This window comes from Kiloniellales bacterium (assembly GCA_030066685.1).
GTDB lineage: Bacteria > Pseudomonadota > Alphaproteobacteria > Kiloniellales > JAKSBE01 > JAKSBE01.
Map to the genome: position 1 here is coordinate 56,625 of JASJBF010000026.1, position 54,291 is coordinate 110,915.

The window sequence follows — 54,291 nt, forward strand, 5'->3', positions numbered from 1 at the left end:
GATTAGACAGGATCGGCCCCGAGCCGGCAATTCCCTTGCCGCGTCGAAGGGCGGGGCAAGGCTGTGCCTTTCCTGGGGCAGGGTGCCGACGCAGCGGGCGGATTTCGCGCCTCGATCCCGATCTAGGGGATGCCGGACGCGGCAACCGGGAGTATAGAGTCCGCCTCGACGCCTTTCTCACGCCACGGGGAGACCCCATGCGCAGAATCCTGGTGACCGGCGCCCTGGGCCAGATCGGCTCCGAACTGGTTCCGGCGCTCCGCGCGCGCTACGGCCGCGACCGGGTCATCGCCTCCGACATCCGCATGATGCCGGCCGGGGAGCAGGCCGAGGAGGGACCCTACGAGCACGCCGACTGCACCCAGGCCCACCAGGTCCTCGAAGTGGTCCGGCGCTATGACATCGGACGGATCTACCACATGGCGGCGCTGCTCTCCGCCGTGGCCGAGGACAAGCCGCAGGTTGCCTGGACGGTCAACATGAGCGGGCTCTACAACACGCTCGAGGTCGCCCGGCAGTACGACTGCGCGGTCTTCTTCCCCAGCTCGATCGGCGCCTTCGGGCCGACCACCCCGCGCGACCAGACGCCGCAGGACACGATCCAGCGCCCGACCACCATGTACGGGGTCAGCAAGGTCGCGGGCGAGATGCTTTGCGACTACTACGCCCTGCGCTTCGGGATCGACACCCGCGGGGTCCGGCTACCGGGGCTGATCTCCTACGTCGCGCCGCCGGGCGGCGGCACCACCGACTATGCCGTGGACATCTTTTATCACGCCCTGCGCTACGGCCGGTACACCTGCTTCCTCAAGCCCGACACCTGCCTCGACATGATGTACATGCCCGACGCGATCCGGGCCATGATCGAAGTGATGGAGGCCGATCCGGCGCGCCTGGTCCACCGCAACGCCTTCAACATCACCGCCATGAGCTTCACCCCGCAGGTCCTGGCCGAGGCGATCCGCAAGCACCTGCCCGGCTTCACGATCGACTACGAGGTCGATCCGGTGCGCCAGGCCATCGCCGATTCCTGGCCGCGCTCCCTGGACGACTCCGCGGCGCGCGAGGAATGGGACTGGGCGCCGGCCTACGACCTGCCGGCCATGACCGGGGACATGCTGAGCAAGCTGGACGCCAAGCTCAAGGCCGCCAGATAGGCCAAACGAGAGGAGACGGACCGCCATGCCCCACGATCGACTGGAGAAGCTGCTGGCCGCGCAGGTCGCGGACCTCGACCGGTCCGGGCCCCTCAAGGGACGGGAGGCCGTGATCCTCGGCGTGGTCCCGCCGCGGGACGGCAAGGGCCCGCGCTACCTGCTGCAGGGCCAGGGCGATCGGCCCTTCCTGCGCATGAACGCCAACAGCTATCTTGGCCTGACCTTCCACGAAGAGGTCATGGCCGCCGAGGAGGCCGCGGTCCGGCGCTACGGCACCGGGCCCGGGGCGGTGCGCTTCATCAGCGGCACCTGGGAGCCCCACGTCGCGCTCGAGGCTCGCCTCGCCGCCTTCCACGGCCGCGAGGCGGCGATGATCTTCAGCTCCGCCTACGCCACCATCCTGGGCGTGCTGACGCCCCTGATCACCAAGGAGACCGCGGTGATCAGCGACGAGCTCAACCACAACTGCATCATCAACGCGATCCGCATGTCGCAGCCGGCGGAAAAGCACATCTACCGCCACCTCGACATGGCGGAGCTGGACCTGAGCCTCAAGGCGGCGAGCCGGGCCTGCCGCCGCGCCATCGTCGTGACCGACGGCATCTTCTCCATGCGCGGCGATCACGCCCCGCTGGAGCGGATCATGGAGCTGGCCCGGGCGCACGACGCCGACTTCGCGGAGAACGTCCTGGTCGTGGTCGACGACTCCCACGGCGTCGGCGCCTTCGGCGAGACCGGCCGCGGCACCGAGGAGCACACCGCCTGCCGGCCCGCCGACCTGCTGGTCGCGACCCTGGGCAAGGCCTTCGGGGTCAACGGCGGCTACGTCGCTGCCGGCCGGGCGGTGATCGACTACCTGCGCGAGACCTCGCCCTGCTACATCTATTCCAACCCGATCACACCGGGCGAGGCGGCCGCCGCCAAGGTCGCGGTCGACATCGTCGACAGCCCGGCCGGCCGCGCGCTGCTCGACCGATTGCGGGCCATGACCCGACGCTTCGATGCCGGCCTCAACGCGCTCGGCTTCGAGACCATCCCCGGCGAGCATCCCGTGGTGCCGCTGATGGTGCGCGACACCGCGCGCACCTCGGCCCTGGTCACCCACCTGCGGAACCACGGGGTCCTGGCGACCGGCCTCAACTATCCCGTCGTGCCCCGCGGCGACGAGGAGATCCGCTTCCAGATCTCCGCCGACCACACCGAGGCCGACATCGACGAGGCCCTGGAGGTACTGCGGCAATTCCCCGGCTGAGCGGCCGGAACCGGCTTCAAGCAGATCGAACAAGGCCTTCGTGGCGGAAGAGAAGGGGCGGCAACAAGCCGCGCCGTGGCGCGTCTGGGTGGTCTTTTATTTCTCCGACTTCTACATTTTTGGCTCGACGGTGATTTATTATTTACAATATCAAAATGTATATAACTTCTTTGTGAATTGGTCTCTTTGTTAATCAGTATATCTTCAAAGTTTATTTGGGCGCGAGCGGTGCGATCTTGCCGCCCGGCGTTCACGCGACCGAATCGGGTGGCGGATAAGTCGAGCTGATTGGAGGACGATCATGGCCAGGGCAGCGGGGGCCCCAAAGTTGATCAGCCTAGCGCTTGCGGGGATTGTCTCAGCGAACCTTGCCTGCAGCACCCCAGGCCTCGGCCACGCCGGGCAAGTGGTCCCCTTGGCACCGGCGGACATCGAGGGCCAGGCCCGGGACGGCCTGAAGGTCGCCAGCGAACTGAACATCGCGCGGAACCTGCGGGCGCTCGAAATGGCGAGCGCGCTGCAAGCGCTGTCTCAGACCATGACCATCCGTTCGCTCCTCGCGGCTCTGTCGATCGACAAGGAGCCCAACATCTCGGCCTTGGCGGCGGAGCACGACCGTTTCGACCGGATCATCAAAGGCATGCGCCACGGCGATTTGGAGCTGGGGCTCGGAAGGGCCGTAAACCCGGAGATCCTCAAGAAACTCGCGCGGCTGGAGAAGGAGTGGTCGATCTTCGGCCCCGTGGCGCGCAAGATCGTCAAGAACGGCAAGGTCTCGAAGCGAAATGTCGCGATCGTGGCCGAATGCATCAAACCCCTGGCGGAGGGGACGCGGGAATTGATCGAGGTCGTCCAGTACTACGTCACCGGCGGCCGAACCTTCTCGCTCCTGACTTCGATGATCAGCGCGACCGAAGCGCAGCACGCGCTGGTCAGCGAGATGGCCGCCGGCTATCTGCTGATCGCCTACGGCCACAAGCCCGCGTACTACCGGGGCCTGCTTCGGGATCAGATGGCGCATTTCGACCAAACCCTGAACGGACTGCTGGTCGGCGACAGCGGCCTCCAGCTTCTGCCCGCGCCGACCTCGACTCTCGCGCGGCGATTCCGCGGCGCCATCAGGCTCTGGAGAGCGCATCGCCCTGTGCTGCGCGCGGTGGCCGAAGGCGGCGAGGTCGATCGCGAGACCATCCCCGATTTCATGCGGTTGAACGACGCTCTGGCCGCCGAGATCGACAAGGCCAGCGAACTCTACAAGAGCATCTGACCGCGCCCGGATCTCCGCCGACCACAGGGACGCCGACATCGACGAGGCCCTGGAGGCGCTGCGGCATCCCTTGGAAAAAGTCCGGTGCGCGTTCTCTTCGACGTCAGTCGTCGAAATCGTCCCGATCGTCATCGGACGCGCCGAGGGCAAAGACCTGGCCGCGGACTTCGCCGGCCGGATTCGCCTCGGCGTGGACGTTCAGATAGATGAGCCCGTCCAGAACGGCGGCGAACAGGGACGCGATGTTGTTGATCGCCACGCCGCAGTTTGGATTTGCCGCGAAGTCAACGGGTTCGATGTCGAGGTTGCCGAGCCGACCGCGGGCCAGAAGGCCGTCCACGTCGATGCCACCCGGACCGCCGACGGGCGCGACGTTGAACAGGAAAGCGACGACCGGGCCGTTGACGCCGGCCCGCGCGCAGTGCAGATGCGCCTGCGTGATCTTTTCACCGTCGAAAACCCGCAGCTTGAAGCGCAGCGACGAGAGGTCTTCGGCGAAGTCGAGCTTCAAGGTGGCGCTCGTGTCGGTCAAGACGCCGCCGGGCGGCTGGATTTCCTGAGCGCCGCTAGCGACGGTCTTGAATCTGAACGCGCTGCGGTCGTCACGATCTGCAACTGCGGCCGTCGAGAAGGCGACGGCGGCGGCGAGGACGACCAGGCTTGCTCGGAGTCCCATCGGTGTTCCTCCCTCGTGTCGGAACAGGTTTCTTGCGCGCGCCGAGAAGGGCTTCCACTTCAGATCCGAAAATCATGTCCGAAGCATGCTCGGCACACGATACACGGGATGGTTGTCGCCTCGGCCTCGCTGCGCAAGTCACTTTTCCGTGTCCATCGCCACGGTCCGATCGAGCATCCCGCGGCCCAGCGCGACGGGCCCGCGCTTCGGTCCCGGTCACCCGCCTCCGGACCGACGGCGTCCCGGCGGCCGGCCCCTGTCGATTGTCGCACAGACCCGATCCCTGCGCGGTGCTAGGCTCTCGATCCCGGTCGTCGATGATCGCGGGACAAGAGGAGGGGAACGCCATGCTGTCGCGCTTGGCGCTGATTGCAGCGCTTTGTGTCTGCTTGGTCGCATCCCATGATCGGGCCAAGGCCGCCGAGGAAGACGGCGCCGTCCTGGTCACGGTGACGGGAAAGCTGGGCAAGACCAACAGGGGTGCCGCGGATCCCTTCCTCGATGCCTTCTTCGCCTACCACGAGGTCTCCTTCGAGGCGGCCTATGCCTTCGACCGCAGCGAGCTGGCCGCCCTTGGCATGGAGGAGCTGACCCTGAGCTACCCGAGCTGGCCGAAGGCTCCGGTCACGCTGCGCGGGCCGTCTCTCGCTGCGGTCCTGGACCGGGTGCAGGCGCAGGGCAAGTCGGTGAAGATCCAGGCCCTGGATGGCTACGCCGTCCAGTTCGAGATCGAGACCCTGCGCAAGGGGCGCTTCATCCTCGCCATCGAAGGCGACGGCCGGCCCCTGGCCATCGGCGGGCGCGGCCCGGCCTGGCTCGCCTTTCCCCCGGGCAGCTATCCGGACCAGCCAAAGGACAGCGACAAGAAACTCGTCTGGTCGGTCTTCCACATCGCCGTCGAATAGGCGCGAGCCGTGTTCGGCTGGCAGGACTGCCGGCTCAGCCGGCGGTCACCGCCGTCAGGTTCATGAGCACCAAGAACCCCGGCTTCGGGAGTTCGCGCGCGCCGATGACGGTCCGGGCCGGGCGATGCTCGCCCATGACCGAGACATAGGCCTCGTTCATCCTCTCGAAGTCGCGCATCTCCTTCAGGAACACCTGGATATGGACGACGTGAGCCAAATCGGAGCCGACCGATTTCAACATCGAATCGAAGGAGTTCAGGATCCTGACGGTCTGGGAGAACACGTCGTCTCCCGCCAGCCGGCCCGTGTCCGGCTCGACGCCGCCGACGCCTCCGATCGTGATGAAATCGCCGACCTTCGCAACATGGCTATAGGGCCCGATCAGCGGGGGGCTATCGGGCGGCGTCAGCGTCTCGACCTTCGGCGCCATCTCCAACCTCGCAAAAGAGTCCGCAGATTGCTATCCCGAACAAGACGGATGTGACAGAAGGCCGGGAATTGCCGAGGGTTCCTGCCTCTATGGGAAGGTTCGCTTCGGATGCGATGGGCCGACTCCTAGCCCACCGGCTCGCCTTCGCCCTTCGCCAGGGCGGTCAGTCTGGCCGGGTCGGACAGCAGGATGTGACGGGGGTCGGCCATCTCGATCAGGCCGCGGTCCTTCAGGGCCGTGAAGGCGCGGCTCACCGATTCCACCGTAAGGCCGAGGTACTGGGCGATCACCTCGCGGTCCATGGCGAGGTCGACGCGCGCGGCCTTCTCCCCGGCCGCGCCCTGATGGTCTCGGATCTCCAGAAGGAAGGCGGCCAAGCGCTCCAGCTTTGACTTGGCCAGGATCACCAACAGGTGCGCCCGCATCCGCGCCATGCTCCGCTCGGCCAGGTCGAGCAGGCAGCGGTGAACCTCGGGCTGGGCCTGCGCGAAGCGGTCCAGCGATTCCCACGGCAGGGTCCAGAGCGTCGAGGGCACCAGGGTCCGCGCGGTCACCGGCGAGCGCCCCTCCTCGGTCGATGCGGCCAGCAGGTCGCCGGGAAAGCACCAGCCAACCATCTGCTCGCCCTGGCCCGGCTTGGATTGGTAGAGCGCGACCAGCCCGCGCTCGAGGATCATCAACTCAGGCAGGACGTCGCCTTCCCGGGCGAGGGCGCAGCCGACGGGTGCCTGCTTCCCCTGCAACAACGCGCCCAAGCGCGCCGCCGCGGGCTCGCCGAGGTGCGTGCCGAAGAGCCGCAGGCCGGACTCGCAGGCGCCGGGCCCGCTAACGGCCCCGACCTTCGCGGCCCCTTTCGTTCGGTCCTCCAATGACTCCGGTCCCACAGCGGCAGCCCCCATGACAGGGAGCCTAGACCCTAATGCCTTCCGGGGCGCGGCGACTTGATTTGCGTCAAGTATGGGCCCTTCCTGGCGGGCCCCCGGCGCTACAACCTAAGGCGCATGCGACTCGGCTTGACCCCGAAAACCGGCGCTCTAACATGACTTGGCGCCGCGGAATCCCGACCGGACGGTCGCTCGAAACAACGCCGGGTTGCGGTGCCGCGCCGGCCCCGGGAGAGGGCCGAAGCCGGATCGCGCCGTCGCGGCCAGGACAAGAACCGGACCAAGCAAGAACCAGAACAAGATCGAGAGGGAGGCAAGACAGATGATTCGCAAGGCTTTGCTGGCCGGGGGCTTGGCCCTCGGCACGATCTCGCTCGGCGCCGTGGGCGCGGCGGGCGCCGGCGACTACGACGGCGTGACGGTTAACGTCATGACCTTCACCGGCCCGCAGATCGCCGAGCCCCTGCAGCGCCGCGCGCCCGACTTCGAGAAGCTGACCGGCGCCAAGATCAACGTCATCACGGTGCCCTTCTCGGACCTCTACACCAAGCTGCTGACCGACTGGGCGACCGGCACCAACTCCGTCGACGCCGCGGTCTTCGCCCCGCAGTGGATGGTCGACTACGTGGGCCCCGGCTACCTGGAGGACCTCACCGACAAGGTCGCGGCCGACTCCGCGCTGGCGGTCGACGACATCGCGCCCTTCTTCCGCGAGTTCTCGCAGCAGTTCAACGGCCGGACCTACCTGATCACCCTGGATGGCGATTTCCAGATGGTCTACTACCGCAGCGACCTCTTCCAGGAGGCCGGCCTCTCGGCGCCCGCGACCTGGGACGACTACGTCGCGGCGGCCAAGGCCCTGCACGGCAAGGACATGAACGGCGACGGCCAAGCCGACTTCGGCTCCTGCATCGCCAAGAAGCGCAACGCCCAGTCTTACTGGATGATCACCTCCATCGCGGCCGGCTTCCTGCAGTCCCAGGGCACCAGCCAGGGCGCCTTCTTCGATACCCGCGACATGAAGCCCCTGGTCAACAACGACGGCTTCTCGGCCGCCCTCGACGTCTACCTGGAGACCACCAAGTACGCCCCGCCGGACGAGATCAACCTCGACGTCGGCGACACCCGCAGCCTCTTCACCACCGGCCGCTGCGCCCTGACCCTGGACTGGGGCGACATCGGCACCCTGGCGATCGATCCGGACAACTCCAAGGTCATCGACAAGGTCGGCGCGGTCATGCTGCCCGGCTCCAAGCAGGTCCTGGACCGCGAGTCCGGCAAGCTGGTGGCCTGCGACGGCAGCTCCTGCCCGCACGCCATCGACGGCGTCAACCGGGCGCCCTTCGCGGCCTTCGGCGGCTGGTCCGGCGGGATCAACAAATCGGCCGACGCCAAGGTCAAGGCCGCGGCCTACGACTTCTTCTCCTTCATGAGCCAGCCGGCCCAGTCCAACGTCGACGTGACCATCGGCATCACCGGCTTCAACCCCTACCGGCTGTCCCAGTTCGAGCAGACCGAGAACTGGGTCAAGGCCGGGATGAGCAAGGCCGCAGCCGCCGACTACCTCGGCGCGATCCAGGCCAGCCTGAACAGCCCCAACATGGTGCTCGACCTGCGGATCCCCAAGAACCAGGCCTATCAGCAGGTGGTCCTCGACACCGCCCTGGCGCGGCTGCTGGCCGGCGAGATCGACAAGCAGCAGGCCATGGCCGCGATCGAGGAAGGCTGGAACGAGCTCAACGAGGACAACGGCGTCGAAGACCAGCTGAAGTTCTACAAGGCGACGCTCGGACAATAGGCGCATGACCGCAACGGCAGGCGGGCCCCGACTCGGCGACGGGGCCCGCCGCAAGGTTCCGTGTTTCGGAGGCCCGCTGTGACCGCCCCGGGCATCACCCTGGCGGCGGACGAGGCGCCGGCCTCGCGGCTGTCGGAATGGATCGACCGGCAGGTCGCCCAGCTCCTGATTCTGCCGACGGTCCTGATCCTGCTCGGCCTCTCGATCTTCCCAATGCTGATCTCGGCCTACCTGGCGCTTTCCAAGTTCAGCCTGGCGCCCGGCGGCTACCAGCTGCGCTTCGTCGGCTTCCGGAACTTCAAGAAGCTGCTCTTCGGCTCCCAGCAGTTCCATTTCCTGGGCACCTTCGGCAGCCTCGCGTGGTTCGAGTGGCTGCTGCTGCTGGCCGCGGCCGCCGGGGTCGTCTTCGGCTTCCTCCGCTACCTCCGCCGCGGCCGGGTGAGCCCGGTCGGGATTCTCGGGCGGCTGATCGCGGGCAGTCTGGCACTCGCCCTGCTGCTGCTCCTGCTGATCACCCTCAACGCGCCGGGCTTTCCGGGCTCGCTGGTGGTCACCCTGTTCTACGTCCTGGCCGGGGTCGCCCTGCAGTTCGGGCTCGGCCTCGGCCTGGCCCTGCTCTGTGCCCAGCAGATCCGCGGCCGCAACTTCTTCCGGGTCGTCTTCTTCGTGCCCCTGATGGTGACCCCGGTCGGTATCGCCTACGCCTTCCGCATGCTCGCCGACATGGGCAAGGGGCCCTTCGCGCCGGTCTGGCAGCTCTTCGGCCTGGCCGAGTTCGCCTGGTCGGCGGATCCCTGGTCGGCGCGCCTGGTGGTCCTGATCGGCGACACCTGGCAGTGGACGCCCTTCCTCTTTCTGATCCTGCTGGCCGCGATCGAGAACCAGCCGCGCGACCAGATCGAGGCGGCGCGGATCGACGGCGCCAGTTCCTGGCAGGTCTTCCGCGACATCACCTGGCCGGCCATCGCGCCGGTCGCGGCGACGGTGGTCCTAATCCGCCTGATCGAGGCCTTCAAGATCATCGACCTGCCCAACGTGCTGACCAACGGCGGGCCGGGCATCGCCACCGAATCCATGACCCTGCACGCCTTCATCGCCTGGCGCACCCAGGATCTCGGCGGCTCGGCGGCGGTCGGCTACATGCTGCTCTTCGTCGCCGTGGTCTCCTGCGTCTCCTTCTTCAACTTCGTGGTCCGCCCGGCGCGGAGGCACGAGGCATGAGCACCCCGGTGCAAAACTCGCTCTGGCGCCGGCTCTTCGAGCCCAAGGACCTGCAGTCCCTGGCGCCGGGCACCAAGCTCCTGACCTACGCGGTCCTGCTCGGCTGGACCTTCGTCGTGCTCTTCCCGCTCTACTGGCTGCTGATCACGTCGTTCAAGCTGCCGGTCCAGGTCAACGATGGGCCGGACTACCTGCCCTTCGTCGACTTCGCGCCCTCGGGCCACGCTTGGCACTACGTCTTCGTCGAGCTCGGCAACGACACCCTGCGGCCTTATCTGAACTCGGTGGTGATCGCCTTTGTCAGCACCCTGCTGGCCGTGCTCTTCGGCGCCTTCGCCGCCTACGCCCTGGTGCGCATCCAGTACCGGGTGAAGCTCGGCCTGATCCTCGGTTTCCTCCTGATCCTGGCCGCCGTGGTCGTCGCCACCGCCGCCTACGGAGTCGCCTGGCAGATCAGCCTCGCGGTCGGCGCTGCACTCTTCCTGATCCTTGTCGCGACCCTCGGCCGCCACTTCCGGCGCGCCCTGGGCAACGAGGACATCCAGTTCTGGATCATCTCCAACCGCATCCTGCCGCCGGTGGTCGCGGTGCTGCCGATCTACATCATGTTCCAGCAGCTGCGCCTGCTCGACACCCACCTCGCGCTGATCCTGACCTACATGGCGGTCAACCTGCCGATCGCGGTCTGGATCCTGCGCGACTTCTTCGCCGGCATCCCCATCGACCTGGAGGAGAGCGCCCAGATCGACGGCGCCTCCAAGCTGCGCATCCTCTTCACCATCGTCCTGCCGCTGGCCAAGCCGGGCCTGGCGGCGACCTTCCTGCTGGTGCTGATCCTGGCCTGGAACGAGTACCTGCTGGCGCTCTTCCTCTCGACCGCCGACGCCCAGACCATGCCGCTGCTGGTCGCCGCCCAGAACGCCACGCGCGGGCCGCAGTGGTGGTACATGTCTGTGCTGATCATCATCATGATCGCCCCGGTGGTCGCCATGACCGTCCTGCTGCAGCGCTACATCGCGCGCGGCCTGCTGATCGGCGCGGTGAAGGGCTGATGCGCGTCGCCCTCCAGAACCTGCGCAAGTCCTTCGGCGTCGTCGAGGTCGTGAAGGGCCTGGACCTGGAGATCGCCGAGGGCGAGTTCCTGGTCCTGCTCGGCCCTTCGGGCTGCGGCAAGACCACGGCCCTGCGCATGGTCGCCGGCCTGGAGCCGGTGACCGAGGGCCGGATCCTGATCGGCGAACGCGACGTCACCGAGGTCCTGCCCAAGTACCGCGACATCGCCATGGTCTTCCAGTCCTATGCGCTCTACCCGCACATGACCGTGGCCGAGAACATCGGCTATCCGCTCAAGCTGCGCCGCCTGCCCCAGGACCAGCGCGCCGCGGCGGTGCGCGAGGCCGCCGGCAAGGTGCACCTGGAGGACTACCTGCAGCGCTATCCGCGCCAGCTCTCCGGCGGCCAGCGCCAGCGGGTCGCCCTGGCCCGGGCCATGGTCCGCCGGCCGAGCCTCTTCCTGATGGACGAGCCGCTGTCCAACCTCGACGCCAAGCTGCGCGGCCACATGCGCGCCGAGCTCAAGCACCTGCAGCAGGAGCTGGGCGTGACCACCATCTACGTCACCCACGACCAGATCGAGGCCATGACCCTGGCCCACCGGGTGGCGGTGATGAACCAGGGCGTGGTCCAGCAGATCGGCCGGCCGCGGGAGATCTACCGCAACCCGGCGAACCTCTTCGTCGCCGGCTTCATCGGCGCGCCGCCCATGAACCTGGTCTCCGGCCGCCTGGAGGCCGGCGCCTTCGTCAACGGCGCCGGGCAGGTCGCCTGCCCGGGCCTGGCAGCGCCGGGCAAGGTGGTGCTCGGCTTCCGGCCGGAGGACTGCCGCGTCGTCGCGCCCGAAAAAGGCGCGCTGCGCGGCCGGCTCTACTCGGTCGAGATGACCGGCAGCGAGAGCATCGTCACCTGCCGGCTGGACAAGACCCAGATCGTCGCCCGAATGCCGGACGACTTCGACCTGCCCGTCGACACCCCGGTCGGGATCGAGCTGGACCCCGCCCGGCTCTGCATCTTCGACGGCAAGAGCGGCGAGCGCCTGCGCGCCGCGACAGAGGAGACCGCGAGACCATGAAGACACGCACCCTGCAGACCCGGCAGCACGGGCCTCTGGAGCTCACCACTCTGGGCTTCGGCTGCGCGCCGCTCGGCAACCTCTACCGGCCGATCCCGGAGCCGGTCGCCCAGGCGACCCTGGACGCCGCCTTTGACGCCGGCATCCGTTACCTCGACACGGCGCCGCTCTATGGCCTCGGCCTCTCGGAGGAGCGTCTCGGCCGGGCCATCGCCCGCTGGCCGCGCGACGAGCTGCAACTCTCGACCAAGATCGGCCGGATCCTGATCGACTGCCCGCCGGAGGAGGTGCCCGAAACCATCTTCCACGACATCCCCGCGCGCCGCTTCGACTACGATTACACCTACGACGGCGTGCTGCGCTCCTACCAGGACAGCCTCAAGCGCATGGGCACCGACCGGGTCGACATCCTCTTCGTCCACGACGTCGACATCTGGACCCACGGCAGCCGCGAGGCCTCCGACGCCAAGATCCGCGAGCTCATGGAGGGCGGCTATAAGGCGCTGGAGGAGCTGCGCGCCGCCGGCGACGTCAAGGCCATCGGCGTCGGCATCAACGAGTGGGACATCTGCGAGCGCCTGGCCAAGAGCGCCGACTTCGACTGCTTCCTGCTGGCCGGCCGCTACACCCTGCTGGAGCAGGAGGCCCAGGAGTCCTTCCTGCCGCTCTGCGTCGAGCGCGGCATCGGCATCATCCTCGGCGGGCCCTACAACAGCGGCATTCTCGCCACCGGGCCGGTCGAAGGCGCGAAGTACAACTACCACTCCGCGCCGCCCGAGATCCTGGAGCGCGCCGGGCGCCTTCTGGCGGTCTGCGAGGCCCACGGCGTGCGCCTGGTCGAGGCGGCCCTGCACTTCCTGCTGAACCACCCGGCGATCGTCTCGGTGATCCCCGGCGCTGCGGCGCCGGAGGAGGTGACCCGCAACCTCGAGGTCCTCTCCGCGCAGGTGCCGGCGGCCCTGTGGCGCGACCTCAAGGCCGAGGGCCTGATCCGCGCTGACTCGCCGCTGCCAGAGACCGATTAGGCCTGAGGATGACACCATGGCCCCCGGCATCGATGCGCACGTCCACTTCTGGCAGCTGGCCCGCGGCGACTATGACTGGCTGACCCCTGATCTCGCGGCGATATACCGCGATTTCGCCCCCGGCGACCTGGATCCGTTGCGCCAGCTTTACGGAATCGACGGCGTGGTCCTGGTCCAGGCCGCCGCGACCGTGGCCGAGACCGAGTACCTGCTGGGCCTCGCCACCGAGACGCCCTGGATCCGTGGCGTGGTCGGCTGGGTCGAGTTCGCCGATCCCACCGCACCGTCCGAGATGGTGCGCCTGGCCGCCAATCAGACCCTGAAGGGCTTCCGCCCGATGATCCAGGACATCCCGGATGACGATTGGATGCTGCGCCCCGACCTCGACCCGGCCTTCCGGGCGCTGATCGACCTCGACCTTTGCTTCGACGCCCTGACCTTTCCGCGCCACCTGAAGAACCTGCTGGTCTTGCTCGGCCGCTATCCCGAGCTGCGCACGGTGATCTGCCACGGCTCGAAGCCCCAGATCCGCGACCGCGCCTTCGCGCCCTGGGCCGCCGACATGAAGACCCTGGCGCAGGAGACCCGGGCGCTCTGCAAGCTCTCCGGCCTGGTCACCGAAGCTTCGGCCGACTGGAGCGAGGCCGACCTCCGCCCCTACGTCGACCACCTGCTCGAAACCTTCGGCCCGGAGCGCCTGATCTGGGGCTCCGACTGGCCGGTCTGCACCCTGGCCGCCCCCTACGACGCTTGGCGCGCCGCCGCGGAAGCGCTCACCGAAGGGCTGTCGAAAACGGAGAAAGCCGCCGTCTTCGGCGGCAACGCGGAGCGCTTCTACCGGCTGTAGGGGGTTGGCTCCAACGCCGCTCTCCACACCTCTGTCATTGCCGGACTTGATCCGGCAATCCATTGAGTCAAGCCAAGATGGATGCCCGGATCAAGTCCGGGCATGACAGTCGTGAGGTTGTCTGGTGATCGCGCTTACCAGTCGTCGCCCCGACCTCAGGGCGAGAAGTCCTTGCTGAGGATGTAGGCGACGATGGTCATCCGCTCCTGCTGATTGTAGACCTCTTTCCAGGCCGGCATCTTGCGGAAGCCGTTGGTCACCCGGTCGTAGACGAAGTCCGGCTTGTAGCGCCGCGGCTTCAGCTTGGGCGCCTTGCCGGGATAGGCGGAGCGGCCGTGGCAGTGGCGGCACTGCTCCTTCCAGATTTCCTTGCCGGCCTCGATGTTGGACTGGGTCTTGAGGAAATCCTCGCTGAAGGGCGGCGACGGCTCCTTGCCGCCCTCAGCAACAACTGCCGTGCCGCAAAGGGCCAGCATCGACGTGATGGCCAGCGAAGCGCTCAAAGCACGCAGCGTCATGTCTCGGCCGACGTTCCTCGTCTCTCGGGCGGTGCCGGACTCAGTCTTCGCCGTCACCGCGGTTTGCAGTGTGGATGAGGCGACCCCGGCAGCGCACCGGGATCGCCTCGACCCGTTCATTCCATCCGCTGCCGCGGATCAGTTCGCCGGGACGATCTTGTAGATCGTGTCCAGGCCGCCCACCGGGCCGGTGGTGATCGAGGTCAACGCGTAGACCTCGCCGTCCCGGTCCTGCCCGAAGGCCAGGATGTAGGGCGTGTTGCCCTCCATGTTGGTCACCTCGGCGGTGTCCATGCTCCAGCTGCCGTCGTCGGCCCGGGAGCCGACGAAGATCTGGCCGTCCATCTCGGCGAAGGATTTGCTCCAGTCGCCGAAGATGTACTTGCCCTTCCAGGCGTCCTGGGCGCCCTGGTAGACGTAGCCGCCGGTCACCGAGATGCCCTTGCAGCCGTCCGGCTTGGCGGTGCAGTTCTGGTACTCCAGGATCGGCAGGACCAGGCCGCTGGTGTCGCAGGTCTTCGGATGGTCGTCCGGGTTCTGGTAGTCGAAGCAGTGGGTGGCCTCCATCTTGCGCCAACCCATGTTGCCGCCCTTCTCGATCACGTTGACCTCTTCATAGCTGTTCTGCTGCACGTCGGCGCAGATCAGCCGGTCGCTGCCGGTGTCGAAGGAGCAGCGCCAGGGGTTGCGCAGGCCGTAGGCCCAGATCTCCGGCAGGGCGTCGTTGTTGCCGACGAAGGGATTGTCGTCGGGGATGCCGTAGGGCTCACCGCCGTCGACGTCGATCCTCAGGATCTTGCCCATCATGGTGGTCAGGTCCTGGCCGTTGCCCTCGGTCACGTTGTGGCCGATGCCCCAGTCGTTGGCATAGCCGCCGTCGCCGGTCGAGATGTAGAGCATCCCGTCCTTGCCGAAGCCGATCCAGTGGCCGTTGTGGTTGAACTGCGGCCAGTCGATCGAGGTCAGGATCTTGCCGGAGCGGGGATCCGCGGCGTCGGGATCCTCGGCCGAGACCTTGTACTCGGCGACCACGTTGGTGTGGTCCCACCAGAACTGCTTGCCCAGGTCGCCCTGGAAGTCGAGATGCGCGGTGTAGGCGACGTAGAAGCGGCCGTTGTCCTGGAAGTCGGGGTGGAAGGCCAGGCCCAGCAGGCCGCGCTCGTCGAAATCCTTCCACAGCTGCGGGATCAGGTTGCGGATGTCGAGGAAGGGCTCGGGCTCGAGCTGGCCGTCCCGGACGATCCGCACGCGGCCGAACTGCTCGACGACGAAGGTCCGGTCGTCGCCTTCCGGCTGGACCATCGCCAGCGGCGCGTTCAGGCCGGTGACGAAGGGTTCGAGCTTGACCGGCACCTCGGCCTGTGCGGTCACGCCCGCTGTGAGCAGCGCGGCGAAGGCAGACGCCGCGGTGAGAGTCCTTACAAGGCTCATACTTATGATCCTCCCCTTGAGTAAGCCTAGGTTCCGCTTCCCAAGCCAGCGTTCTTCTGTTTTTTTGTTGCCCCAAAGCTTACCGACGATCCACGGCCGCGTCCATCGGCCTTCTCGCCGCCCCGGACTGCGTTTTGCCGGCTGGCCGAAGAGGGGCTCGGGGAGGTGGCCGCTATCCAGCTTCCGGGCGCCATCCCGTGGCCGAGGCCTCGGCGGCGGAGTAGGCGGCCGCCGTGAAGGCAGGCAGCGCTTCGCAACTCCGCCGATGCGCGTCCAGGCCGGGCAGGCGCGCCGGGTCGAAAAGCTGCGGCAGCTTCTCCACGGCATGGGTCACGGCGACGGCAACCGCCAGGTCGGCGCGCGTCATCGCGTCGCCGACCAGCCAGGGCTTGGTGGCCTTCGCTTCCAGCCAGAGAAGCGCGCGCTCGATTTGACGCTCCAGCCGCTCCACCCACGCCGGGTCATGGGTGCCCGGGCTTCGGCGGGCGAACTCGATGCCGCGCTCGTAGAGCTTCTCTGCCAGGCCTATGCCGACGGCCTCGACGCGGAACATCTCCCTCCGCTCGCTATCTCCGGCCGGCGACAGGCGGCGGTCGGGCGGCGCGACGTCCTCCAGGTATTCAAGGATCGCTCTGCTGTCGTAGAGATGGTCGCCTTCGGCAAGGATCAGGACCGGGACCTTTCCGAGAGGATTGATAGCGAGCACGTCATCGAAGTCCGCAAACACGGAAAGGACCCGACGCTCGAAGGGCAGGGCGTAGTGGTTGAGCGCGACGGCGACGCGACGAACGAAAGGCGAATCGTACTGACCGACAAGGATCATGGCTGTGGCGCTTCGTTGGGCTGAAGGCGTCCCGACAATGGAGCATGGTGAGGGCAAGTCCCGCAACTGGGTGAACAGAAGCCATTCGAAGATCTTGAAGAGCGGCCCCTTTTTCAGGACCGCAAGGGGTCCCTTCAAGTCGGTCGCTGGGAATCGCCGTTTAGAGACGCAAACGAAATGGCCGCCTCGGACCCGAAGCGACCGATCACGAATTGCGGCGCGAATGTCGGCTATTGGATCGTAAAACGGTCACTTCGCCTGGGCGACCGGCTGTGTTGCCAAGGCCGAATCGTACATACTGCGTGCCTCTCGCCTCTGGCTTCAAAACCGGCTCTCTGGGCCCCCACAATGTCCATGCAATTTGAACCGTTGGAAAGGAAGCTGTTCTGCGAACTGGTCGTCCAGACGGTCCTCAGCCTGCTTGAGGCCGATTACCGCGAAGTAACCCTTTCAGAAACGAAAGGTTCCTACGCTGGAGGACACGCGGACCACAGCGACATTCAGAAGGTCGGCGCGATACTTGAACATTGCCAGGTGATCGACGCCAATCTGCGACTGCGGATCACTGTTCCAGCGATCTATGACCACTTGGCCGAAGAACCCGAGCGCTTCGGGATCGACCTGCCTTGGATGATCGAGGCCTTGCTTCGTCCAACATGGGACTACCAGCCGAACGACAGTCCATGGCGGGGCGGTGGATTTTCAAGTGCCGGCAAAGGCTTCCCGATACAAGAGCGCTTGAGAGAGCTATTCCTGTTCTTTGAAAAGCTTGGCTACGCGGAAGTCGCAGGTGGCCGCGCCGCTTGGACACGGAAAATGGGCCCGCCGATGTGTGGTGCAGGTGGATGGGGGATCTTCACGCCGGACGGTATCGCCGCTTATGATGAAGTGGTGCGTATGGCGCAGACCCTCCCGAGCGAGTTTCACGCGGATTTTCTGTCCAAGCCCACCATTTACGAAACCAATGCCTGTTGGGTTGTTGCAAATCACTGGTATCGAAATGAGTGGCACGCGGCAGGGGCGCTTGGTGATAGAGACAAAATTCCCTTTGTGGATGGCGACCTTTTTCTGGGGTCGCATGAAAGGGCTCACCGGATGAAGCAATTTCTTCGGGGCGAGTTCCCTTCTAGGCAAGACGTTCTGACGGGCGCATACATGGCGGCAAATCGAAAGTGACAAATGGCGGCTTATGGGTTGGCGACCAACCTTAGGCGGAACACCTAATCAGCGGCTCTCATTGGCCGATCCCGGCCATTCCGGCTCAAAGCCGACGCTCTACTCGTGCCGTTCCGGCCCGCGTTTGGCCGGCCGGTTCGACGACCCTCTTCACTCGATGATCAGCTCGTCCATTGAGCGCTTGATCTTGGCCTCCTCGATCTTGGGCTCGCGGCCGCCGCGCAGTATCGAGTTGCCCTCGTAGAGGGTGCGCTGGTCGATCGCCGGCGGGTTCAGCCAGTCGTCCTCCTTGATCTGGCCGCTCTGGCCGTAGGCGTCGAGCGCGTTCTGGTAGCAGGCCAGGCGCACCTGCTCCTCGGGGATACCGCGCTCCAGGGCCAGCTTGGCGGTCTTGGCCACGCCCAGAGGCTCGGAGATGCCCCAGTCGCAGGCCGAGTCGACGATGATCCGCTCGGCGCCGTACTGGCGCAGGATCTCGACCATGCGGGCGTTGCCCATCTTGGTGCTGGGATAGATCGAGAAGGCTGCCCAGAAGCCCCGTTCCAGGGTCTCCTGCACGGTCTCCTCGTTGTTGTGGTCGATGACCACCTTGGAGGGCGGCAGGCCGTGCTCCTCGCAGACGTCCATGGAGCGCGAGGTGCCGCGCTTCTTGTCCCGGTGCGGGGTGTGGATCATGACCGGCAGGTCGAGCTCCTTGGCCAGCTCGAGCTGCAGGCGAAAGTACTTGTCCTCCAGGTCGCTCTGCTCGTCGTAGCCGATCTCGCCGATGGCGACGACGCCCTCCTTCAGAGCGAAGCGCGGCAGGATCTCCATGACCTCCTCGGCCAGGGCCTCGTTGTTGGCCTCCTTGGAGTTCAGGCCGATGGTGCAGTAGTGGCGGATGCCGAACTGCCCGGCGCGAAAGCGCTCGAAGCCGACGATGTGGGAGAGGTAGTCGATGTAGCTGCCGACGTTGGTCCGCGGCTGGCCGATCCAGAAGGCCGGCTCGATCACGGCGACGACGCCGGCCGCGGCCATGGCCTCGTAGTCGTCCGTGGTCCGCGAGATCATGTGGGTGTGCGGGTCGATGAACATCATGGTCCCACGTCCTCCAGCTTTGTCCGTCATGCCTGCGCTACCGGATCGTGCTCTAGGCGCTCCCAGGTCAGCGCGCCGCTTTCGATCTCCGCCGCGAGCGCGCCGGCGCCGGCCAGCAGCACCCGGGCCTCTGCCGCCGGGCTCGCGGCCAGCGCCAGGGCGGCAGCCCGGCGTTCGGTCTCATCCTCGCCGCGCAGCGCCCGCTCCAGGTCCGGCAGCAGCGAGGCCACGGCAAAGGGCCCGACGCAGCGCCAGAGCTCCGGCGAGACCGGCCGGCCGGCCGCCCAGCGCTCGTGGGCGTAGTCGATCAGGATCGCCGCCAGGGCCGGGTTGGCGCGCGCGTCCAGGCCCTGGATCGGGTGCAGGCTGCTGCCGATGAACAGGGCCTTGAGCACCATCTGGTTCCAGCGGTTCTCGTCAAAGCGCTCGCGCGGGAAGGGGTTGCGGTGGGCCACCGCCTCGAAGACCGCGCGCATGTTGGTCCTGAGCCCCTCGGCCGCCTGGTCCTCCAGCGCGGCGGGGTCGGGGTAGAGCGGCAGGCCGCGGTAGAGCGCGATGGCCTCGCCGACCTCGGCGCTGCCGCAGAGCGCGGTGAAGCGTTCGGCGAAGCCGGTGTTGGCGCCGGCAGCCGCTAGCAGAGCCAGGATCCGGGCCGCCTCGTCGACGCTCCAGCCCCGCGGGTCCCAGCCCGGCCGCGCCGCCTCGGCGGCTTCCAGGTCGGCCTCGGACAATGCCAGGTCATCCTTGCCCAGGCGCCGCGGGATCATGCCCAGGGCGATGTGCAGCTTGCGGTCGCTGGGGTCCTGCTGAAGGGCCTCGAGCTGCCCGGCGAGCCAGTCGAAGGCAGTCTCGGGCAGTTGTCGCTGCAGCCAGGTGCGCAGCAGCCTGCTCGGCTGTTCCGCCATGTCCTCCCCTTGCAGTCTCTTGGCCGCCGGGGTGCTGCGTCCCCTCACCCAGCTCCGGCTAGGGCTCGGCCTCCGGCCTCGCCAAGCCTCCACATCCCTCTCCCCGCGGGAGAGGGAGGGGCCCGCCGCGAAGCGGTGGGAGGGTGAGGGGCCGCTCGGGCAATCGATCGATCCTCGGCGGCGGTTTTCCCCAGTCTATAAGCCCCGGTTTCGATAGGAAAGCGCTTCGCCAGCCTTGCCTCCTGGCCCGGCCAGCCTCTAACGTCGCTGCCATGCGGGACACCCTGGTCATCCTGGTCGTCGGGCTTTCGCCCTCCCTGATCGGCGAGCACACGCCCCACCTGAAGCGCCTGGCGGACGAGGGCGGGCTGCGGCCGCTCACCACGGTGCTGCCGGCGGTGACCTGCACGGCCCAATCCAGCCTGGTCACCGGCCTGCCGCCCTCGGGCCACGGCGCCGTCGCCAACGGCTGGTACTTCCGCGACCTCTCCGAGGTCTGGCTCTGGCGCCAGTCCAACCGCCTGGTCGGCGGCGAGAAGATCTGGGAAGCCGGCAAGGCCCGCGACCCGGACTTCACCTGCGCCAAGATGTTCTGGTGGTACAACATGTATTCGACGGCGGACTGGAGCGCGACGCCGCGCCCGATGTATCCCGCCGACGGCCGCAAGATCCCCGACCACTACGCCCACCCTTCCGAGCTGCGCGACGAGCTCAACGCCAAGCTCGGCATGTTCCCGCTGTTCAAGTTCTGGGGGCCGATGGCCGACATCGCCTCCAGCCAGTGGATCGCCGACGCCACCCGTCACGTGATGGAGACCCGCAAGCCGACCCTGACGCTCTGCTACCTGCCGCACCTCGACTACAACCTGCAGCGCCTGGGCCCGGACCTTTCCCAGCCGCGCCTGGTCAAGGATCTGCAGGAGATCGACGCGGTCTGCGGCGAGCTGATCGAGCCGGCCCGGCGCGACGGCAAGCGGATCGTCGTGGTCTCCGAGTACGGCATCACGCCGGTGACCGACGCCGTGCACATCAACCGCGCCCTGCGCGAGGCCGGCCTGATCCAGGTCCGGGTCGAGATGGGCCGCGAGCTGCTCGACCCCGGCGCCTCGACCGCCTTCGCCCTGGCCGACCACCAGCTCGCCCACGTCTACGTCCAGGCTTCGGAGCGCGTCGCCGAGGTCAAGACCCTGATCGAGGCCCTGGACGGGGTCGAGGTCGTGCTCGACGAGGAGGAGAAGCGCGCCCACGGCCTCGATCATCCCCGCGCGGGCGAGCTGGTTGCGGTCTCCCGCGCCGACCGCTGGTTCAGCTACTACTACTGGCTCGACGACGAGCGCGCGCCGGACTTCGCGCGCACCGTCGACATCCACCGCAAGCCCGGCTACGACCCGGTCGAGCTCTTCCTCGACCCGGCGCTCTCGGTCCCTATGCTCTCGGTCGCCTGGCGCCTGGCCAAGCGCAAGCTCGGCTTCCGCAGCCTGCTCGACGTGATCTCCCTGAAGGACACCCGGCTGGTCAAGGGCTCCCACGGCCGCCTCACCGACGATCCCGCCGACGGCCCCCTGGTCATCTCCTCCCAGCCCGACCTCCTGCCCGAGGGCCCGGTCGCCGCGACCGCCTTCAAGCAGCTCGTTCTGGACCACGTCTTCGCCTAGCGCCAGATCGCGTCGGCCCGGACTTAAAAATGCGCAACATCACTGAAACAAGCCATCTCTAAGCTAGCAGTTTTGACATTGGATGCTTTGGGCCATGAGAGGCCTGCGACCAGGGCTCGCCTTGGGTCGCGGACGTAATTTGGGTCATGGCACGCGCAGGCAGGATCGTAGAGACGATCGGATATTAGTCTGCAGCGCAGAAGACCACGCCGGTAAGGTGCGCTTTCGAGGCCGGATGGTCCGGAACAGGAAGCGACTCCCGCCGCGCAAGGGAGGAAGAGGATGAAGACAGCGATCAAGGTGGAGGAGGCCGCCGGGATGATCCCCGACGGCGCGGTTCTGCTCATCGGCGGCTTCATGGCGGTGGGCTCGCCCCTCCGCCTGATCGACGCCATCGTGGCGCGCGGTGCCAAAGACCTGACCGTCGTGGCCAACGACACCGCCATGCCAGGCAAGGGAATCGGCAAGCTGATCAGCTGCGGCGCGGTCTCGCGCGCCATCGTGTCCCACATCGGGCTCAACCCGGAGACCCAGGCCAAGATGATGGCCGGCGAGATCGAGGTCGAGCTGGTGCCCCAGGGCACCCTGGTCGAGCGGATCCGCGCCGGCGGCGTCGGCCTCGGCGGCGTGCTGACCGCGACCGGCCTGGGCACGACCGTGGAGGAGGGCAAGCAGATCGTCGAGACCGGCGGCCAGCGCTACCTGCTCGAGACGCCGATCCGCGGCGATTTCGCCCTGGTCTCGGCGCGCCAGGCCGACTACGCGGGAAACCTGGAGTACTCGCTGACCGCCCAGAACTTCAATCCGGTCATGGCGCTCGCCGCCGACACCGTGATCGCGGAGCCGCAGACCATCGTCCCGGTCGGCGTGATCCCGCCCGACGCGGTCAAGACGCCGGGCGTGCTGGTCGACCACCTGCTCGAGAGGGCCGCCTGATGGACGCCAAGGAAATCATCGCCCGCCGCGTCGCGCGGGAAATCCGGCCGAACACCCTGGTCAACCTCGGCATCGGCCTGCCCAGCCTGGTCGCCAACCACCTGCCCGACGAGGTGCAGGTCTTCTTCCAGGCCGAGAACGGGGTCATCGGGCTCGGCGCCCGCCCGCCCGAGGGCATGGAGGACCCCAACCTCACCGACGCCGGCGGCGGCTTCGTGACCGCGGTGCCGGGCGCGGCCGCGATCGACAGCGCCATGAGCTTCGGCCTGATCCGCGGCGGCCACCTCGACATGACCGTGCTCGGCGGCCTTCAGGTCGACGAGCGCGGCTACCTCGCCAACTGGATGGTTCCGGGCAAGATGGTGCCCGGCATGGGCGGCGCCATGGACCTGGTGGCCGGCGCGAAGCGCGTCGTGGTGGCGATGGTCCACACTGCGAAGGGCAATCCCAAGATCGTGCCGGAGTGCAGCCTGCCGCTGACCGCGGTGCGCCGGGTCAGCCTGATCGTCACCGAGATGGCGGTGATCGAGCCGACCGCCGACGGACTGGTCCTGCGCGAGCGCGGCCCGGGCGTCTCGGTAGAGGAGATCGAGGCCGCGACCGCCGCCTCGCTCATCCAGCTGGGCGAGGTCCCGGAGATGACCCTGGCCTGAGCGCCGGCGGTCAAGGGTCAGGATGGCAAGTCGCGGCTGGACAGATGGCGGGAACCCGGTGTTTGCTGCGTGGGGACTGAGCTGGGGAGTCGCCGCATGTCCATCGAGTTTCTGATCACGTCCTTCATCGTCGTCGTCGCGCCGGGGACCGGCGTGATCTACACCTTGTCCTGCGGCCTGGCGCGCGGCGCCCGGGCCAGCGTCGCCGCGGCGCTGGGCTGCACGGTGGGGATCCTCCCCCACGTGACGGCGGCGATCCTCGGGCTGGCGGCCCTGCTCCACACCAGCGCCCTCGCCTTCCAGGTCTTCAAGTATCTGGGGCTGGCCTATCTGCTCTACCTGGCCTGGACCACGCTCAAGGACAAGGAGTCGCTCTCGGTCGAGCCGGCGGAGGCGCGGCGCAGCGCGGTCAAGATCGCGGTTCGGGGCTTCCTGATCAACATCCTCAACCCCAAGCTCTCGATCTTCTTCCTGGCCTTCCTGCCCCAGTTCGTGCCCGCCGACGCCGCCCTGCCGCTGCTCCGCATGACCGGCCTTAGCGCCGTTTTCATGCTGATGACCTTCGTGGTCTTCGTCGGCTACGGCGTCTTCGCCGCGGCGGTCCGGCAGCACGTCATCACCCGCCCCGCGGTCATGACCTGGCTGCGCCGCGCCTTCGCCGGTGCCTTCGCCGGCCTGGGCGTGAAGCTGGCGTTCTCGGAGCGGTGAGGCGGCCGACGTCTTGTGGCAGCTTGAATGAGGTGACCGAGCTCGCCCGGAGAAGTTTCCCGCCATCCTACGGGTCGCAGATCGGCAGTCCGCCGATCCGATCGAAGCTGCCAAACGTGACGGCATTCGATCGTTGTCTCGATCGGACTGCGGAACAAAAAGGGCAGCGAGCGTCTTGGGAGGATCTCGTCATCGACCCTGTTCCGGCTCGAAACGCCCGAGCACTTCGAAGTCGTGAGCGGTCGCAAGGACCGGGATTGGCTTGACCAGGTCTTGCGAGCGCAGCGTCTCCTCGATCAGAAGGACAAACTTGCTCATCACCAAGTTCTGCGCCGTGTCGTAAAGGGCCTTGTAACTCTTGTCCTTCCAGATTTGCTCTTGGTGATACCAATCGAAGTCCTTCTGGACGCTCTCCAGGCCCGTCAAGGTCATGTCTGGGACGTCCGGCGATTGCCAATCGGAGAGCCAGTCCAGGTCGTTCTCGTCCCTCCTGTAGCGGTCGTAGCCAAAGAAGTCGACGTACCACCGATCGGGGTTGATGTCGAAGCCGTTCATCTCGAGGTAGACGGCCTCAATGCGGAGTTTGGTCTCACATAAAGATATGAATTCGTTGAGTCTTGCAGCCATCGAGGCCGTTGAATTCGAGAAGCTGTGCCCGACCAAGCTCGCAAAGGGGCCGCGTTTGTCGGTCGTAATGTAGTCTTCGAGTTGCCTGACAGCCCCTAGGTGGTCTTTGGCCTGGAAGCGGTCGAAAGTCAGAACCCACGGATTCCATTCGTTTTCGCTCACGGAACGGACTCCCTTGTCAGCAGCAGGTCATCGAAGGTCGGGCAATAGGCTCGCTCATGGACCCTATTGGGTCCTCACGACGGCCACGAGCTTATACGCATTTCGCGGTCGATCAGATAGCTGCCCGTGATCGGAAGTCTTCGCGCCTTGGAAATTCGCCTTTAAGTCCCCGCCACGTAGCGCTGCAAACCCAGCGTGACGAAGAACCCGAGCAGGGCCAGGCCGGCCAGGCCGAGGTTGCCGGTGCCGGCGATCAGCATGGCGTCGTAGAGCGAGATCCCGGCGATCAGGCTGATCACGGCGCGCGGGATGTCGCCGGGGCCGCGGCGGCGGATCAGCCAGAGCGCCAGCGCCATCCAGGCGGCCAGGGGCAGCAGGTAGGCTATCACCAAGGGATAGGCGCCGGCCAGGAACAGGCCGTAGGCGAGCGGCGCGGCCAGGAAGAGCAGCGGCCAGAGGTTCTTGACTTCGCCCAGGTTCTCCTGCTTGGCGACATAGGTCAGGCCGATCACGTAGCAGAGCAGCAGGGCGCCGCCGAGGATCACCGCCGGCGGCAGGGGCAGGGCGATGGCCAGGCCGGTGGCGACGTAGACGAGGAAGCGGCAGGCGCCCATGACCACCGGGCTCAAGGGGTTGGCCTTGTGGTACCAGTCGTAGAACACGATGGCCGCGGCCAGCGCCAGGCCGCCGAGCAGCGGCCAGACCCCGGTGCCGCCTTCGACCCCGAAGCCGGTCCAGGCCAGGCAGGCGACGCCCAGGCCCAGCATGCCGAAGCCCAGGGCGTAGACCGTGGCGCGGGAGACCCGGCCGGCCGGGATCGGCCGCTCCGGGCGCTCGCGGGCGTCGATCTCGGCGTCGAAGGCGTCGTTGAGATACATGCCGCCGACGTAGAAAAGGGTCAGCCCGGCCAGCAGCGCCGGGACCCGATCGTCGCTCAGCGCTCCGCCGGCCAGCACCAGCGCCGCCAGCATGTTGGTCCAGACCGTCGGCAGGTTCGACACCCGCCCCAAGCTCAAGGCATCGCGCAAGGTCATGGGGCGGTGGCCAGGGAAACGTCGACGTGAGGGACGGACTCAACTAGCCCTCCCCCCTTGAGGGGGAGGGTGCGGGTGGGGGGTATCGCGAAGCGACCAGGCGATATCGAGATGTTCTGTGCGGCCTTACGGCCGCCACCCCCACCTCTGTCCTCCCCCCTCAAGGGGGAGGAAGGACGCCGTTGTCGCCTCGGGAGTCCAAGAGGCCGATCCGCGCGGACACGCAGACTCATCACGCCAGCTGCTCCCGCACCCAGTTGAGCTCGCGGGCGATGGCGGTGCCGACCTCGGCCTGGCGGTAGCGCTCGGGCAGGACGTCCCAGGTGTAGGTCTCGACCTCCAGCTGGTCGGTCACCGGCTCGGCCCGATGGAGCGCGAGGATCTCGCGCAGGAAGGCCTGCGTGGTGCCGAAGTCCTGCATCGCCTCCAGGAAGATCGGCACGTGGAAGTGGATCCGCCACTCCCGCCCCCCTGCCCCTTCGGCCTGCGCCAGGGCCTCGGGCAGGTCGAGGTAGCGGGTCAGGCCCTCGGGCCCGCGCTCGACCGTCTGGTGCAGGTAGACCGGCTCGGCGAAGGGCGCCAGCTGGTCGCGGGTCTCGGCGCCGACCGATGGAATGCGCAGGGCGGCGCTGAGCTGCAGCTTGGCGATGCGGATCCCGGCGGCGCGCAGCCGGGCCAGGCTGTCGCGCGGGTCCTCGAACTCCACCGCGGCATGGCAGACGTCGTAGCAGACCCCCAGGTGGCGGCGCAGCGCGGCCTCGGCCTGGGGCTCGGACAGGCCGCTCAGGGCGGCGAGCCGGGCGGCGGCCGCGGCGGAGAAGAGCCGGCCCTCGAAGTAGTCGACCGTCTCGGCGATCGTTTCTAGAAAGCAGCAGGGCTCCGGCTCCAGGGCCAGGACGATGTGCCGGCCGCGCCGGTCTTCGATGGCGACCAGCTCGGCGACGTGGCGGATCAGGTTCTCGGTGATCGCCTCCACGCGTCCTTCCGCCCAGGGCTTGAAGGTCCCAGGCACGGTCGAGACGCTGCCCTCCAGGCCCTCCGGCAGGAAGATCGCCAGGATCTCGGCCAGGCGGTTGCTGTAGAGCAGGCGTTCCTCCTCGCTCCAGTCCGGGCGGTAGGCGCCCTCCTTGACGCTGGCGCCGTGGAAGGTGCCGTAGGGGAAGCCGTTCAGGGTGAAGACGTAGTAGGGCCCCTCGTCGAGCAGGGCCTGCAGCTCCTCGAGGGCCGCCGGCTGGATCAGCGCCTCGGCGGCGGCCGCCGAGAGCCGCAGCCCCAGGCCCAAGGGCGCCGCCGGCGCGACCGCCGCCTTGACCGTCGGCAGGTGCCGGCGCAGGCCGTCGAGGACCTCGGGCCAGGTCTCTCCGGGGTGGATGTTGCTGCAGTAGGTGAGCTGGCCCAGCCCGCCGTCCAGGCGCATCAATCGGCGGTCCGCTGCTTCAGCCAGGCGATGGCCTCGGCGACCAGGGCCTCGTCCATCTCGTGCACCTCGACGCCGGTGCCGATGCCGGCCAGCAGGGTGATGGTCAGCTCGCCGCCCAGGTGCTCCCGGAAGTCGCGCAGACCCTGCAGGACCGCGTGGCGGCCCTCGGCCTCGCGCTTGTCGAGCGCCGCGTGCCAGAGCTTGAAGCCCAGGTGCTCGAGCAGGAAGCAGATCCGCTCTTCCTCGGCCGGCTTCAAGAGGCCGCGCAGCACCGAGTAGCGGGCGTCTAGGGCCAGGCCGATGGCCACCGCCTCGCCGTGGCGCAGGTGGTGGCGAGTCATGGCCTCCAGCTTGTGCGCCGCCCAGTGGCCGTAGTCCAGGGGCCGGGCGCTGCCGGTCTCGAAGGGGTCGCCGCCCTGGGCGATCTGGTGCATGTGCAGCTCGGCGCAACGCCGGATCAGCTGGGCCATGGCCGCGCCCTCGAAGAGCGCCAAGTCGTCGGCGTTGCGCTCCAGCCAGGCGAAGAACTCGCCGTCGCGGATCAGCGCGACCTTAACCGCCTCGGCCATGCCGGCGATCTTGTCGCGGGCCGGCAGGGCGTCGATCATCTCCGCGTCGTTGAGGACCGCGAAGGGCGGCGCGAAGGTGCCGACGAAGTTCTTCTGGCCGTAGAGGTTGACCCCGTTCTTGACCCCGACGCCGGAATCGTTCTGGGCCAGCACCGTGGTCGGCACCCGGATGTGGCGCACGCCGCGGTGGGTGGTCGCCGCGACCAGGCCGACCGCGTCCAGCAGGGCGCCGCCGCCGACGCCGATGACGTAGGAATGCCGGTCGATGTGATGCTCGAACAGGGCCTGCTGCATCTGCTCGACGAAGTAGAGCTCGGACTTCAGGCGCTCGCCGCCCGGCACCACGATGGGCGCGGCGACCAGCTCCATCCGGCCGACCCAGGCCTCGGCGTAGGCGGCGATCTCCCCGGCCAGCTCCGGGCGCACCGCCAGCAGCCCGTCGTCCAGGAAGACCAGGCAGCGGTGGCGCCGCGCGGGCTCCAGGCGCGCCAGGGCTTCAGCCAGGACCGGGTTGGCCGGGTCGAAGAGCGCGCGGGTGAAATGGACCGGGTAGTCGAAGGCAACGGCGAAGCGCTGCCAGTGGACCCCGTCCTGCATCGGGTCTTGCGTCCGGGACGGCTCCGTCCCCTCGAGGGTCTTCGTCATGCGCTTCGCGCGGACCCGTCTTCGGCGGTGCCTCGGCGGGCCGCCGCCTTCGGGTCCCCTCCCACAGCTGGCCGACGGCCGGGCCTTGTTGTTTTCCTCGCCGTCGCAAGGACTCTATGCTAGGGGCGAAGAGGGAATCAACGGCCCCGTCGCAGCGCCGCTGCCTTGGGCCGCTCGTCCGGGAGGAGCGCCGATGCGCATCGTGAACGCCGTGCTCTGCCTGCTGATGCTCGCCTTCGCGGCGGTGCAGTACAACGACCCCGACGCCGGCCTCTGGATGGTGATCTACGCCCTGCCCGCCGCCTGGGCCGCCCTGGCGGCCTGGCGTCCGGCAATGCTGCAGGAGCGCCCTGCGACTTTGGGCCTCGGGTTCTGCCTGCTCGCCGCCCTCGGCGGCGTCGCCCACTGGTGGCCGAGCGACGCCGGCTGGTGGCGCCAGGAGGTCTGGTGGGAGAGCGAGACCGCCCGCGAAGGCATGGGCCTGATGGCGGTCACCCTCGTCCTGGCCGTGGTCGCCCTGACCCGCTGGCTGGGGCGCGGCAAGGCCGGGCCGCTGGAGCGGCCGGCCGGGTAGGACGCCATGCCCCGGCACATCGGCATCGTCGCCTGCTCCGCCGAGGGCGCGGCGCTCTGCTACCGCACCATCTGTATCGAGGGCGCGGCGCTGCTCGGCTCGCACGCCCATCCCGAGGTCTCGCTGCACGGCCAGTCGCTGGCCAACTACACCGCCTGCCTGGAGCGCGGCGACTGGCCGGGCGTGGCCGAGCTGATGCTGGACTCGGCGGAGAAGCTGGCCAGGACCGGCGCCGATTTCCTGATCTGCCCGGACAACACCATCCACAACGCGCTGCCCCACCTGGAGGGGCGCGCGCCGCTGCCCTGGCTGCACATCGCCGAGGTCGTCGCCGATCAGGCGGTCGCGCGCGGCTTCCGGCGCCTCGCCCTGACCGGCACCCGCTGGCTGGTCGAGAGCGAGCTCTATCCGGAGAAGTTCGCGGCGCGCGGCCTGGCGGTCCTGCGCCCCGAGCCCGACGAGCGCGCGGAGATCGACCGCATCATCATGGAGGAGCTGGTCTACGGCGTCTTCAAGCCTGAAGCCGTCACGTATTTCCAGCAGGTCATCGGGCGGCTGAAAGACGGGGGCTGCGACGCCGCGATCCTCGGCTGCACCGAGATCCCCCTGATCCTGGACGACTCGAATTCTCCGCTGCCGACCCTGGATTCCACGCGTCTGCTCGCCCGGGCGGCCCTGCATAAGGCGGTGGCGGGCGTGCCGGCCTAGGCTTCTCGGTCAGGACCGCAAAGCCGGCCCCTTGGGCTGGCCTGTGGCAATCGTCACAGCCGGGAGCGCGCGCGCGTGAGACGCTGAACGCGGTAGGGGACGAAGATCCATCATGGAGTTGGCGCCATGGCGGAGCCCCGCGAGCCGTCTCGGACGGCCTTTCCGGCAGCGACGGCCCGGGCCGGGCGGAGGATGCCCGGCGTGGCGAGCGAGCCCGGGCAGGGATCGAAATCCACTTGGTGTCTCTCGAGCACGATGAAATGTGGTCGGATCGACCTCATATCTTATTCGTGCCCTGAACGGTTGAATGAAAGCGGGACGGCGGCGTCCGGGGGGTCCTCATGGCGATGACAACGGTCTTGGTGCTGGTCGAGAGTTCCGAGCACGGGCGCCGCACGGTGCGGGCGGCCTTCCAGGCCGCGCGGCGCGACGGCGGCCATGTGGTCGGCCTCTATCCGGTGCCGCCCTCCGAGCGGCTGACCCCGCAGGCGATGTACTTCTCGCGCGCCTCGCTCGAGGTGCCGGGGCAGGACGGCCTGGCCATGCTGGACCGGGCCGAGCGCGACGGCGGCGCCGGGGTCGAGACCGCGCGCCACGCCTTCGAGGAGGTTGCCGCCGAGATGGGTGCAACGCTGCAGGAGCGGCCGCCGAACCCGGGCAGGCTGACCGCCTTCTTCCGGTCCCAGGCCGACGGCGATCCCGAGGCGGTGGCCGCGCTGGGCCGGGTCTTCGACCTGGTCGTGGTCCAGCAGCCGCGCGAGGATCCCGACCACCGGATCCGCAAGCTGCTGCGCGCGGTGCTCTTCCAGGCCGGGCGTCCGGTCCTGGTCGTGCCGCCCGATCCTTCGGCCTCCCTCGGCACGCGGCCGCTGATCGCCTGGAACGGCAGCGCCCGTTCGGCCCGGGCGGCGGCCATCGCGCGCAACTTTTTCGATGGCGCCCGGGAAATCGGGATCCTCTCGGTGCGCACCAAGAACGGCTCGGGGCCTTCGGCCCAGGACCTGGCGGACTACGTCGCCTGGCACGACATGAAGGCCAGCGTCCTCGAAGCGACGCTGGCGAACCATCGTCTGGGCGACGTCTTCCTGCGCGAGGCCGGGCGTTTCGGCGCCGACCTCCTGGTCATGGGGGCCTACGCCCAGAGCCCCTTCCGGGAATCCCTGACCGGCGGCGTCACCAACCACGTCCTCAGCCACGCCGCGCTGCCGGTCCTGATGACCCACTGAAGCGGGCGCGGGGCACGGCTCCATCTGTCTGAGATAGATCGAAATATATTGTTCAATCGACTCCAATCCGGCGCAATCTGATCTAGTCTAAGGCGCGGCAGCGGCCCGGGTTCGAGCCTTCGATCGGCCAGGTGAGGCGTGCGTGAGCTTTCTTCCCTTCCAGACCCTGTACTTCGAGGACCTGAGCCTGGGCATGACCGAGACCTATCCGAAGACGGTCAAGTCCTCGGACGTGGTCGGCTTCGCGGAGATCACGGGCGACCGCAACCCGATCCATCTCTCGGAGCACTTCGCGGCGAAGACGCCCTTCAAGGGCCGCATCGCCCACGGCCTCTACACGGCCAGCCTGATCTCGGCGGTGATCGGCACCCGGCTGCCCGGGCCGGGCGCGATCTACATCTCGCAGACGCTGCGGTTCCTCGCGCCCGTGAAGATCGGGGATACGGTCGACGCCATCGTCGAGGTCGTCGAGCTGAACGGGGAAAGGCAAAGGGCCAGGCTGAGCTGTGCCTGCAAGGTCGGAAGCGAGGTCGTCCTGGAGGGCGAAGCCGTCGTCAAGGTCCCGCGGCGCCCCCAGGACTGACGCCGGCCCGTCTCGGGCTCCCTCACGCGAAGGGCAGGCCGACGTAGTTCTCGGCCAGGGCCGTGGCCGCCGCGCGCGAGGAGGCGACGTAGTCCAGCTCGGCGAGCTGGACCCGGCCGCCGAAGCCGCTTTCCTCGGGGAAGCGGTGCAGCAGCGAGGTCATCCACCAGGAGAAACGCTGCGCCTTCCAGATCCGCCTGAGGCAGGTCGCGGAATAGGCCTCGAGGAGGTCGTTGCGGCCCTCCTCGTAGTGAGCGACCAGGGCGCGTGACAGGTAGCGCACGTCGGCGGCGGCCAGGTTCAGGCCCTTGGCTCCGGTCGGCGGGACGATGTGCGCCGCGTCGCCGGCCAGGAACAGCCGGCCGAAGCGCATCGGCTCGGCGACGAAGCTGCGCATCGGGGTGACGCTCTTCTCGATCGCGGGCCCGGTCTCAAGGCGTTCCGCCGCCTCGGCGTCGAGGCGCGCGCGCAGCTCGTCCCAGATCCGTTCGTCCGGCCAGTCGTCCAGCTGCTCGTCCGGGCTGCACTGGATGTAGAGCCGGCTGCGGCTCGGCGAGCGCATCGAGAAAAGCGCGAAGCCGCGCGCGTGGCGGGCGTAGATCAGCTCCTCGGAGACCGGCTTGGTGTCCGCCAGGATGCCCAGCCAGGCGAACGGGTAGACCCGCTCGAAGGTGCTCAGCGCCGCGGCCGGCACGCTGCGCCGGGAGACGCCGTGGAAGCCGTCGCAGCCGGCGATGAAGTCGCAGCGCAGCTCCCGTTCCGTCCCGTCCACCCGGTAGCTGAGGCGCGGGCTATCGCCGTCGAAGTCCCGCAGGGACACGTCCTCGGCCTCGAAGACGACCTGGCCGTCGGCGGCCGCGCGCGCCCGGTTCAGGTCCTTGGTGACCTCGGTCTGGCCGTAGACCGTGACCGCCTTGCCGCCGGTCAGGTCCTCGAAGTCGATGCGGTGGCGCCGGCCGCCGAAGGCGAGCTCGATGCCGCCGTGCACCAGGCCTTCGCGGTGCAGGCGCTCGCCGACCCCGGCCTCGTCGAGCAGCTCGACCGTGCCCTGCTCCAGGACGCCGGCCCGGATCCGGCCCTCGACGTAGGCCCGGCTGCGCCGCTCCAGGACCACGCTCTCGACCCCGGCCAGGTGCAGCAGCTGCGAAAGCAGCAGCCCGGCGGGCCCGGCCCCGACGATTCCGACCTGTGTGCGCATGGTGTCTCGCTCCCCTGTTAGGGTGTCTCGGTTGTTGGCGACCGCCCCCTCACCCTCCCACCGCTACGCGGCGGGCCCCTCCCTCTCCCACGGGGAGAGGGATGTGGAGGCTTGGCGCGGCGAAAGCCGCGCCCTAGCCGGAGCTGGGTGAGGGGATGGTCGCGACCTCCGTTGCATCGTCAGCGCCCCTATCCCGACAGCAGCCGCGGGACCGCCAGCGCCAGGACCGGCAGGGCGAGCAGCAGGGCGACCCGCAGGATCTCGACCGCGAAGAAGGGCATGACGCCCCGAAAGACCTGTCGCATGGTGGCGTTGTCGGCCAGGGTCGAGATGATGAAGACGTTGAGCCCGACCGGCGGCGTGATCAGCCCCAGCTCGACCACGATCAGGGCGAGGATGCCGAACCAGACCTTCAGCTCCTCGCTGCTCAGGCCGTAGGCGGCGGTTGCGGCGGTCGCGTAGTCGCCGCCGTTGAGGTCGATCAGCACCGGCCAGAAGAAGGGCACTACGACCAGGATCATCGCGAGCGACTCCATGAAGCAGCCGAGCACGATCAGCAACGCCAGCATGGCGATCAGCACCAGCCAGGGATCGAGCCCGCTGCTTGCGGCCCAGCTCGCCAGGGCACTGGGCAGGCCGGCGCGGCTGAAGAAGCCCTTCAGGACCTCGGCGCCGAAGAGGATGAAGTAGATCATCCCGGCAGTGACCGCGGTATCGAGCAGCGACTGCCTGATGCCCTGGCCGGTCAGGCCCTCGCCGCGCAGGCGAAGCAGCAGGCCGTAGGCCAGGACCGCGAAGACCCCGACCCCGGCCGCTGGCGTCGGCGTGAAGAGCCCGGCGCCGAGGCCCAGGATGATCGCGCCGAAGATCGCCACCACCGGGATCAGCCGCAGGACCGCCCGGCGCCGGTCTGCCGCCTCAAGCGGCGGGGCCGGCGGCGCGGCCTCGGGGCGCAGGCGCACCAGGACCGCGATCACCGCCATGAAGAAGCCGACCGCGATCAGGCCTGGCAGCAGGGCGGCCTGGAACATCTCGATGATCGAGGCCTCGACGATGATCGCGTAGACCACCAGCGCCACCGAGGGCGGGATCAGGATTCCCAGGGTGCCGCCGGCGGCCAGGGTCCCGGTTGCCAGCCGCGGCGCGTAGCCCATGCGCTTGAGCTCGGGCAGCGCGACCCGGCCCATGGTCGCGGCGGTCGCGAGCGAGGAGCCGCAGACCGCGCCGAAGCCGGCGCAGGCGCCGATCGCCGCCATGGCCGCGCCGCCGCGGAAGCGGCCGATCAGGGCGTTGACTCCCTGGAAGAGGTCGCGGCTGAGGTTGGCGTGGGACGCGAGAAATCCCATCAGCACGAAGAGCGGCACCACGGAAAGCTCGTAGTTGGCGACGCTATTCCAAAGCAGGGTCTTGTACTGCTTCAGGTAGGGCTCGAAGCGCAGGTAGGGCAGTGCCAGGCTGAGGGCGTAGTTGCCGGCGATGCCGACCCCGATCATCGCCAGGCCGACCGGGACCCGCAGCGCGAGCAGGCCGAACAGGAGGACCAGCCCGGCCAGGCCGATCAGCTCACGCTCGCCCAAGGTCTTCCCCTTCGAAGGCCTGGAGACCGGCGACCGCTGCCCAGAGCAGCAGCGAGGCGATGCCCGGCAGGTAGAAGGGCCACTCCGGCCAGCCGAGCACCCGCGACAGCGCGCCGTCGGCGCGGGTCTCCAGGAGGCCGAGCGTCATCCAGAAGGCGAGAAAGGCCGCCAGCGCCGCCATGGCCAGCGCGATCGCCGCATCCAGCCTGCCCCGGACCCGCGGCGGCAGCCACTTGGCGAAGAGGTCGACCGCGACGTGGCCGCGGCGCAGCTGGCAGTAGGGCAGCAGCATGAGGGCGGCCGCCGAGATCGCCAGGCGCACGAAGTCCTCGTAGCCGGGCAGGCCCGAGACCGTCCCGCCGAACGCGCGCGCCAGGCGGTCCAGCGCGAAGGCGCCGGCGTTGGCCGTGGTCACCAGGACGATGGCCAGCAGCACCACCCCGCCGGTGATGGCCCAAGCGGCCGCGAGCTTTCCGACGAGGTCGCGCGTTCGATCCGTCCGTCGTTCACCGGAGCCGTCGTTCATCGGGGCTCACCTTTCGACAGGGGGCGCAGCCCGGCGCTACGCGCGGGTGAGGCGGACACCACGCTCCTCACCCTGAGCCTGTCGAAGGGTGAGGGGGCCAGGAAGCGCGAAGGCAGCTTGCTCTCGAGGCTACTTCGCGCCGCGCTTGGCGACCGCCGCGCGGGCCGCCTCGACCAGGGCCTCGCCGTCGATGCCGTTGTCCCGGGCCTCCTTGATCCAGCGGTCGACGACCTGGGCGCCGAGCGCGTCGAAGCCGGCCTTGGCGTCGGCGTCCAGGGCGACGACCTCGCCGCCGGACTTGGCCTGGGCGGCCTTGCCGGGGGCCTCGACCCCGTCCCAGATGCCGCCGATCTCGCCGGCGATGGCGGCGCCGGAGTTGGCGTCGATCACCTTCTTCAGGTCTTCCGGCAGGGCCTCGTAGCGCTCCTTGTTCATGGCGTAGAGGAAGACCGAGGTGCCGAAGCGCGAGCCGTCGCCGCCCTCGACCGAATAGTTGGTCAGCTCCTGCAGCTTCAGCGGCAGGACGATCTCGAAGGGCACCAGGGCGCCGTCGACCGTGCCCTTGGACAGCGCCTCGGGCAGGGCGGGCACCGGCATGCCGACCGGCTCGGCGCCCCAGGCCTCGATCATCCAGGCGCCGGTCCGCGAGGGCGTGCGCAACTTCAGGCCCTTGACCTCGTCCACCGAGCGGACCGCCTTGTCGCGCAGGTGCAGCGCGTTGCCGGCGTGGACGTGGACCAGGATCGGCTTGAGGTCGGCGTAGTCGGCGGCGATCAGGGCGAAGTTGTCCTGGATCGCCAGGGTGGTGGCCCGGGCGCTGCCCTTGTGCACGGTCGGCAGCTCGAAGACCTCGGAGCGCGGGAAGACCCCGGGCGTGTAGCCGATCAGGGTCCAGACGATGTCGGCCGCGCCGTCGCGCACCTGGCGGTAGAGCTCAGGCGGCTTGCCGCCCATCGACATCGAGGGGAAGACCTCGACCTTGATCCGGCCCTTGGACTGCTCTTCGACACGCTTCGCCCAGGGGACGATGAACTTGGCGTGGGCCGGCGACTTCGGGCTCAGGAAGTGGTGCACGGTCAGCGTGATCTCGGCGGCCTGGGCCGGGACGCTGGCTGCCGCCACGGCCAGAGCGGCAGCGCAAAAACGGGTGATCGCGTTCATGGACATCCTCCCCTTCGGAACCTCGGGTCTTCTTGGTGCTCGGGTGTTCGGGACCCTTTCACCCGGAAGTATGAAAGTCGGTTTCGGTTATGAGAAATGAATTCTTCGGTGCTTTCCATGTCGCTCCGGTTATGACGCGACCGCCGCGGCGGCCCGCTCGGCGGCGACGTCCCGGACCGCCTGCATCAGCATCTGGGTCGCCAGGCCGGGCGGCACGTCGGCCCGGACCGTCAGGCCGACCGGCCCGCTGGTGGTCGGGTCGCCGGCGAAGGGCAGGGCGACCAGCAGGCCGTCCGCCAGGTCGTCGGCGACCACGCCCTGGGAGATGATCCAGACCGCGTCCGAGGTCCGGGTGTAGCTGCGCCCGAAGGCCATGGACACGGTCTCGATGCGGTCGGGCAGGGCGCCGACCCCCTGGGCGATCAGCAGGCGGTCGACATAGGGCCGGATGATCGAGCCCTCGATCGGCATCAGCACCGTGAAGTCGCGGATTCGCCCCAGCTCGAAACCGCCGCCGTCGAGCAGGGGATGGCCGGGCCGGACCACCAGGCGGACCGGCTCGGAATAGAGGGTCTCGAAGGCCAGGCCGGTCATCAGCGCCGGCTCGGCCAGGCGCCCGACCACCAGGTCCAGCTCGCCGACCCTGAGCTGCGCCAGCAGCACGCTGTTCTGGCCGGTCACGACCCGGACCGTGGTCTCGACGCCGTCGGCCTTGAAGGCCTGGATCGCCGCCGGCATGACCCGGGCGGCGACGGTCGGCAGGGCACCCACGGTGATCGCGAAGCCGCCCTTGGCCCGGGCCTGGGCGATGCTGTCGACGCCCTGGCGCAGGGCGGTGACGCTGGCCCCGGCGTAGCGCAGAAAGACCTCGCCGAAGCGGGTCAAGGTGACGCCCCGCTTGCTGCGGTCGAAGAGCCGCACGTCCAGGGTCGCCTCCAGCTCGCGCAGGGTCTTGGAGACCGCGGGCTGGGTCACCGCCAGGGCGTCGGCCGCCTTGACCACGCTCTTCTGCCGCGCGACCTCCAGGAAGCACTGCAGGTGCCGGAACTTGATCCGCTGGACCATCACCGGACCGCCGCCGGCCGGTCGCGTCTCGGGCAGCATGCATTCCCCCAGGGTTATCCGTCCCGCCTTCTTTCTCATTTTACATAACCGGAACTGCGGTCCAAGCTGATGGCCGAAGCCGGGCTCGCGGTCCCTTCCAGCTGTCATTGCCGGGCTTGACCCGGCAATCCATCGAGCCACCGGCACCATGGATGCCCGGATCAAGTCCGGGCATGACAGAGGAGTTGGCGGCTCAGGACCGAGAGGGAGGAGAAAACGCGATGCGCTTCGCCAGGGTGAACGACGTGGTGCTGCACCACGCGGTCGAGGGGCCGCCGGACGCGCCGACCGTGGTCTTCTCCAACTCCCTGGGCACCGACTTCCGGGTCTGGGACCCGCTGCTTGCCCACTTCGGCCAGGGCCTGCGCCGGGTCCGCTACGACAAGCGCGGCCACGGCCTGTCCCAGGCCCGGCCCGCGCCCTACGTGATGAGCGATCACGTCGGCGACCTGGCGGCCCTGCTCGACCACCTCGGGATCGAGTCGGCGGTGATCGTGGGGCTGTCGGTCGGCGGCATCATCGCCCAGGGCCTCTCGGCCCTGCGCCGCGAGCGGATCCGCGGCCTGGTGCTCTGCGACACCGCCCACGTGATCGGTCCGGCGGAGATGTGGGACCAGCGCATCGCGGCCATCGAGGCCGGCGGCATCGAGTCCTTGGCCGACGCGGTCATGGAACGCTGGTTCTCGGAGGCCTTCCGCCGGGACAGGCCGGAGGAGCTGGCCGGCTGGCGCAACATGCTGGTCCGCACCCCGGTCGAGGGCTACCTCGGCACCGCGGCGGCGATCCGCGATTCCGACATGACCGCGCAGGCCCAGGCGATCCGCGTGCCGACCCTCTGCGTCGGCGGCTCCGAGGACGGCGCGACCCCGCCCGAGCTGGTCGGCGCCCTGGCCGCGCTGATCCCGGGCGCGCGCTTCGAGGTCATCGAGGGCGCCGGGCACCTGCCCGGCGTCGAGGCGCCGGAGACCCTGGCCGGCCTGATGAAAGACTTTTTCGCGGAGGCCGGCCTTGCCTGAAGACCGCCACCAGACCGGGATGCTGACCCGCCGCGCGGTCCTGGGCGACGCCCATGTCGACCGGGCCGAGGCGAAGACGACCGACTTCAACGCCGACTTTCAGCAGTTCATCACGGAGGGCGCCTGGGGTTCGCTCTGGTCGCGGCCCGGCCTCACCCGGCGCGAGCGCAGCCTCTTGACTATCGCGCTGCTGGCCGCCCTGGGCCACGACGAGGAGCTGGCGCTGCACGTCCGCGCGACCCGCAACACCGGCGCCAGCCCCGAGGACATCAAGGAGGCCCTGCTGCACGTGGCGGTCTACGCCGGGGTGCCGGCGGCCAACCGTGCCTTCGCCGTCGCCGCCGAGGCGCTGGAGGAGCAGGGAGAGGTGGGATGAGCGACCGGGCTCCCTTCAAGCCGCGGGACTGGGGCAGCCACCCGCCCTACCGCTATCCCGACTACAAGTCGACCGCCCTGCGCGCGCCGACCAAGCCCTTGGTTCCCCTGGCGCAGTCGCTCTCCGAGCTGACCGGCCCGGTCTTCGGCCACGACAGCCTCGGCCCTCTGGACCACGACCTGACCCGCAACGCCGCAAAGGACGGGGAGCCCCTGGGCGAGCGGATCATCGTCACCGGCCGGATCCTGGACGAGGACGGACGGGCGGTGCCGCAAACCCTGGTCGAGGTCTGGCAGGCCAACGCGGCCGGCCGCTACATCCACACCGTCGACCAGCACCCCGCGCCGCTCGACCCGAACTTCCTCGGCGCCGGGCGCTGCCTGACCGACGACGCGGGCCGCTACCGCTTCGTGACCGTCAAGCCGGGCGCCTATCCCTGGGGCAACCATCCCAATGCCTGGCGGCCCAACCACATCCACTTCTCGCTCTTCGGACCGAGCCTGGCGACCCGCCTGGTGACCCAGATGTACTTTCCCGGCGATCCGCTGCTCGACCTCGACCCGATCTTCCAGGGCACCCCGCCCGCGGCCCGCGACCGCCTGATCGCCGCCTTCTCGCTCGAGGTCACCGAGCCCGACTGGGCGCTCGGCTACAGCTTCGACATCGTCCTGCGCGGCCGCGCCGCCACGCCGATGGAGGGTTAGGTTCAGTGCTTTTCTGTGAATCTCCGGTGATCACCCCCTCCCCAACCCTCCCCCATCAAGGGGGAGGGAGTGAGTCGATGGCTAGCACCTCAGTCTTCCCTCCCCCCTTGTGGGGGAGGGTTAGGGTGGGGGGTGAATCACCGCCGCCACGGCGTGTTTCCCCGATCACCGACGGAGGCCTCTGACTCATGCCCAAGCAGACGCCGTCGCAGACGGTCGGCCCCTACTTCGCCTACGGCCTGACGCCCGAGCAGTACGGCTACGCCTTCTCCAGCATCGCCGGCGGCGCCCTCACGGCCGAGGCGGGCGACGGCGAGCGGATCCGGATCGAAGGCCGGGTGCTCGACGGCGCCGGCGAGGCGGTGAGCGATGCCCTGGTCGAGATCTGGCAGGCCGACGGCCAGGGCCGCTACGCCCATCCGGCCGACCCGCGCAGCTCCAACGCCCGCTTCCGCGGCTTCGGCCGGGTCGGCACCGGCACCGATCCGGAGCAGCGCTTCGTCTTCGAGACCGTCAAGCCGGGCCCCCTCGGCGACGGCCAGGCGCCGCACGTCAACCTCATGCTTTTCCTGCGCGGCCTGCTGTCCCACGCCTACACCCGCATCTACTTTTCCGACGAGGCCGAGGCCAACGCGGCCGACCCGGTGCTCGCCGCGGTCTCGGCCGAGCGCCGCGCGACCCTGATCGCCGCCCGCGAGGAGACCGCGGGCACGCCGCTCTACCGCTTCGACATCCACCTTCAAGGCGACCGCGAGACGGTCTTCTTCGACGTGTGAGTAGGATAAGCTAGTGCTTATTGGTCCGGGTCCAGGAGTCACCCCCACCCAACCCGCGCTCAGCGCCGCGCGTACGCGCCCCATCGAGGGGGAGGGCTCTTGCGGGCGGCCGTCGATATCTTCCCCCTCCCCCTTGATGGGGGAGGGTGGGGTGGGGGTGAGAGCACGCCCGACGCAGTAAAGGACCGAAAACGAGACGACCATGACCGAGCCCTGCATCATCACCGTGGCGATCACCGGGTCGGTGCCGCGCAAGGAGGACAACCCGGCGGTGCCGATCTCGGTGCAGGAACAGATCGAGTCCACCCAGGAGGCCTTCGAGGCCGGCGCCAGCCTGGTCCACGTCCACGTCCGCAACGAGGACCAGACGCCCTCGTCGGACCCGGAGAAGTTCGGCGCCTTCCAGGAGGGCGTGCGCCGGCACTGCCCGGGCATGATCGTCCAGTTCTCGACCGGCGGCCGCGGCCGCGCCGCGGCGGCGCGCGGCGCCATGCTCCACCTCAAGCCCGACATGGCCTCGCTGGCGACCGGCTCGGTCAACTTCCCGAACATGATCTACGAGAACCCGCCGCAGCTGGTCGAGGATCTGGCCGCGACCATGCTGGCCGAGGGCATCAAGCCGGAGGTCGAGGTCTTCGACCTGGCCATGCTCTACACCGCCGCCGAAATGGCCGCGGCCGGACGCCTGAAGGCGCCGCTCCACGTCCAGTTCGTCTTCGGCCTCAGGAACGCCCTGCCGCCGCGCCGCGAGATTCTCGAGTTCGAGGTCGCCCAGCTCGCGGCCCTGGCGCCGGGCGCGACCTGGACCGCCGCCGCCATCGGCCGCAGCCAGCTCGAGATGAACCACTGGGCGCTGGCGCTGGGCGGCCACTGCCGCACCGGGCTGGAGGACAACATCCGCTTCGACAAGTCCCGCCTGGCGGCCAGCAACGCCGAGCTGGTCGCCCGGGTCGCCGATCTCTGCGCCGACTACGGCCGCCACCCCGCGACGCCGGCCGAGGCGCGCGGGCTGCTGTCGCTGCCGCCGGCCCCACCAGAGAGCCCATGAGCGTCACGCCCCTCGATTCCGCCCTTTACGGCGCGCTGCTCTCCGACGCGGAGGTCGCCGCCCGGCTCGACGATGCGGCCCAGCTGCGCTCGATGCTGGAATTCGAGGCGGCCCTGGCCCGGGTCCAAGGCCGGCTCGGCGTGATCCCGGCGGACGCGGCCGCGCGGATCTCCAAGGTTGCTGAGTCCTTCGCACCCCATCCCGCCGACCTCGCCGAAGCGACCGCACGGGACGGCATTCCGGTCCCGGCCCTGGTCGCCGCCCTCCGCGCGGCGGTCGGCGCCCCTGCGGCGCAGCACCTGCACTGGGGCGCGACCAGCCAGGACGTCATCGACACCGCCCTGGTTCTCCGGTTGAAGCCGGTGCTGGAGATCCTCGACCAACGCCTCGCCAACCTGACGCAGACTCTAGCCGCCCTGGCCGAGCGGCATCGCCGCACCCTGATGGTCGCTCGGACCCGCGGCCAGCAGGCGGTGCCGACGAGCTTCGGCCTCAAGGCCGCGGTCTGGCTGGCGCCCCTGCTGCGCGCCCGGCAGCGCCTGGATCAGCTCCGCCCGCGCCTGCTGCTGCTCAGCTTCGGCGGCGCGGCTGGCACCCTGGCGGCGCTGGGCGACCGCGGCCCGGCCGTCGCCGAGGCCCTGGCCCGGGAGCTCGGCCTCGGCCTGCCGCCGCTGCCCTGGCACGTCCAGCGCGACGGCCTCGCCGAGCTCGCCGGCTGGCTGTCCCTGGTCACCGGCAGCCTGGGCAAGCTCGGCCAGGACGTCCTGCTGCTGGCCCAGGGCGAGGTCAGCGAGCTCCGCGAGGGCGGTGGCCCCGGCCGCGGCGGCTCCAGCACTATGCCGAACAAGGCCAACCCGGTCGCCAGCGAGGTTCTGGTCACCGCCGCCCGCCTCAACGCGACCCTGGTCTCGGCGCTGCACCAGGCCTTGCCCCAAGAGCAGGAGCGTGGCGGCCCCGGCTGGCAGCTCGAATGGCTGACCCTGCCGCAGATGCTGGTCACGGCCGGCTGCGCCCTGCGTCACGCCGCCGACCTGATCGAAAACCTCGAGGTCGACCCCGCGCGCATGCGCCGCAACCTCGAGGCCTCCAACGGCCTGGTGCTGGCCGAGGCCGCGACCTTCGCCCTGGCCGAACACCTGCCGCGCCCGAAGGCGCAAGAGCTGGTCAAGGCCGCCTGCGCCGAAGCCAAGGCCGGCGGCCGCCACCTCGTCGACCTCCTCGCCGAGAGCAGCGATGCCCCGGTCGACTGGGCGAAGCTGCGCGACCCGGCCAACTACCTCGGTGCTGCCGAGACCTTGATTGACTGCGTGCTGGCGGAGGTCGGGAAGGATTAATACCAAGGAGCGCTGATAACGACCCATTTGATGGCGCACGGCGGCCCGCCGGGCAGGCGCGGCCCGCAGCGCGATGCCATCGCATCGGGCAAGGGCCGCAACGCACCCGGCGGGCCGCCGCGCGCCGCCGAAGGCCGGGTTTGCTTGACCGCCCGCTGCGTTGCGCTCCGCTTACGGTACCCCGCACCGCTGCGCGAAGCGCGCCTGACGGGCGATCAAGCAAACCCGGTCAAATGAGTCGTTATCAACGCTCCTTGGTATAAGGGTTGGGCATTGGGCCAAAAAGAAAGGCCGGCGCGAGGCCGGCCTTTCGTACTTGCAGTCGGTCTGGCGTTACGACTTGGGCAGCACCACCGTGTCGATGACGTGGATCACGCCGTTGGAGGTCTCGATGTCGGCGGAGATCACCTTGGCGTTGTCGACCTTCACGCCCTTGGTCGCGTCGACCGAAAGCTTGCTGCCCTCGACGGTCGCGACCTCGGCGGTCTGGCCGGCGATGTCCGAGGACATGATCTTGCCGGGGACCACGTGATAGGTCAGGACGGCGACCAGCTGATCCTTGTTCTCGGGCTTCAGAAGGTTCTCGACGGTTCCATCCGGCAGCTTGGCAAAGGCCTCGTCGGTCGGCGCAAAGACGGTGAAGGGGCCTTCGCCCTTGAGGGTATCGACCAGGCCGGCGGCCTTGACGGCGGCCACAAGAGTCTCGAACTGGCCGGCCGAGGCCGCCGTGTCGACGATGTCCGCGGCCTTGGCAGCCAGGGAGCCGAGGGCGAGCGGCAGCGCAAGGGTTGCGGCGACCGCGAAGCGAGAGAGAACCTTCATGTCATTATCACCAATGTTGTGTGGAACGGATACGCCCTTGTTCGCAGCGCCCCGCCCGACGGATCACTTCGGCTGCGACACTTGATGAACGATGGCGGCGCGTAGCCGTTGAAGAGGATCGAGGGCCGCAAATGTGGCGGCGGTCCTTCGACCTGTGATCTGTCCTCGAAGGCGCCGCGTAATGCTTGGCTGTTGATCGGGGAGATAGATCATGAAGAAGCGGAAGTCGATGTTCGGTGCTCTGATAATCTGCGCCGCGGCCGTCCAGTTCACTCCGGCCGAAGCTGGAGCGCAGCTCGACGGTCTCGGCATCAAGAACGTGCGGATCTTCGACACCGCCGTCTCGGCCGCAGGCCTTCGCCCGGTCGTGGACGCCGACCGCAGCTTCACCCTGTTCCTGCCCGCGGATGAGGCGCTCGAGGCCGAGGGCGCCGCCGTCCTGCTGAGCGGCGTCTACCTGACGCCGAGCAACCGAGAGCGGCTCTTCGACCTCGTGGCCTATCACCTCGTTCCCGGCGAGAAAATCGACCTGGCATCGGCCCCGCGCGACGTCACCACTCTGAGCGGCGAGGCCCTGTCGATTGCACGCGACGGCGGGCGAATCCTGCTCAACGGACATGTCGGCGTGACCCGCTCCATCGACTTCGGCAAAGGCGTCGTTCACATCGTCTCGGGCCTACTCTGGGCCGAGCTGAACCCGCGAGACGGGCATGGCGACGTCGCCCAGGGCGTCACCTGGTAAACCGGGCCACATCGACAGTCTTGGATTTGCGGCTGCGAGCTGGCTCAGAGGGGGCAGCTCAGCAAAACCGGCGTTCGCCCGATGTGCTCGTCGCTCTGAACCTGCTTGACCAGGAAGTCCGCGACGTTGGCCCGTGAGATCAAGCCGTAGCGCCAGCGCTTCGGATCGAGCTCCACGCGGTAGCGTCCGGTCCGCGGGCCGTCGACCAGGATGACGGGTCGGGCAATCACCCAGTCCAGGTCGCTTTCTCGAATCAGAGCCTCTTGGGCGTCCTTGTCGTCGTAGGCCCGTCCAAGGAGCAGCCGGTGGGCGGCGCCGCGCAGGCAGCCGAGGCGCCGCCGGCTGTCGCCGGCACCGAAACCGGTGACCGAGATCAGACGGCGCACTCCGGCGGCCTTCATCGCCTGGACCAGCAGCAGCGTCGATTCGGAGAACAAGCTGACCGGTTTTAGCAGCCGCTCGGCGCTGGCGGCCACGCCGATCGCCTGGATCACCGCGTCGACCCCATCGACTGCGAGCGACAGGCGCTCCGGGTCGAGCACGTCGCCGGGCAGCTTCTCGAGCCGCTCGTGGGTGATGGGGATGCGGTCGGCGCTGCGTGCCAGGGCGCGCACGTGATGGCCCTCGGCCAGCCCGCAGCGGACGGCTTCGAGCCCGATGCCCCGCGACGCACCGATGACGAGGATCTTGGCCAAGGCTAGGGCGCGCCCCAGATGTCGTCATAGAGCACGGTGGCGTCCCGCGGGTCGCGCATCGCGTCGCGGTGGCTGGCGGCGTAGTCCGGCGCCGGCCGAAAGGCCTCGGCGGCCGTCCGAAGGCCGGAGAAGGGATTTCGGCGCGGATCTTTTGCCAGCTCGTAGAGGCGGCGCAGCATGACCGGATCTCCTTGAAGGAAGCCTATGCTGTTACGCCCCTGTCCGGGTCGCGGATCATGGCCGGGCCCTTCGCCGCCGTCGATCTCGGTCCCGGCGTCGCTCGCGCCCGGAGTCATCGGCAGGGCGTCAGCTTGCGTAGAAGCTCTCGATATAGGCAGTCCCGACGTGCCCGGGAGCCGGCGTCTTTTCCCGGGCCGCGCCGGGTGGGATCCGAGGTTTATCGGAGCCCTGACGGAGGAGCCTGTACGGAAATGTCGCTCGTCGTCTTCATCCTGGCCGTGATCCTGGTCGCCAGCTCCGGTGCCGTTTTCAAGCCGGGTGCCTGGTATCGGACGCTGACGAAGCCCTCCTGGACGCCGCCGGACTGGGTTTTTCCGACCGGATGGACCCTGCTCTACGTGCTCATCGCGATCTCCGGCTGGCGGGTCTGGGAACGGCTGCCCCTCGAGGCGGCACTCGTCCCCATGGCGATTTACGCCCTGCAGCTCCTGCTGAACGCGGGCTGGTCGGCGATCTTCTTCGGCCTCAAGCGGCCGGACTGGGCCTTCGCCGAGCTGGCCTGCCTCTGGCTGGCGATCGTCGCCAACATACTGGTGTTCCAGCCGATCGATACGCTCGCCGCCGCGCTGCTGCTCCCCTACCTGGCCTGGGTCACCTTCGCCGGGGCGCTCAACCTCGCGGTCTGGCGCCTGAACACGGGCAGCCCGTGACCGGCCGCCCGCGCAGGATGGGCATCCGGTCTCGCGCCTGGGTCTGGGGCTGGAGCCTCGCCGCTCTCGGCGGGCTCGCGATGCTCTTGCTCAGCCTCGCTTTCGATCCCACCACTGCGAGCGCGGCGGCCGCTTGGGCCATGACCGGCGCTTTCGCGGCGGCCCAGACCGGGCTCGCCCTGGTTGCGATCTCGGTATTTTGGCGGCTCTACCAACGTGCGGCGCGGATCGGCACCCGCCGCGACCGCTGATGCCGATCGGCGCTCACCCGTCCCCGTCGATCTCGGCCAGCACCCGCTTGGCAATGCGAAAGCATTCGACGCCCGCCGGGATGCCGCAGTAGATCGAGATCTGGTGCAGCACGGCACGCAGCTCCTGGCGGGTCACGCCGTTGGTGATCGCGCCGCGGAAGTGCAGCTCCCACTCGTGCATGCGGTTGAGCGCGGCGATCATGGTCAGGTTGAGCATCGAGCGGGTCTTGGGGTCCAGGGTGTCGTCGCCCCAGCCGAAGCCCCAGCAGAACTCGGTCATCATCTCCTGGAAGGGCCGGCTGAAGTCGTCGGCCCCGGCCAGGGTCTTCTCGACGTAGTCCGCCCCCAGCACCGCCTTGCGCTTCTCCACCCCGCGTTCGAAACGCTCCTTGTCCATAGCTGCTCCCTTTCTGTCGATCGCTTCAGTCTAGGTTCTCTCCATCTGTCATGCCCGGAGCGCGTACGCGCGGCGCTTCGCGCGATCCGGGCATCCATCTCGCAAGCGGCATGATGGATAGCCGGGTCCAGCCCGGCTATGACAGGCGATGCGAATCCCGCAAAGACGAGAATTCACCCCGCGGCCTCCTGCCCGACGCCGACGTAGCGGTAGAGCGGCGCCGGGTCGGCGTGAAGGGCCGCCGGCGTCGCGGTTTCCAGGACCGTGCCGTTCTCGACGAAGGCGATCCGGTCGGCGACCGCCAGGGCCGCCTCGACTTTCTGCTCGACGAGAAGCACCGCGACGCCCCGGGTCTTGAGGACCCGCACCGTCTCCAGGATGGTCGCGACCATGCTCGGCTGCAGGCCCTCTGTCGGCTCGTCCATCAGCAGGACCTTCGGCTCCAGGCAGAGCGCCCGGGCCGTCGCCAGCATCTGCTGCTCGCCGCCGCTCAGGCTGCCGGCGCGCTGGGTCAGGCGCTCGCGGAGGATCGGGAAGAGGTCGAGGATGCGCTTCAGGGTCTCGCGGTCCTTGTCCTTGACCATCAGGCCGAGGCGCAGGTTCTCCTCGACGCTCAGCTCGCCGAAGAGCCGGCGCCCCTGGGGCACGTAGGCCAGGCCCAGGGCCGGGATCCGGTGCGCGGGCAGGGCGGTCAGCTCGGTGTCGTCGAGCCGCACGCTGCCGCCGCTGGCCCGGACCAGGCCCAAGATGGTCTTCAGCGCCGTGGTCTTGCCGGCGCCGTTGCGCCCGAGCAGGCCGAGCACTTCGCCGGGCGCAAGCGCCAGGGAGAAGTCGCGCAGGACCTGGACGCTGCCGTAGTGGCTGGAGAGGGCGTCGACGGTCAGCATCACGTCCCCAGATAGGCGCGCTGCACGTCGGCGTCGGCCCGGATCTCGGCCGGCGTGCCCTCGGCCAGGATGGCGCCGCGCTCGACCACGGTGATCCGCTCGGCCAGCTCCATGACCACCGGCATGTTGTGCTCGATCAGCAGGACGGTCACTTCCTTGGCGATCTCCCGGGTCAGCGCGCAGAAGCGGGCGATCTCGGCGTTGGACAGGCCCTGGGTGGGTTCGTCCATGATCAGCAGCTCCGGCGAGAGCGCCAGGCCGAGCGCGACCTCGAGCAGGCGCTGGTGACCGTAGGGCAGCTCGGCCGCTCTGCGGTCGATGTCCTCGGCCAGGCCGACCCGCGCCAGGGCGGCTTCGACCTCGGCCCGCAGCGCGGCCGAATCCTCGCGCAGGCGGCCGGCGAGGCCGGTCATGCGCCGGCGCTGGATCGCCAGGGCCAGGTTGTCGTGGCAGCTCAGGTTCTGGAACACGCTGGTGATCTGGAAGGTGTAGACGATGCCGGCCCGGGCCCGCTGCCAGGCCGAGAGCCCGGTGATGTCCCGCTCCTTGAAGAAGATCCGCCCGGCGCTGGGCGCCAACCGGCCGCTGATCACGCTGACCAGGGTGGTCTTGCCCGCGCCGTTCGGCCCGATCACCGCGCGGATCTCGCCCGCCGGCAGCTCCAGGTCGATGCCGCGCACCGCCTCCAGGCCGCCGAAGCGCTTGCTCAGGGCTTCCGTCCGCAGCAGGCTCATGACCGCCCCCAGCGCGAGCCCCAACGATCCAGGACCGTCCCAACCACGCCCTTGGGAAAGGCCAGGACCAGCACCACCAGCACCACGCCGACCACGATCAGGTAGCTCGAGGTGACGTCGCTGGCGAAGTCCACCAGGTAGGACATCAGCCCGGTGCCGACCAGCGGCCCCAGGGTCGTGCCCAGGCCGCCGAGCAGGACCCAGAGCAAGGCATAGATCGAGTACTGCGTCGAGGCGAAGGTCGCGCCGACGTAGGCGAAGAGCAGGGCGTAGGCGGCGCCCGCCAGGCCCGAGATCGTGCCGGACACGGTCAGGGCCAGCAGCTTGTAGCCGAAGGTGTTGTAGCCGAGCATCCGGGTCCGCTGCTCGTTCTCGCGCACCGCGACCAGGACCCGGCCGATCGGCGAATGCAGCAGCGCTATGCTGGCCAGGTAGCAGAGCGCGAAGAGCGCCAGCGCCGCGTTGTAGCGCACCGTCGGGTCGGCCAGGCGCAGCTCGGCCCCGCCCACCTCGATCCGGCGCAGCGCCTCGGCGATCACGAAGCCCTCGTCGCCCTTGGTGACCTCGTTGAAGTAGAGCGTCGTCAGGAACACCGCCTGGGCGAACATCAGGGTCACGATCAGGAAGGCGACCCCGCTGGTCCTCAGCGCGATCAGCCCGACGGCCAGCGCCAGGACCAGGCCGGCGAGCGCGCCGAGGAGCAGCGCAAGGGGCATGGAGACGCCGAGCAGTTGCGCGCCCAGCCCGGCGGCGTAGATCCCGGCGGCGAAGAACATGGCATGGCCCAGGCTCAGCAGCCCCGTATAGCCGAAGGCGATGTTGTAGCCGATGGCGAAGCTGGCCAGGACCATGATCCGGGCGAAGTTGGTGTGGTGATAGTCCGGCAGCAGCGCCTGCAGCCCGAAGAGCCCGGCGAGCACCGCCAGGGCCAGGAGCCAGCGCCTGGACGCGGCGCCGGTCATGTCGGCTTGGCGCCGAAGAGACCGCCCGGCCGCACCACCAGGACCAGGGCGACCAGCAGGGTGGCCAGGATCTTGGCCAGGGTCGGCGAGAAGAAGACCGAGATCACGCCGTCGCTGATGCCGATCACGAAGGCGGCGATCAGGGTGCCGCGCAGGCTGCCCAGGCCGCCGATGATCACCACGATGAAGGACAGCAGCAGGGGATCGTGGCCCATCAGGTAATGGGCCTGCTGGATCGGCACCACCAGGACGCCGGCGAGCGCGGCCAGGCCGCCGCCCAGGGCGAAGACCGCGGCGTAGACCCGGCGCACCGGCACGCCGAAGGCCTGGGCGGTCTCTTGGTCATACTGGGTCGCCCGCATGTGCAGGCCGAGCCGGGTCTTCTTCAAGAGGATCCAGGTCGCGAGCAGCAGGCAGGCCGAGAGCCCGGCGACGATCAGCTTGTAGCCGGAATAGCCGAACCAGGGGAACTGGACCCGGAAGTAGAAGGGCGCCTCGACCGCGCGGGCGTCGGGGCCGTAGAGGATCAGGACGCTCTGCTGGATGATGTAGAGCAGGCCGATGGTCGCGACGATGGTGGCTTCCGGGTTGTAGTCGACCCGCTTCAGGATCAGCCAGTCGGCGGCGATGGCGATGCCGCCGACCAGCAGCGGCCCGATCACCAGCGCCAGCAGGAAGCCGGTCAAGGGATCGCCGGCCATCTGCGCGACCCACCAGGCGATCACCGCGCCGAGCATGAAGAGCTCGCCGTGCGCCACGTTGACAACCCGCATGACCCCGAAGACGAGCGACAGCCCGAGCGCGGTCAGCGCCAGCACGAAGGCCGAGACCGTGCCCTCCAGGACCGCGAGAAAGAAGTAGGCGCCGAAGCTCATGGGCTGTGAATGGATCCCTGAGCCTCAGGTGCTGGGGCGAAGTGCTCCCCTCACCCAGCTCCGGCTAAGGCTCGACCTTCGGCCTCGCCAAGCCTCCACAACCCTCTCCCCTTGGGAGAGGGAGGGGCCCGCCGCGCAGCGGCGGGAGGGTGAGGGGTCCGGCGCAGCCGCCATTCGCTCGGTCACTCCGCTACAGCGACATCTTCGTGTAGTCCGCTTTCGGCTCGTAGAGGCCGTCCTCGATGGTCGTGCGGTGGACGACCTTGAGGCGCTGGTTCTCGACCTTGGAGATGAACTGCTGGCCGAAGCTCTGGTGGAGCTGGCCGATGAACTTCTTGCGGCCTTGGGGATGCGCCTTGCCTTCCTCGTACCACTCGACCGCCTCGACCGCCTCGATCAGGGCCGCCCGGTCCTTGTCGTTGGCGCTCTTGTAGCCGCTCTCCTCGACCGCCCGCTTGATCGCGAAGAGCGTCTCCCAGCAGCCGAACATGTGGGAGTAGGTCGAGACGTCCTTGGGGTCGCTGGCGCTGGCGCCGTTTTCGTCGACCCCGACCTTGGCGCGGTAGAACTTCTCGGACTCGGTCGGATAGCCGTCGGCGTAGCGCGGCAGGCCTTCCCAGAAGTGCGAGCCCTCCAGAAACTCCAGGCCCGGGGTCGCCATGTCGACGGCCTCCAGGGAATCGATGAAGCCGAAGAGCTGCGGCCCCCGGTCGCCGAAGAACTCGCCCAGCTCCTTGACGAAGGTCAGCACGCCGGGCCCGACCATGACGTGGTAGAGAACCTCGGTCTCGGCCGGAATCTTCGGGAAGTACTTGGTGTAGGAGGTCTCGGTCGGCGGGATCGGCAGCAGCGCCGTGACCTTGCCGCCCTGGCGTTCCAGCGCGGCGCTCATGTGGTCCCGGTGGTTGTAGCCGAAGGCGTAGTCCGGAAAGATCAGGGCGACCTTCTTGCCCAGGTTCTGGGCCATCCAAGGCGCCATGGAGATGACCTGCTGGCGGACGTCGGTGATGCCCGGCTGGAAGACGTAGCGGTTCAGGCTGCCCGAGGGCACGTGGGTGCCCTCGCTGACCACGAAGTAGGGCATCTTCAGCTCGCCGGCGCGCGGCGCCGAGCCGATCACCACATGGGAGAACAACGTGCCGAAGACGAAGTCGACCTTGTGCCGGCTGGCGAACTTCTCGACCACCTCGGCGCCGCGCTTGGGATCGGTGGCGTCGTCCTCGATGACAAGCTCGATCGGCCGGCCGGCGATGCCGCCCAGCTCGTTGATGTATGCGACCGCGGCCTGTGTCGTGCGCTCGTACCAGCGGCCGTAGGCCGCGCCGATTCCGGTCCGGTGGGCCTGGAAGCCGAGGCGCAGCGGTGCGTCGCTGCCCTGGGCGAAGGCGCCGAAACCCGGAAGGGTGCCGACGGCCGCCAGGCCGGCCGCGGCCCCGGCGCCCTTCAGCGCACGCCGCCGCGACAGCGTCCGGATGATGCCGCTCTCAGTTTGCCCTTTGTCCCGCTTGTCCATCGAGAGTCCCCTCCCTGCATCAAAAGGTCCTGCGACCCGGCGGTTCGCCCCGCCGCTTTTCTCGCGGCAAAAAAGTCTAACCCCGGATCATTCGTACACCAACGGTTCTAGCCGGCGACCGGCGCCGACAGCAGCCAGAGGCCGAACAAGGTATAGCAGATCATCAGGACGGTCATCGGGATCTGGCTCACGACGGCGCGGCCGCGCGCACCGACTTGCCGCAGGGCGATGGCGTGGGCCAGGGCGACCGCGACCACGTGGGCGACGACGATGATCGCGATCTGCGTCCGCCAGATCAGGCCCACTGCGTGGTAGTCCATCAGGAAGGACGCGGTGACGTGAGCCCCGCGCAGGCCCAGGAGGTTCCAGCCCAGCCCCAAGGGATCGTTGAAGGCGATCGCGGCGTGCTGCACGTCGACCATGAAGATGGTCAGGTAGTGCGCGAGGTGATAGCCGAAGGCGATCGGCACGACCGACAGGGCATAGCCGCCGAAGGCCTCGGTGAGCTTGGTCGGCCGCCCGGCCAGGCGGTGGCCCAGCCAGACCACGCCCAGGTAGCAGCACAGCAGCGCGCCGAAGGTCGCCAGCAGGCCCAGGCTGTTGGGCAGCAGCACCGCGGAGCGTCCCGGGAACTCCAGGGGATTGATTCCGATCGTGCCGAGCCAGCGGAAGGTCAGCGACAGGCCGTCGAAGGACACCGTGCTCAGCATCAGGATCACGAAGGCGACCGCGCTGAGCGAGAGCGGCGCGACCCGCAGCAGGCCCAATCCCGGCAGGGTGAGCTGGAGCCGGCCGGTGTCCGCGCCGCCGGGCGCCGCCTCGGGCCGGCCGTTCAGGGGCGACATCCAGGACACGACCCGGAAGTAGACCGAAAAAGCCTCGCCCTGGCGCAGCCAGGCCCGATCGCCGAAGAGCAGCATGGCGGCCAGGTTGGCCAGGAAGTAGAGGCCGAGCGCCCGCGCCAGGGTTGGCGGATCCTGGGGCGCCGTGTAGACCAGCTCGAACCAGGCGAAGCCGAGGAACTGCAGGACCGCCGGCCAAGTGCCGAGCCAATCGGGATAGCGCAGGGGCGGCGCCGCGACCCAGCGCGCCGGGCCGGGCAGCCTGCCGATCAGGGCGTAGAGGCCGCGCCAGGGGTTCAGCACCGCCCAGAGATTGCCGAAGACAAGGTGTAGTACGGTCAGGCCGACCCACCACAGGGTCCAGATCGTGAGCGGCAGGGGATTGGCCAGGGGGTCCGGCGTGCCCAGGAGGCCGGCGCCGATCAGGGCCAGCATCACGAAAAAGCTGGCCAGGCTCAGCGGCGTCGCAGCGACCCTTGGTAGCCGGCCGAGCGGCCGGACCGCGGCCTCGAGCCTGGCGAAGCCCGAGGTCCCGACCAGGGCGACGAGGACGAAGGAGATTCCGACCACGAGGCTGCCGCCGAAGATGTAGAGGTCTCGGGGCAGCGTCAGTACGATGGCGCTCTCGGAGGTGTGCGCCAGCGCCGCCCCGGGCCGACCGCAGAGCTCGGCGGCGAGAAGCGTCCCGGCCGCGACGGCCGTCCGGTAGTTCCGCTGCGGGGCTTGCTCTGGCACGGAGACCTGGCTGCTGGTTCTCGGTGGCGTGATCCTGTCCAATCCACTGGGCCAGCCTTGTCCTGTCAAGCCGGTGCGCCGCGGCGGTGCGCCGCCCGGCCTTGTGGTGGCGCAGGGATGCGTATAATCCTTCACGACTTTCAACCGGAGGGATCCGATGAAGCGGCGGCGGGCAGCGGCGGCGCGGGCGAAGACGCCGACCGACGACTATGTGCTCGAGGCGCAGGTGGGCCACCTCCTGCGCCGGGCCCACCAGCGGGCCAGCGCGATCTTCGCGGCGCAGTTCGCGGAGCTCCAGCTGACGCCGACCCAGTACGCCGCGCTGGTCAAGATCCACGACGAGGGCGAGGTCTCCCAGAACCACCTGGGCCGCCTCACGGCCATGGACCCGGCGACCATGAAGGGCGTCATCGACCGCCTGGACAAGCGCGGCCTGATCGTCAGCAAGCCCGACCCCAAGGACCGCCGCCGCACCCTCTGGCGCCTGACCGGCGCGGCCGAAGAGCTGCTCGCTCCGGCCGTTGAGGCCGGCCGGTCGGTCACCGAGGAGACCCTGGCGCCGCTCTCGCCCGAGGAGCGCGCGGCCTTTCTCGCCCTCCTCGCCCGGCTGACCTGATTCTTGCCTGGCGTGCAGCTTGGGCCTATCCTGGCTTCGTTCGTGTACATACAAAAAAGCGGACCATGGACCGGGCCTTGAGGGCCCGCGGCCGGACAGGAGGAGACCACGGGCCAGATGACAATTTATCTGCGCCCCAGGACGCTGGATGACGCGCTCGCCGCCCTGGCCGCGCAGCGCCTGACGGTGCTGGCCGGCGGCACCGACTTCTATCCTGCGCGGGTCGGCCGGCCCCTCGACGACGACGTCCTCGACATCACCGGGTTGAAGGATCTTCGCGGTATGCGCGAAGACGGCGATGCCTGGCGCATCGGCGCGCTGACCACTTGGAGCGATCTGCTGCGCGCTCAGCTGCCGCCCTGCTTCGACGGCCTCAAGGCCGCGGCCCGGGAGGTCGGCGGGGTCCAGGTCCAGAACGCCGGCACCCTGGTCGGCAACCTCTGCAACGCCTCGCCGGCCGCCGACGGCATCCCCTGCCTCCTGGCCCTGGACGCCGAGGTCGAGCTGGCCAGCGCCGCCGGCACGCGGCGCCTGCCGCTGGCCGACTTCCTGGTCGGCAACCGCAAGACCCGGCGCGGGCCGGACGAGCTCGTGACCGGCGTGGTCCTGCCCAAGCTCCGGCCCGGCGCCGCCGGCGCCTTCGTCAAGCTGGGTGCGCGCCGCTACCTGGTGATCTCCATCGTCATGATCGCCGTCGTGATCGAGCCCGAGGCCGGCCGGGTCGCCGACGCCAGGGTCGCGATCGGCGCCTGCGCTCCGGTTGCCCGGCGGCTGCCGGCCCTGGAGGCGGCGCTGAAGGGCCGCGCCCTCGATGCCGGGTTGGGCGAGTCCGTGGCGCCGGACCACCTGCGCGGCGCGCTCGCCCCCATCGACGACGTCCGTGCTTCGGCCGACTACCGCCGGGACGCGGCCGAAACCGCGCTGCGCCGCTGCCTCTCGGATCTCGGCGCTGCCTTGGGAGGCTCGGCGTGAAGCTCGAGGCTCCCGGCATCAGCTTCACGGTCAACGGCCACGCCGTCGATGCGCGCTCGCCGGCGCTGACCCGCCTCTCCGTGGTCCTGCGCGAGGAGTTCGGCCTGACCGGGACCAAGGTCGGCTGCGACGCCGGCGACTGCGGCGCCTGCACCGTGCTGCTCGACGGTGCGCAGGTCTGCGCCTGCATGATCGCCCTGGGCCGGGTCGCCGGGTCTGCTGTGACCACGGTCGAGGGCCTGGCAAAGGACGGAGCGCTCTCGCCCCTGCAGGCCGCGTTCCAGCGCCACGGCGCCGCCCAGTGCGGGATCTGCACGCCGGGCATGCTGATGGCGGCGCAGGACCTGTTGACCCGCAATCCCGCACCCTCCGAGGCGGAGGTCCAGGATGCCCTGGGCGGGGTGCTCTGCCGCTGCACCGGCTACCGCAAGATCGTCGAGGCGGTGCTCGACGTCGCCGGCAGCGGCTTCGGCGAGACGCCGGCGGCGGGCGAAGCCGTGGGCGCGCGCCTCGCCAAG

At 68.9% G+C, this 54,291-nt stretch carries 58 protein-coding genes (1 of these 58 cut by a window edge); 31 read left to right on the plus strand and 27 right to left on the minus strand.

Annotated elements, in window-relative coordinates; all coding sequences use genetic code 11:
* Positions 1-197: 197 nt before the first annotated feature.
* The 3 genes from QNJ30_14940 to QNJ30_14950 all read left to right on the plus strand — a co-directional run bounded on the left by QNJ30_14940 (position 198) and on the right by QNJ30_14950 (position 3,676).
* Positions 198-1,157 carry an L-threonine 3-dehydrogenase gene (locus tag QNJ30_14940; protein ID MDJ0944761.1) on the plus strand — a complete coding sequence of 320 codons (960 nt, stop codon included), beginning with the start codon at positions 198-200 and terminating at the stop codon, positions 1,155-1,157.
* Positions 1,158-1,182: 25 nt separating this feature from the next.
* Entirely contained in the window at positions 1,183-2,409 is a 1,227-nt protein-coding gene (locus QNJ30_14945) for an aminotransferase class I/II-fold pyridoxal phosphate-dependent enzyme (protein ID MDJ0944762.1), read from the plus strand.
* Between the two features lie 415 nt (positions 2,410-2,824).
* Complete coding sequence (locus QNJ30_14950; protein ID MDJ0944763.1) at positions 2,825-3,676, plus strand: hypothetical protein; 852 nt, start codon at positions 2,825-2,827, stop codon at positions 3,674-3,676.
* Positions 3,677-3,779: 103 nt separating this feature from the next.
* On the opposite strand, the gene QNJ30_14955 is transcribed toward QNJ30_14950, so the two are convergent.
* Positions 3,780-4,352, minus strand: a complete 573-nt coding sequence (locus QNJ30_14955) for a CHRD domain-containing protein (GenBank protein ID MDJ0944764.1) — start codon at positions 4,350-4,352, stop codon at positions 3,780-3,782.
* Positions 4,353-4,699: 347 nt separating this feature from the next.
* Here QNJ30_14955 and QNJ30_14960 point away from each other — a divergent pair, with 347 nt between their 5' ends.
* On the plus strand, positions 4,700-5,257 hold the full coding sequence (locus QNJ30_14960) for a hypothetical protein (protein MDJ0944765.1): 558 nt from the start codon (positions 4,700-4,702) through the stop codon (positions 5,255-5,257).
* A 34-nt stretch (positions 5,258-5,291) separates the two neighbouring features.
* Here QNJ30_14960 and QNJ30_14965 read toward each other — a convergent pair whose 3' ends face one another.
* Positions 5,292-5,687 carry a RidA family protein gene (locus tag QNJ30_14965; GenBank protein MDJ0944766.1) on the minus strand — a complete coding sequence of 132 codons (396 nt, stop codon included), beginning with the start codon at positions 5,685-5,687 and terminating at the stop codon, positions 5,292-5,294.
* Between the two features lie 125 nt (positions 5,688-5,812).
* Positions 5,813-6,556, minus strand: a complete 744-nt coding sequence (locus QNJ30_14970) for a Crp/Fnr family transcriptional regulator (GenBank protein MDJ0944767.1) — start codon at positions 6,554-6,556, stop codon at positions 5,813-5,815.
* 337 nt (positions 6,557-6,893) lie between these two features.
* Here QNJ30_14970 and QNJ30_14975 point away from each other — a divergent pair, with 337 nt between their 5' ends.
* From QNJ30_14975 to QNJ30_15000, 6 genes are all read left to right on the plus strand, one after another.
* Positions 6,894-8,369, plus strand: coding sequence for an extracellular solute-binding protein (locus QNJ30_14975; protein MDJ0944768.1), 1,476 nt, complete (start codon positions 6,894-6,896; stop codon positions 8,367-8,369).
* A 78-nt stretch (positions 8,370-8,447) separates the two neighbouring features.
* Positions 8,448-9,590 (plus strand): sugar ABC transporter permease, encoded by a 1,143-nt coding sequence (locus QNJ30_14980; protein ID MDJ0944769.1) that lies wholly within the window; start codon positions 8,448-8,450, stop codon positions 9,588-9,590.
* The gene (locus QNJ30_14985) at positions 9,587-10,642 is read left to right on the plus strand and encodes a carbohydrate ABC transporter permease (protein MDJ0944770.1); all 1,056 of its coding nucleotides are present in this window, start codon (positions 9,587-9,589) and stop codon (positions 10,640-10,642) included. The genes QNJ30_14980 and QNJ30_14985 overlap by 4 nt, the downstream gene beginning before the upstream one ends.
* A complete protein-coding gene (locus QNJ30_14990) occupies positions 10,642-11,718 on the plus strand; it encodes an ABC transporter ATP-binding protein (protein ID MDJ0944771.1) in 1,077 nt (358 codons plus the stop codon). Before QNJ30_14985 ends, QNJ30_14990 begins: the two co-directional genes overlap by 1 nt.
* The gene (locus QNJ30_14995; protein ID MDJ0944772.1) at positions 11,715-12,743 is read left to right on the plus strand and encodes an aldo/keto reductase; all 1,029 of its coding nucleotides are present in this window, start codon (positions 11,715-11,717) and stop codon (positions 12,741-12,743) included. The genes QNJ30_14990 and QNJ30_14995 overlap by 4 nt, the downstream gene beginning before the upstream one ends.
* Positions 12,744-12,759: 16 nt before the next feature.
* Complete coding sequence (locus QNJ30_15000) at positions 12,760-13,590, plus strand: amidohydrolase family protein (protein MDJ0944773.1); 831 nt, start codon at positions 12,760-12,762, stop codon at positions 13,588-13,590.
* A 155-nt stretch (positions 13,591-13,745) separates the two neighbouring features.
* Here QNJ30_15000 and QNJ30_15005 read toward each other — a convergent pair whose 3' ends face one another.
* The 3 genes from QNJ30_15005 to QNJ30_15015 all read right to left on the minus strand — a co-directional run bounded on the left by QNJ30_15005 (position 13,746) and on the right by QNJ30_15015 (position 16,362).
* Positions 13,746-14,108, minus strand: a complete 363-nt coding sequence (locus QNJ30_15005; protein ID MDJ0944774.1) for a cytochrome c — start codon at positions 14,106-14,108, stop codon at positions 13,746-13,748.
* Between the two features lie 138 nt (positions 14,109-14,246).
* Positions 14,247-15,539 carry a PQQ-dependent sugar dehydrogenase gene (locus QNJ30_15010; protein MDJ0944775.1) on the minus strand — a complete coding sequence of 431 codons (1,293 nt, stop codon included), beginning with the start codon at positions 15,537-15,539 and terminating at the stop codon, positions 14,247-14,249.
* Between the two features lie 172 nt (positions 15,540-15,711).
* Positions 15,712-16,362, minus strand: coding sequence for a glutathione S-transferase family protein (locus QNJ30_15015; GenBank protein MDJ0944776.1), 651 nt, complete (start codon positions 16,360-16,362; stop codon positions 15,712-15,714).
* A 348-nt stretch (positions 16,363-16,710) separates the two neighbouring features.
* Between QNJ30_15015 and QNJ30_15020 the strand changes: the two genes are divergently transcribed.
* Positions 16,711-17,538, plus strand: a complete 828-nt coding sequence (locus QNJ30_15020; GenBank protein MDJ0944777.1) for a hypothetical protein — start codon at positions 16,711-16,713, stop codon at positions 17,536-17,538.
* Between the two features lie 150 nt (positions 17,539-17,688).
* On the opposite strand, the gene QNJ30_15025 is transcribed toward QNJ30_15020, so the two are convergent.
* Positions 17,689-18,615, minus strand: a complete 927-nt coding sequence (locus QNJ30_15025) for a TatD family hydrolase (protein MDJ0944778.1) — start codon at positions 18,613-18,615, stop codon at positions 17,689-17,691.
* 26 nt (positions 18,616-18,641) lie between these two features.
* On the minus strand, positions 18,642-19,520 hold the full coding sequence (locus QNJ30_15030) for an EboA domain-containing protein (GenBank protein MDJ0944779.1): 879 nt from the start codon (positions 19,518-19,520) through the stop codon (positions 18,642-18,644).
* 272 nt (positions 19,521-19,792) lie between these two features.
* Between QNJ30_15030 and QNJ30_15035 the strand changes: the two genes are divergently transcribed.
* The 4 genes from QNJ30_15035 (at position 19,793) to QNJ30_15050 (ending at position 23,472) form a co-directional block, all read left to right on the plus strand.
* Complete coding sequence (locus tag QNJ30_15035; protein MDJ0944780.1) at positions 19,793-21,175, plus strand: alkaline phosphatase family protein; 1,383 nt, start codon at positions 19,793-19,795, stop codon at positions 21,173-21,175.
* Between the two features lie 282 nt (positions 21,176-21,457).
* Positions 21,458-22,111, plus strand: a complete 654-nt coding sequence (locus tag QNJ30_15040) for a 3-oxoacid CoA-transferase subunit A (GenBank protein MDJ0944781.1) — start codon at positions 21,458-21,460, stop codon at positions 22,109-22,111.
* Positions 22,111-22,764 carry a 3-oxoacid CoA-transferase subunit B gene (locus QNJ30_15045; GenBank protein ID MDJ0944782.1) on the plus strand — a complete coding sequence of 218 codons (654 nt, stop codon included), beginning with the start codon at positions 22,111-22,113 and terminating at the stop codon, positions 22,762-22,764. Before QNJ30_15040 ends, QNJ30_15045 begins: the two co-directional genes overlap by 1 nt.
* Positions 22,765-22,860: 96 nt before the next feature.
* On the plus strand, positions 22,861-23,472 hold the full coding sequence (locus QNJ30_15050; protein ID MDJ0944783.1) for a LysE family translocator: 612 nt from the start codon (positions 22,861-22,863) through the stop codon (positions 23,470-23,472).
* Between the two features lie 189 nt (positions 23,473-23,661).
* On the opposite strand, the gene QNJ30_15055 is transcribed toward QNJ30_15050, so the two are convergent.
* The 4 genes from QNJ30_15055 to QNJ30_15070 all read right to left on the minus strand — a co-directional run bounded on the left by QNJ30_15055 (position 23,662) and on the right by QNJ30_15070 (position 27,929).
* On the minus strand, positions 23,662-24,261 hold the full coding sequence (locus tag QNJ30_15055; protein ID MDJ0944784.1) for a hypothetical protein: 600 nt from the start codon (positions 24,259-24,261) through the stop codon (positions 23,662-23,664).
* 161 nt (positions 24,262-24,422) lie between these two features.
* Entirely contained in the window at positions 24,423-25,295 is an 873-nt protein-coding gene (locus QNJ30_15060; GenBank protein MDJ0944785.1) for a UbiA family prenyltransferase, read from the minus strand.
* A gap of 232 nt (positions 25,296-25,527) precedes the next feature.
* Positions 25,528-26,712: a metabolite traffic protein EboE gene (gene eboE, locus QNJ30_15065; protein MDJ0944786.1), complete on the minus strand. Its 1,185-nt coding sequence runs from the start codon at positions 26,710-26,712 to the stop codon at positions 25,528-25,530.
* Positions 26,712-27,929, minus strand: a complete 1,218-nt coding sequence (locus tag QNJ30_15070; GenBank protein MDJ0944787.1) for a 3-dehydroquinate synthase — start codon at positions 27,927-27,929, stop codon at positions 26,712-26,714. The genes eboE and QNJ30_15070 overlap by 1 nt, the downstream gene beginning before the upstream one ends.
* A gap of 193 nt (positions 27,930-28,122) precedes the next feature.
* Between QNJ30_15070 and QNJ30_15075 the strand changes: the two genes are divergently transcribed.
* The 4 genes from QNJ30_15075 (at position 28,123) to QNJ30_15090 (ending at position 31,020) form a co-directional block, all read left to right on the plus strand.
* On the plus strand, positions 28,123-28,503 hold the full coding sequence (locus QNJ30_15075) for a transmembrane 220 family protein (GenBank protein MDJ0944788.1): 381 nt from the start codon (positions 28,123-28,125) through the stop codon (positions 28,501-28,503).
* 6 nt (positions 28,504-28,509) lie between these two features.
* Positions 28,510-29,211, plus strand: a complete 702-nt coding sequence (locus QNJ30_15080) for an amino acid racemase (GenBank protein MDJ0944789.1) — start codon at positions 28,510-28,512, stop codon at positions 29,209-29,211.
* A 341-nt stretch (positions 29,212-29,552) separates the two neighbouring features.
* Positions 29,553-30,437: a universal stress protein gene (locus QNJ30_15085; GenBank protein ID MDJ0944790.1), complete on the plus strand. Its 885-nt coding sequence runs from the start codon at positions 29,553-29,555 to the stop codon at positions 30,435-30,437.
* A gap of 193 nt (positions 30,438-30,630) precedes the next feature.
* Positions 30,631-31,020 carry a MaoC family dehydratase gene (locus QNJ30_15090; GenBank protein ID MDJ0944791.1) on the plus strand — a complete coding sequence of 130 codons (390 nt, stop codon included), beginning with the start codon at positions 30,631-30,633 and terminating at the stop codon, positions 31,018-31,020.
* A 22-nt stretch (positions 31,021-31,042) separates the two neighbouring features.
* On the opposite strand, the gene pobA is transcribed toward QNJ30_15090, so the two are convergent.
* From pobA to pcaQ, 5 genes are all read right to left on the minus strand, one after another.
* Positions 31,043-32,218, minus strand: a complete 1,176-nt coding sequence (gene pobA / locus QNJ30_15095; protein ID MDJ0944792.1) for a 4-hydroxybenzoate 3-monooxygenase — start codon at positions 32,216-32,218, stop codon at positions 31,043-31,045.
* Between the two features lie 188 nt (positions 32,219-32,406).
* Positions 32,407-33,795 (minus strand): TRAP transporter large permease, encoded by a 1,389-nt coding sequence (locus tag QNJ30_15100; protein MDJ0944793.1) that lies wholly within the window; start codon positions 33,793-33,795, stop codon positions 32,407-32,409.
* The gene (locus QNJ30_15105) at positions 33,782-34,321 is read right to left on the minus strand and encodes a TRAP transporter small permease (GenBank protein MDJ0944794.1); all 540 of its coding nucleotides are present in this window, start codon (positions 34,319-34,321) and stop codon (positions 33,782-33,784) included. Before QNJ30_15105 ends, QNJ30_15100 begins: the two co-directional genes overlap by 14 nt.
* 129 nt (positions 34,322-34,450) lie before the next feature.
* On the minus strand, positions 34,451-35,482 hold the full coding sequence (locus QNJ30_15110; protein ID MDJ0944795.1) for a TRAP transporter substrate-binding protein: 1,032 nt from the start codon (positions 35,480-35,482) through the stop codon (positions 34,451-34,453).
* Positions 35,483-35,611: 129 nt separating this feature from the next.
* Positions 35,612-36,625, minus strand: coding sequence for a pca operon transcription factor PcaQ (pcaQ, locus tag QNJ30_15115; protein ID MDJ0944796.1), 1,014 nt, complete (start codon positions 36,623-36,625; stop codon positions 35,612-35,614).
* 182 nt (positions 36,626-36,807) lie between these two features.
* On the opposite strand from pcaQ, the gene pcaD reads away from it, so the two are divergent.
* The 6 genes from pcaD to pcaB all read left to right on the plus strand — a co-directional run bounded on the left by pcaD (position 36,808) and on the right by pcaB (position 41,840).
* Positions 36,808-37,602, plus strand: coding sequence for a 3-oxoadipate enol-lactonase (pcaD, locus tag QNJ30_15120; protein ID MDJ0944797.1), 795 nt, complete (start codon positions 36,808-36,810; stop codon positions 37,600-37,602).
* Positions 37,595-37,978, plus strand: coding sequence for a 4-carboxymuconolactone decarboxylase (pcaC, locus tag QNJ30_15125; protein ID MDJ0944798.1), 384 nt, complete (start codon positions 37,595-37,597; stop codon positions 37,976-37,978). Before pcaD ends, pcaC begins: the two co-directional genes overlap by 8 nt.
* Complete coding sequence (gene pcaH, locus QNJ30_15130; protein ID MDJ0944799.1) at positions 37,975-38,682, plus strand: protocatechuate 3,4-dioxygenase subunit beta; 708 nt, start codon at positions 37,975-37,977, stop codon at positions 38,680-38,682. The genes pcaC and pcaH overlap by 4 nt, the downstream gene beginning before the upstream one ends.
* A gap of 188 nt (positions 38,683-38,870) precedes the next feature.
* Positions 38,871-39,458 (plus strand): protocatechuate 3,4-dioxygenase subunit alpha, encoded by a 588-nt coding sequence (gene pcaG / locus QNJ30_15135; protein ID MDJ0944800.1) that lies wholly within the window; start codon positions 38,871-38,873, stop codon positions 39,456-39,458.
* 202 nt (positions 39,459-39,660) lie between these two features.
* The gene (locus tag QNJ30_15140) at positions 39,661-40,506 is read left to right on the plus strand and encodes a 3-keto-5-aminohexanoate cleavage protein (protein MDJ0944801.1); all 846 of its coding nucleotides are present in this window, start codon (positions 39,661-39,663) and stop codon (positions 40,504-40,506) included.
* Positions 40,503-41,840: a 3-carboxy-cis,cis-muconate cycloisomerase gene (pcaB, locus tag QNJ30_15145; GenBank protein MDJ0944802.1), complete on the plus strand. Its 1,338-nt coding sequence runs from the start codon at positions 40,503-40,505 to the stop codon at positions 41,838-41,840. The genes QNJ30_15140 and pcaB overlap by 4 nt, the downstream gene beginning before the upstream one ends.
* Positions 41,841-42,173: 333 nt before the next feature.
* Here the strand turns inward: pcaB and QNJ30_15150 are convergent, their stop codons facing one another.
* Positions 42,174-42,662, minus strand: coding sequence for a fasciclin domain-containing protein (locus QNJ30_15150; protein MDJ0944803.1), 489 nt, complete (start codon positions 42,660-42,662; stop codon positions 42,174-42,176).
* Positions 42,663-42,873: 211 nt separating this feature from the next.
* Between QNJ30_15150 and QNJ30_15155 the strand changes: the two genes are divergently transcribed.
* The gene (locus tag QNJ30_15155; protein MDJ0944804.1) at positions 42,874-43,404 is read left to right on the plus strand and encodes a fasciclin domain-containing protein; all 531 of its coding nucleotides are present in this window, start codon (positions 42,874-42,876) and stop codon (positions 43,402-43,404) included.
* A gap of 44 nt (positions 43,405-43,448) precedes the next feature.
* Here QNJ30_15155 and QNJ30_15160 read toward each other — a convergent pair whose 3' ends face one another.
* Both QNJ30_15160 and QNJ30_15165 read right to left on the minus strand, forming a co-directional pair.
* On the minus strand, positions 43,449-44,099 hold the full coding sequence (locus QNJ30_15160; protein ID MDJ0944805.1) for an SDR family oxidoreductase: 651 nt from the start codon (positions 44,097-44,099) through the stop codon (positions 43,449-43,451).
* A gap of 2 nt (positions 44,100-44,101) precedes the next feature.
* Positions 44,102-44,278, minus strand: a complete 177-nt coding sequence (locus tag QNJ30_15165) for a hypothetical protein (protein MDJ0944806.1) — start codon at positions 44,276-44,278, stop codon at positions 44,102-44,104.
* A 252-nt stretch (positions 44,279-44,530) separates the two neighbouring features.
* On the opposite strand from QNJ30_15165, the gene QNJ30_15170 reads away from it, so the two are divergent.
* Together QNJ30_15170 and QNJ30_15175 are read left to right on the plus strand one after the other, a co-directional pair.
* A complete protein-coding gene (locus QNJ30_15170) occupies positions 44,531-44,989 on the plus strand; it encodes a TspO/MBR family protein (GenBank protein ID MDJ0944807.1) in 459 nt (152 codons plus the stop codon).
* A gap of 17 nt (positions 44,990-45,006) precedes the next feature.
* Entirely contained in the window at positions 45,007-45,240 is a 234-nt protein-coding gene (locus QNJ30_15175; protein ID MDJ0944808.1) for a hypothetical protein, read from the plus strand.
* A gap of 13 nt (positions 45,241-45,253) precedes the next feature.
* Here QNJ30_15175 and QNJ30_15180 read toward each other — a convergent pair whose 3' ends face one another.
* The 7 genes from QNJ30_15180 to QNJ30_15210 all read right to left on the minus strand — a co-directional run bounded on the left by QNJ30_15180 (position 45,254) and on the right by QNJ30_15210 (position 52,185).
* On the minus strand, positions 45,254-45,637 hold the full coding sequence (locus QNJ30_15180; protein MDJ0944809.1) for a carboxymuconolactone decarboxylase family protein: 384 nt from the start codon (positions 45,635-45,637) through the stop codon (positions 45,254-45,256).
* Between the two features lie 173 nt (positions 45,638-45,810).
* Positions 45,811-46,524, minus strand: coding sequence for an ABC transporter ATP-binding protein (locus QNJ30_15185; GenBank protein ID MDJ0944810.1), 714 nt, complete (start codon positions 46,522-46,524; stop codon positions 45,811-45,813).
* Complete coding sequence (locus QNJ30_15190) at positions 46,524-47,258, minus strand: ABC transporter ATP-binding protein (GenBank protein ID MDJ0944811.1); 735 nt, start codon at positions 47,256-47,258, stop codon at positions 46,524-46,526. Before QNJ30_15190 ends, QNJ30_15185 begins: the two co-directional genes overlap by 1 nt.
* Positions 47,255-48,220, minus strand: a complete 966-nt coding sequence (locus tag QNJ30_15195) for a branched-chain amino acid ABC transporter permease (GenBank protein MDJ0944812.1) — start codon at positions 48,218-48,220, stop codon at positions 47,255-47,257. Before QNJ30_15195 ends, QNJ30_15190 begins: the two co-directional genes overlap by 4 nt.
* On the minus strand, positions 48,217-49,095 hold the full coding sequence (locus tag QNJ30_15200) for a branched-chain amino acid ABC transporter permease (protein MDJ0944813.1): 879 nt from the start codon (positions 49,093-49,095) through the stop codon (positions 48,217-48,219). Before QNJ30_15200 ends, QNJ30_15195 begins: the two co-directional genes overlap by 4 nt.
* A gap of 190 nt (positions 49,096-49,285) precedes the next feature.
* Positions 49,286-50,608 (minus strand): ABC transporter substrate-binding protein, encoded by a 1,323-nt coding sequence (locus QNJ30_15205; GenBank protein ID MDJ0944814.1) that lies wholly within the window; start codon positions 50,606-50,608, stop codon positions 49,286-49,288.
* Between the two features lie 107 nt (positions 50,609-50,715).
* Positions 50,716-52,185, minus strand: a complete 1,470-nt coding sequence (locus QNJ30_15210; GenBank protein MDJ0944815.1) for a hypothetical protein — start codon at positions 52,183-52,185, stop codon at positions 50,716-50,718.
* Between the two features lie 157 nt (positions 52,186-52,342).
* Between QNJ30_15210 and QNJ30_15215 the strand changes: the two genes are divergently transcribed.
* From QNJ30_15215 to QNJ30_15225, 3 genes are all read left to right on the plus strand, one after another.
* Positions 52,343-52,801, plus strand: a complete 459-nt coding sequence (locus tag QNJ30_15215; protein ID MDJ0944816.1) for a MarR family transcriptional regulator — start codon at positions 52,343-52,345, stop codon at positions 52,799-52,801.
* Between the two features lie 117 nt (positions 52,802-52,918).
* Complete coding sequence (locus QNJ30_15220) at positions 52,919-53,773, plus strand: FAD binding domain-containing protein (protein MDJ0944817.1); 855 nt, start codon at positions 52,919-52,921, stop codon at positions 53,771-53,773.
* Positions 53,770-54,291: the start of a molybdopterin-dependent oxidoreductase gene (locus QNJ30_15225; GenBank protein MDJ0944818.1), read on the plus strand. Its footprint extends 2,241 nt past the window's final position; 522 of the gene's 2,763 nt are visible here — the first part of the coding sequence; the start codon lies at positions 53,770-53,772; its stop codon lies off the right edge, out of view. The genes QNJ30_15220 and QNJ30_15225 overlap by 4 nt, the downstream gene beginning before the upstream one ends.

Bases quoted from the DNA above. Each gene is read 5' to 3' on its own strand.
- QNJ30_14940 (MDJ0944761.1), top strand. From the start codon at position 198: ATGCGCAGAATCCTGGTGACCGGCGCCCTGGGCCAGATCGGCTCCGAA.
- QNJ30_14945 (MDJ0944762.1), top strand. From the start codon at position 1,183: ATGCCCCACGATCGACTGGAGAAGCTGCTGGCCGCGCAGGTCGCGGAC.
- QNJ30_14955 (MDJ0944764.1), bottom strand. From the start codon at position 4,352: ATGGGACTCCGAGCAAGCCTGGTCGTCCTCGCCGCCGCCGTCGCCTTC.
- QNJ30_14960 (MDJ0944765.1), top strand. From the start codon at position 4,700: ATGCTGTCGCGCTTGGCGCTGATTGCAGCGCTTTGTGTCTGCTTGGTC.
- QNJ30_14965 (MDJ0944766.1), bottom strand. From the start codon at position 5,687: ATGGCGCCGAAGGTCGAGACGCTGACGCCGCCCGATAGCCCCCCGCTG.
- QNJ30_14975 (MDJ0944768.1), top strand. From the start codon at position 6,894: ATGATTCGCAAGGCTTTGCTGGCCGGGGGCTTGGCCCTCGGCACGATC.
- QNJ30_14985 (MDJ0944770.1), top strand. From the start codon at position 9,587: ATGAGCACCCCGGTGCAAAACTCGCTCTGGCGCCGGCTCTTCGAGCCC.
- QNJ30_14990 (MDJ0944771.1), top strand. From the start codon at position 10,642: ATGCGCGTCGCCCTCCAGAACCTGCGCAAGTCCTTCGGCGTCGTCGAG.
- QNJ30_14995 (MDJ0944772.1), top strand. From the start codon at position 11,715: ATGAAGACACGCACCCTGCAGACCCGGCAGCACGGGCCTCTGGAGCTC.
- QNJ30_15000 (MDJ0944773.1), top strand. From the start codon at position 12,760: ATGGCCCCCGGCATCGATGCGCACGTCCACTTCTGGCAGCTGGCCCGC.
- QNJ30_15005 (MDJ0944774.1), bottom strand. From the start codon at position 14,108: ATGACGCTGCGTGCTTTGAGCGCTTCGCTGGCCATCACGTCGATGCTG.
- QNJ30_15010 (MDJ0944775.1), bottom strand. From the start codon at position 15,539: ATGAGCCTTGTAAGGACTCTCACCGCGGCGTCTGCCTTCGCCGCGCTG.
- QNJ30_15015 (MDJ0944776.1), bottom strand. From the start codon at position 16,362: ATGATCCTTGTCGGTCAGTACGATTCGCCTTTCGTTCGTCGCGTCGCC.
- QNJ30_15020 (MDJ0944777.1), top strand. From the start codon at position 16,711: ATGTCCATGCAATTTGAACCGTTGGAAAGGAAGCTGTTCTGCGAACTG.
- QNJ30_15025 (MDJ0944778.1), bottom strand. From the start codon at position 18,615: ATGATGTTCATCGACCCGCACACCCACATGATCTCGCGGACCACGGAC.
- QNJ30_15030 (MDJ0944779.1), bottom strand. From the start codon at position 19,520: ATGGCGGAACAGCCGAGCAGGCTGCTGCGCACCTGGCTGCAGCGACAA.
- QNJ30_15035 (MDJ0944780.1), top strand. From the start codon at position 19,793: ATGCGGGACACCCTGGTCATCCTGGTCGTCGGGCTTTCGCCCTCCCTG.
- QNJ30_15040 (MDJ0944781.1), top strand. From the start codon at position 21,458: ATGAAGACAGCGATCAAGGTGGAGGAGGCCGCCGGGATGATCCCCGAC.
- QNJ30_15045 (MDJ0944782.1), top strand. From the start codon at position 22,111: ATGGACGCCAAGGAAATCATCGCCCGCCGCGTCGCGCGGGAAATCCGG.
- QNJ30_15050 (MDJ0944783.1), top strand. From the start codon at position 22,861: ATGTCCATCGAGTTTCTGATCACGTCCTTCATCGTCGTCGTCGCGCCG.
- QNJ30_15060 (MDJ0944785.1), bottom strand. From the start codon at position 25,295: ATGACCTTGCGCGATGCCTTGAGCTTGGGGCGGGTGTCGAACCTGCCG.
- eboE (MDJ0944786.1), bottom strand. From the start codon at position 26,712: ATGCGCCTGGACGGCGGGCTGGGCCAGCTCACCTACTGCAGCAACATC.
- QNJ30_15070 (MDJ0944787.1), bottom strand. From the start codon at position 27,929: ATGACGAAGACCCTCGAGGGGACGGAGCCGTCCCGGACGCAAGACCCG.
- QNJ30_15075 (MDJ0944788.1), top strand. From the start codon at position 28,123: ATGCGCATCGTGAACGCCGTGCTCTGCCTGCTGATGCTCGCCTTCGCG.
- QNJ30_15080 (MDJ0944789.1), top strand. From the start codon at position 28,510: ATGCCCCGGCACATCGGCATCGTCGCCTGCTCCGCCGAGGGCGCGGCG.
- QNJ30_15085 (MDJ0944790.1), top strand. From the start codon at position 29,553: ATGGCGATGACAACGGTCTTGGTGCTGGTCGAGAGTTCCGAGCACGGG.
- QNJ30_15090 (MDJ0944791.1), top strand. From the start codon at position 30,631: ATGACCGAGACCTATCCGAAGACGGTCAAGTCCTCGGACGTGGTCGGC.
- pobA (MDJ0944792.1), bottom strand. From the start codon at position 32,218: ATGCGCACACAGGTCGGAATCGTCGGGGCCGGGCCCGCCGGGCTGCTG.
- QNJ30_15105 (MDJ0944794.1), bottom strand. From the start codon at position 34,321: ATGAACGACGGCTCCGGTGAACGACGGACGGATCGAACGCGCGACCTC.
- QNJ30_15110 (MDJ0944795.1), bottom strand. From the start codon at position 35,482: ATGAACGCGATCACCCGTTTTTGCGCTGCCGCTCTGGCCGTGGCGGCA.
- pcaQ (MDJ0944796.1), bottom strand. From the start codon at position 36,625: ATGAGAAAGAAGGCGGGACGGATAACCCTGGGGGAATGCATGCTGCCC.
- pcaD (MDJ0944797.1), top strand. From the start codon at position 36,808: ATGCGCTTCGCCAGGGTGAACGACGTGGTGCTGCACCACGCGGTCGAG.
- pcaH (MDJ0944799.1), top strand. From the start codon at position 37,975: ATGAGCGACCGGGCTCCCTTCAAGCCGCGGGACTGGGGCAGCCACCCG.
- pcaG (MDJ0944800.1), top strand. From the start codon at position 38,871: ATGCCCAAGCAGACGCCGTCGCAGACGGTCGGCCCCTACTTCGCCTAC.
- QNJ30_15140 (MDJ0944801.1), top strand. From the start codon at position 39,661: ATGACCGAGCCCTGCATCATCACCGTGGCGATCACCGGGTCGGTGCCG.
- pcaB (MDJ0944802.1), top strand. From the start codon at position 40,503: ATGAGCGTCACGCCCCTCGATTCCGCCCTTTACGGCGCGCTGCTCTCC.
- QNJ30_15150 (MDJ0944803.1), bottom strand. From the start codon at position 42,662: ATGAAGGTTCTCTCTCGCTTCGCGGTCGCCGCAACCCTTGCGCTGCCG.
- QNJ30_15155 (MDJ0944804.1), top strand. From the start codon at position 42,874: ATGAAGAAGCGGAAGTCGATGTTCGGTGCTCTGATAATCTGCGCCGCG.
- QNJ30_15165 (MDJ0944806.1), bottom strand. From the start codon at position 44,278: ATGCTGCGCCGCCTCTACGAGCTGGCAAAAGATCCGCGCCGAAATCCC.
- QNJ30_15170 (MDJ0944807.1), top strand. From the start codon at position 44,531: ATGTCGCTCGTCGTCTTCATCCTGGCCGTGATCCTGGTCGCCAGCTCC.
- QNJ30_15175 (MDJ0944808.1), top strand. From the start codon at position 45,007: ATGGGCATCCGGTCTCGCGCCTGGGTCTGGGGCTGGAGCCTCGCCGCT.
- QNJ30_15180 (MDJ0944809.1), bottom strand. From the start codon at position 45,637: ATGGACAAGGAGCGTTTCGAACGCGGGGTGGAGAAGCGCAAGGCGGTG.
- QNJ30_15185 (MDJ0944810.1), bottom strand. From the start codon at position 46,524: ATGCTGACCGTCGACGCCCTCTCCAGCCACTACGGCAGCGTCCAGGTC.
- QNJ30_15190 (MDJ0944811.1), bottom strand. From the start codon at position 47,258: ATGAGCCTGCTGCGGACGGAAGCCCTGAGCAAGCGCTTCGGCGGCCTG.
- QNJ30_15195 (MDJ0944812.1), bottom strand. From the start codon at position 48,220: ATGACCGGCGCCGCGTCCAGGCGCTGGCTCCTGGCCCTGGCGGTGCTC.
- QNJ30_15200 (MDJ0944813.1), bottom strand. From the start codon at position 49,095: ATGAGCTTCGGCGCCTACTTCTTTCTCGCGGTCCTGGAGGGCACGGTC.
- QNJ30_15205 (MDJ0944814.1), bottom strand. From the start codon at position 50,608: ATGGACAAGCGGGACAAAGGGCAAACTGAGAGCGGCATCATCCGGACG.
- QNJ30_15215 (MDJ0944816.1), top strand. From the start codon at position 52,343: ATGAAGCGGCGGCGGGCAGCGGCGGCGCGGGCGAAGACGCCGACCGAC.
- QNJ30_15220 (MDJ0944817.1), top strand. From the start codon at position 52,919: ATGACAATTTATCTGCGCCCCAGGACGCTGGATGACGCGCTCGCCGCC.